General features: G+C 36.9%; 56 protein-coding genes and 2 pseudogenes (2 of these 58 running past the window's edge). 39 read left to right on the top strand and 19 right to left on the bottom strand.

The features are described from left to right. A protein-coding gene (locus AC0IXC_RS18505; RefSeq protein WP_002089640.1) for a cytochrome d ubiquinol oxidase subunit II crosses the window boundary here: on the bottom strand, positions 1 to 548 show its 5' portion. It extends 478 nt beyond the left edge of the window; only the first 548 of its 1,026 coding nucleotides appear in the window; its start codon is at positions 546 to 548; its stop codon lies beyond the left edge, outside the window. Continuing rightward, on the bottom strand, positions 541 to 1,896 hold the full coding sequence (cydA, locus tag AC0IXC_RS18500; RefSeq protein WP_002016174.1) for a cytochrome ubiquinol oxidase subunit I: 1,356 nt from the start codon (positions 1,894 to 1,896) through the stop codon (positions 541 to 543). The genes AC0IXC_RS18505 and cydA overlap by 8 nt, the downstream gene beginning before the upstream one ends. A gap of 252 nt (positions 1,897 to 2,148) precedes the next feature. On the opposite strand from cydA, the gene AC0IXC_RS18495 reads away from it, so the two are divergent. Beyond that, a complete protein-coding gene (locus AC0IXC_RS18495; RefSeq protein ID WP_002016173.1) occupies positions 2,149 to 2,298 on the top strand; it encodes a hypothetical protein in 150 nt (49 codons plus the stop codon). A gap of 89 nt (positions 2,299 to 2,387) precedes the next feature. After that, complete coding sequence (locus tag AC0IXC_RS18490) at positions 2,388 to 3,473, top strand: transcriptional regulator (protein WP_471653127.1); 1,086 nt, start codon at positions 2,388 to 2,390, stop codon at positions 3,471 to 3,473. Between the two features lie 67 nt (positions 3,474 to 3,540). Here the strand turns inward: AC0IXC_RS18490 and AC0IXC_RS18485 are convergent, their stop codons facing one another. After that, positions 3,541 to 4,425, bottom strand: coding sequence for a LysR family transcriptional regulator (locus AC0IXC_RS18485; protein ID WP_471653126.1), 885 nt, complete (start codon positions 4,423 to 4,425; stop codon positions 3,541 to 3,543). A 135-nt stretch (positions 4,426 to 4,560) separates the two neighbouring features. On the opposite strand from AC0IXC_RS18485, the gene AC0IXC_RS18480 reads away from it, so the two are divergent. After that, positions 4,561 to 6,561, top strand: a complete 2,001-nt coding sequence (locus AC0IXC_RS18480) for a YhgE/Pip family protein (protein ID WP_078205044.1) — start codon at positions 4,561 to 4,563, stop codon at positions 6,559 to 6,561. 53 nt (positions 6,562 to 6,614) lie between these two features. On the opposite strand, the gene AC0IXC_RS18475 is transcribed toward AC0IXC_RS18480, so the two are convergent. The 3 genes from AC0IXC_RS18475 to AC0IXC_RS18465 form a co-directional block, all read right to left on the bottom strand. Next, complete coding sequence (locus tag AC0IXC_RS18475; RefSeq protein WP_002034775.1) at positions 6,615 to 6,995, bottom strand: VOC family protein; 381 nt, start codon at positions 6,993 to 6,995, stop codon at positions 6,615 to 6,617. A 42-nt stretch (positions 6,996 to 7,037) separates the two neighbouring features. After that, positions 7,038 to 8,195 (bottom strand): acyltransferase, encoded by a 1,158-nt coding sequence (locus tag AC0IXC_RS18470; protein WP_471653125.1) that lies wholly within the window; start codon positions 8,193 to 8,195, stop codon positions 7,038 to 7,040. A 208-nt stretch (positions 8,196 to 8,403) separates the two neighbouring features. Further along, the gene (locus AC0IXC_RS18465) at positions 8,404 to 9,621 is read right to left on the bottom strand and encodes a dicarboxylate/amino acid:cation symporter (RefSeq protein WP_002016167.1); all 1,218 of its coding nucleotides are present in this window, start codon (positions 9,619 to 9,621) and stop codon (positions 8,404 to 8,406) included. A 224-nt stretch (positions 9,622 to 9,845) separates the two neighbouring features. Here AC0IXC_RS18465 and AC0IXC_RS18460 point away from each other — a divergent pair, with 224 nt between their 5' ends. From AC0IXC_RS18460 to AC0IXC_RS18450, 3 genes are read left to right on the top strand one after another with little or no spacing between them, the layout of a single operon-like run. Further along, the gene (locus AC0IXC_RS18460) at positions 9,846 to 10,148 is read left to right on the top strand and encodes a PTS sugar transporter subunit IIB (protein WP_215590422.1); all 303 of its coding nucleotides are present in this window, start codon (positions 9,846 to 9,848) and stop codon (positions 10,146 to 10,148) included. 14 nt (positions 10,149 to 10,162) lie between these two features. Beyond that, positions 10,163 to 11,464 carry a PTS cellobiose transporter subunit IIC gene (gene celB, locus AC0IXC_RS18455; RefSeq protein WP_305926861.1) on the top strand — a complete coding sequence of 434 codons (1,302 nt, stop codon included), beginning with the start codon at positions 10,163 to 10,165 and terminating at the stop codon, positions 11,462 to 11,464. Between the two features lie 9 nt (positions 11,465 to 11,473). Further along, a complete protein-coding gene (locus tag AC0IXC_RS18450; protein WP_002016162.1) occupies positions 11,474 to 11,791 on the top strand; it encodes a PTS sugar transporter subunit IIA in 318 nt (105 codons plus the stop codon). 110 nt (positions 11,792 to 11,901) lie between these two features. On the opposite strand, the gene speD is transcribed toward AC0IXC_RS18450, so the two are convergent. After that, on the bottom strand, positions 11,902 to 12,273 hold the full coding sequence (gene speD / locus AC0IXC_RS18445) for an adenosylmethionine decarboxylase (protein ID WP_060749239.1): 372 nt from the start codon (positions 12,271 to 12,273) through the stop codon (positions 11,902 to 11,904). A gap of 27 nt (positions 12,274 to 12,300) precedes the next feature. Next, the gene (locus AC0IXC_RS18440; protein WP_471653124.1) at positions 12,301 to 13,428 is read right to left on the bottom strand and encodes a polyamine aminopropyltransferase; all 1,128 of its coding nucleotides are present in this window, start codon (positions 13,426 to 13,428) and stop codon (positions 12,301 to 12,303) included. Between the two features lie 426 nt (positions 13,429 to 13,854). On the opposite strand from AC0IXC_RS18440, the gene AC0IXC_RS18435 reads away from it, so the two are divergent. The 5 genes from AC0IXC_RS18435 to chbG all read left to right on the top strand — a co-directional run bounded on the left by AC0IXC_RS18435 (position 13,855) and on the right by chbG (position 18,073). After that, entirely contained in the window at positions 13,855 to 14,157 is a 303-nt protein-coding gene (locus AC0IXC_RS18435) for a PTS sugar transporter subunit IIB (RefSeq protein WP_002089627.1), read from the top strand. A gap of 16 nt (positions 14,158 to 14,173) precedes the next feature. Continuing rightward, a complete protein-coding gene (gene celB / locus AC0IXC_RS18430) occupies positions 14,174 to 15,481 on the top strand; it encodes a PTS cellobiose transporter subunit IIC (protein WP_002143765.1) in 1,308 nt (435 codons plus the stop codon). 183 nt (positions 15,482 to 15,664) lie between these two features. Beyond that, the gene (locus tag AC0IXC_RS18425; protein WP_000989054.1) at positions 15,665 to 15,988 is read left to right on the top strand and encodes a PTS lactose/cellobiose transporter subunit IIA; all 324 of its coding nucleotides are present in this window, start codon (positions 15,665 to 15,667) and stop codon (positions 15,986 to 15,988) included. Positions 15,989 to 15,991: 3 nt separating this feature from the next. Next, entirely contained in the window at positions 15,992 to 17,317 is a 1,326-nt protein-coding gene (gene celF, locus AC0IXC_RS18420) for a 6-phospho-beta-glucosidase (protein WP_002129947.1), read from the top strand. A 51-nt stretch (positions 17,318 to 17,368) separates the two neighbouring features. After that, positions 17,369 to 18,073: a chitin disaccharide deacetylase gene (gene chbG, locus AC0IXC_RS18415; RefSeq protein ID WP_044439396.1), complete on the top strand. Its 705-nt coding sequence runs from the start codon at positions 17,369 to 17,371 to the stop codon at positions 18,071 to 18,073. Between the two features lie 40 nt (positions 18,074 to 18,113). On the opposite strand, the gene AC0IXC_RS18410 is transcribed toward chbG, so the two are convergent. Continuing rightward, the gene (locus tag AC0IXC_RS18410) at positions 18,114 to 19,295 is read right to left on the bottom strand and encodes a chromate transporter (RefSeq protein WP_002166451.1); all 1,182 of its coding nucleotides are present in this window, start codon (positions 19,293 to 19,295) and stop codon (positions 18,114 to 18,116) included. Positions 19,296 to 19,484: 189 nt separating this feature from the next. On the opposite strand from AC0IXC_RS18410, the gene exsM reads away from it, so the two are divergent. Next, positions 19,485 to 19,898, top strand: coding sequence for an exosporium regulatory protein ExsM (exsM, locus tag AC0IXC_RS18405; protein ID WP_002166452.1), 414 nt, complete (start codon positions 19,485 to 19,487; stop codon positions 19,896 to 19,898). Between the two features lie 73 nt (positions 19,899 to 19,971). Here the strand turns inward: exsM and AC0IXC_RS18400 are convergent, their stop codons facing one another. The 3 genes from AC0IXC_RS18400 to AC0IXC_RS18390 all read right to left on the bottom strand — a co-directional run bounded on the left by AC0IXC_RS18400 (position 19,972) and on the right by AC0IXC_RS18390 (position 24,926). Continuing rightward, on the bottom strand, positions 19,972 to 22,650 hold the full coding sequence (locus tag AC0IXC_RS18400; RefSeq protein WP_215590414.1) for a PRD domain-containing protein: 2,679 nt from the start codon (positions 22,648 to 22,650) through the stop codon (positions 19,972 to 19,974). A gap of 256 nt (positions 22,651 to 22,906) precedes the next feature. Beyond that, entirely contained in the window at positions 22,907 to 23,644 is a 738-nt protein-coding gene (locus AC0IXC_RS18395) for a polysaccharide deacetylase family protein (RefSeq protein ID WP_012261992.1), read from the bottom strand. A 208-nt stretch (positions 23,645 to 23,852) separates the two neighbouring features. Continuing rightward, positions 23,853 to 24,926, bottom strand: coding sequence for a glycosyltransferase family 4 protein (locus AC0IXC_RS18390; RefSeq protein WP_012261991.1), 1,074 nt, complete (start codon positions 24,924 to 24,926; stop codon positions 23,853 to 23,855). 450 nt (positions 24,927 to 25,376) lie between these two features. Between AC0IXC_RS18390 and AC0IXC_RS18385 the strand changes: the two genes are divergently transcribed. Continuing rightward, on the top strand, positions 25,377 to 26,747 hold the full coding sequence (locus AC0IXC_RS18385; RefSeq protein ID WP_471653123.1) for a UDP-glucose dehydrogenase family protein: 1,371 nt from the start codon (positions 25,377 to 25,379) through the stop codon (positions 26,745 to 26,747). Between the two features lie 75 nt (positions 26,748 to 26,822). Continuing rightward, the gene (wecB, locus tag AC0IXC_RS18380) at positions 26,823 to 27,938 is read left to right on the top strand and encodes a non-hydrolyzing UDP-N-acetylglucosamine 2-epimerase (RefSeq protein WP_471653122.1); all 1,116 of its coding nucleotides are present in this window, start codon (positions 26,823 to 26,825) and stop codon (positions 27,936 to 27,938) included. A 53-nt stretch (positions 27,939 to 27,991) separates the two neighbouring features. Here the strand turns inward: wecB and AC0IXC_RS18375 are convergent, their stop codons facing one another. Further along, positions 27,992 to 29,119, bottom strand: a complete 1,128-nt coding sequence (locus AC0IXC_RS18375) for an LCP family protein (protein ID WP_471653121.1) — start codon at positions 29,117 to 29,119, stop codon at positions 27,992 to 27,994. Between the two features lie 74 nt (positions 29,120 to 29,193). Then, positions 29,194 to 29,829 (bottom strand): YigZ family protein, encoded by a 636-nt coding sequence (locus AC0IXC_RS18370; RefSeq protein WP_471653120.1) that lies wholly within the window; start codon positions 29,827 to 29,829, stop codon positions 29,194 to 29,196. Between the two features lie 238 nt (positions 29,830 to 30,067). On the opposite strand from AC0IXC_RS18370, the gene AC0IXC_RS18365 reads away from it, so the two are divergent. The 7 genes from AC0IXC_RS18365 (at position 30,068) to hpf (ending at position 36,380) form a co-directional block, all read left to right on the top strand. Next, positions 30,068 to 30,910, top strand: coding sequence for a DegV family protein (locus AC0IXC_RS18365; RefSeq protein WP_002016143.1), 843 nt, complete (start codon positions 30,068 to 30,070; stop codon positions 30,908 to 30,910). 173 nt (positions 30,911 to 31,083) lie between these two features. Beyond that, a complete protein-coding gene (locus tag AC0IXC_RS18360) occupies positions 31,084 to 31,398 on the top strand; it encodes a winged helix-turn-helix transcriptional regulator (RefSeq protein WP_002089608.1) in 315 nt (104 codons plus the stop codon). 264 nt (positions 31,399 to 31,662) lie between these two features. After that, entirely contained in the window at positions 31,663 to 33,009 is a 1,347-nt protein-coding gene (locus AC0IXC_RS18355; RefSeq protein WP_471653119.1) for a C40 family peptidase, read from the top strand. 130 nt (positions 33,010 to 33,139) lie between these two features. After that, on the top strand, positions 33,140 to 34,489 hold the full coding sequence (comFA, locus tag AC0IXC_RS18350; protein ID WP_193652142.1) for an ATP-dependent helicase ComFA: 1,350 nt from the start codon (positions 33,140 to 33,142) through the stop codon (positions 34,487 to 34,489). After that, the gene (locus AC0IXC_RS18345; RefSeq protein ID WP_471653118.1) at positions 34,489 to 35,193 is read left to right on the top strand and encodes a phosphoribosyltransferase family protein; all 705 of its coding nucleotides are present in this window, start codon (positions 34,489 to 34,491) and stop codon (positions 35,191 to 35,193) included. Before comFA ends, AC0IXC_RS18345 begins: the two co-directional genes overlap by 1 nt. A gap of 126 nt (positions 35,194 to 35,319) precedes the next feature. Continuing rightward, complete coding sequence (gene cspC, locus AC0IXC_RS18340; protein ID WP_001990088.1) at positions 35,320 to 35,517, top strand: cold shock protein CspC; 198 nt, start codon at positions 35,320 to 35,322, stop codon at positions 35,515 to 35,517. Between the two features lie 320 nt (positions 35,518 to 35,837). Continuing rightward, positions 35,838 to 36,380 (top strand): ribosome hibernation-promoting factor, HPF/YfiA family, encoded by a 543-nt coding sequence (gene hpf, locus AC0IXC_RS18335; RefSeq protein ID WP_002034758.1) that lies wholly within the window; start codon positions 35,838 to 35,840, stop codon positions 36,378 to 36,380. A gap of 103 nt (positions 36,381 to 36,483) precedes the next feature. Here the strand turns inward: hpf and AC0IXC_RS18330 are convergent, their stop codons facing one another. Then, positions 36,484 to 36,918 (bottom strand): VOC family protein, encoded by a 435-nt coding sequence (locus AC0IXC_RS18330; RefSeq protein WP_471653117.1) that lies wholly within the window; start codon positions 36,916 to 36,918, stop codon positions 36,484 to 36,486. An 81-nt stretch (positions 36,919 to 36,999) separates the two neighbouring features. On the opposite strand from AC0IXC_RS18330, the gene AC0IXC_RS18325 reads away from it, so the two are divergent. The 10 genes from AC0IXC_RS18325 to AC0IXC_RS18280 all read left to right on the top strand — a co-directional run bounded on the left by AC0IXC_RS18325 (position 37,000) and on the right by AC0IXC_RS18280 (position 49,670). Beyond that, on the top strand, positions 37,000 to 37,938 hold the full coding sequence (locus AC0IXC_RS18325; RefSeq protein ID WP_085312788.1) for a helix-turn-helix transcriptional regulator: 939 nt from the start codon (positions 37,000 to 37,002) through the stop codon (positions 37,936 to 37,938). Between the two features lie 253 nt (positions 37,939 to 38,191). After that, on the top strand, positions 38,192 to 40,699 hold the full coding sequence (gene secA / locus AC0IXC_RS18320; protein ID WP_002034761.1) for a preprotein translocase subunit SecA: 2,508 nt from the start codon (positions 38,192 to 38,194) through the stop codon (positions 40,697 to 40,699). Between the two features lie 143 nt (positions 40,700 to 40,842). Continuing rightward, positions 40,843 to 41,941 (top strand): peptide chain release factor 2 gene (gene prfB, locus AC0IXC_RS18315; RefSeq protein WP_100248371.1). Its coding sequence is split into 2 segments (ribosomal slippage): positions 40,843 to 40,914 and positions 40,916 to 41,941, totalling 1,098 coding nucleotides; the frame shifts between segments, so codons are not numbered across the junction. Between the two features lie 456 nt (positions 41,942 to 42,397). Then, a complete protein-coding gene (cccB, locus tag AC0IXC_RS18310) occupies positions 42,398 to 42,721 on the top strand; it encodes a cytochrome c551 (RefSeq protein WP_002016129.1) in 324 nt (107 codons plus the stop codon). Positions 42,722 to 43,044: 323 nt separating this feature from the next. Further along, the gene (gene ftsE / locus AC0IXC_RS18305; RefSeq protein WP_002016128.1) at positions 43,045 to 43,731 is read left to right on the top strand and encodes a cell division ATP-binding protein FtsE; all 687 of its coding nucleotides are present in this window, start codon (positions 43,045 to 43,047) and stop codon (positions 43,729 to 43,731) included. Beyond that, entirely contained in the window at positions 43,721 to 44,614 is an 894-nt protein-coding gene (ftsX, locus tag AC0IXC_RS18300) for a permease-like cell division protein FtsX (protein ID WP_002089596.1), read from the top strand. The genes ftsE and ftsX overlap by 11 nt, the downstream gene beginning before the upstream one ends. Before the next feature lie 118 nt (positions 44,615 to 44,732). Continuing rightward, on the top strand, positions 44,733 to 46,169 hold the full coding sequence (locus AC0IXC_RS18295) for a S41 family peptidase (RefSeq protein WP_012261984.1): 1,437 nt from the start codon (positions 44,733 to 44,735) through the stop codon (positions 46,167 to 46,169). A 95-nt stretch (positions 46,170 to 46,264) separates the two neighbouring features. Next, complete coding sequence (locus AC0IXC_RS18290) at positions 46,265 to 47,449, top strand: PDZ domain-containing protein (protein WP_172798714.1); 1,185 nt, start codon at positions 46,265 to 46,267, stop codon at positions 47,447 to 47,449. Positions 47,450 to 47,577: 128 nt separating this feature from the next. Beyond that, positions 47,578 to 49,293, top strand: coding sequence for an ABC transporter ATP-binding protein (locus AC0IXC_RS18285; protein WP_341087107.1), 1,716 nt, complete (start codon positions 47,578 to 47,580; stop codon positions 49,291 to 49,293). A 65-nt stretch (positions 49,294 to 49,358) separates the two neighbouring features. Then, entirely contained in the window at positions 49,359 to 49,670 is a 312-nt protein-coding gene (locus AC0IXC_RS18280) for a YbjQ family protein (RefSeq protein WP_002112849.1), read from the top strand. Positions 49,671 to 49,803: 133 nt separating this feature from the next. Here the strand turns inward: AC0IXC_RS18280 and abc-f are convergent, their stop codons facing one another. From abc-f to AC0IXC_RS18260, 4 genes are all read right to left on the bottom strand, one after another. Further along, complete coding sequence (gene abc-f, locus AC0IXC_RS18275; RefSeq protein ID WP_326996743.1) at positions 49,804 to 51,438, bottom strand: ribosomal protection-like ABC-F family protein; 1,635 nt, start codon at positions 51,436 to 51,438, stop codon at positions 49,804 to 49,806. 264 nt (positions 51,439 to 51,702) lie between these two features. Further along, positions 51,703 to 52,248 (bottom strand): flavodoxin family protein, encoded by a 546-nt coding sequence (locus tag AC0IXC_RS18270; RefSeq protein WP_002034704.1) that lies wholly within the window; start codon positions 52,246 to 52,248, stop codon positions 51,703 to 51,705. Positions 52,249 to 52,252: 4 nt separating this feature from the next. Continuing rightward, positions 52,253 to 52,621 (bottom strand): MerR family transcriptional regulator, encoded by a 369-nt coding sequence (locus tag AC0IXC_RS18265; RefSeq protein WP_002016114.1) that lies wholly within the window; start codon positions 52,619 to 52,621, stop codon positions 52,253 to 52,255. Between the two features lie 51 nt (positions 52,622 to 52,672). Next, entirely contained in the window at positions 52,673 to 53,566 is an 894-nt protein-coding gene (locus AC0IXC_RS18260; RefSeq protein WP_002034705.1) for a LysR family transcriptional regulator, read from the bottom strand. A gap of 152 nt (positions 53,567 to 53,718) precedes the next feature. Between AC0IXC_RS18260 and AC0IXC_RS18255 the strand changes: the two genes are divergently transcribed. The 8 genes and pseudogenes from AC0IXC_RS18255 to AC0IXC_RS18220 form a co-directional block, all read left to right on the top strand. Beyond that, complete coding sequence (locus AC0IXC_RS18255; RefSeq protein WP_471653116.1) at positions 53,719 to 54,741, top strand: YeiH family protein; 1,023 nt, start codon at positions 53,719 to 53,721, stop codon at positions 54,739 to 54,741. Between the two features lie 79 nt (positions 54,742 to 54,820). After that, positions 54,821 to 55,018 carry a helix-turn-helix transcriptional regulator gene (locus AC0IXC_RS18250; protein ID WP_000538358.1) on the top strand — a complete coding sequence of 66 codons (198 nt, stop codon included), beginning with the start codon at positions 54,821 to 54,823 and terminating at the stop codon, positions 55,016 to 55,018. Positions 55,019 to 55,029: 11 nt separating this feature from the next. After that, positions 55,030 to 55,418, top strand: a pseudogene (locus AC0IXC_RS18245) (hypothetical protein). Positions 55,419 to 55,435: 17 nt separating this feature from the next. Then, positions 55,436 to 55,657: a hypothetical protein gene (locus AC0IXC_RS18240; RefSeq protein WP_002089582.1), complete on the top strand. Its 222-nt coding sequence runs from the start codon at positions 55,436 to 55,438 to the stop codon at positions 55,655 to 55,657. 68 nt (positions 55,658 to 55,725) lie between these two features. Beyond that, positions 55,726 to 56,044: pseudogene (locus tag AC0IXC_RS18235) on the top strand (ATPase). Between the two features lie 16 nt (positions 56,045 to 56,060). Continuing rightward, entirely contained in the window at positions 56,061 to 56,288 is a 228-nt protein-coding gene (locus AC0IXC_RS18230) for a hypothetical protein (protein WP_002034710.1), read from the top strand. A gap of 100 nt (positions 56,289 to 56,388) precedes the next feature. After that, positions 56,389 to 57,150, top strand: a complete 762-nt coding sequence (locus AC0IXC_RS18225; RefSeq protein WP_471653115.1) for a MerR family transcriptional regulator — start codon at positions 56,389 to 56,391, stop codon at positions 57,148 to 57,150. Further along, on the top strand, positions 57,147 to 57,671 hold the 5' portion of the coding sequence (locus tag AC0IXC_RS18220; RefSeq protein ID WP_471653114.1) for a hypothetical protein. 96 nt of this gene lie beyond the right edge of the window; 525 of the gene's 621 nt are visible here — the first part of the coding sequence; the start codon lies at positions 57,147 to 57,149; its stop codon lies beyond the right edge, outside the window. The genes AC0IXC_RS18225 and AC0IXC_RS18220 overlap by 4 nt, the downstream gene beginning before the upstream one ends.

The raw sequence follows: 57,671 nt of genomic DNA, 5'->3' as shown, positions 1-57,671 counted from the left end.
AAATCAGCAAGAAAGAGAGATGATAGAAATAGTTCCGAAGTTAGTCCGAAGAGCATATAACAATAAATAACGGGACTAGAAAGAAGTTTTCCGTAAAGGAGCACTTCTTTTCCTTCAGACATCGTAATATAGGCACCTTCTGTAACTGGCAGAACGGTAATTAATAGAGCTGGGATTAAGAGCCCGGTAATACCTGAAATAATCCGAAGAAGGTGTTGGTATTTTGGCAGGGAGTAAGCAAATACCATAAATGTACTACGAATCGCAACGAGTACTAAAATTAACATAACTGGTACAAACATAACGGTTGCAAGGGTAAAGGCCGCTTTTGGGAAGAAACCGAGAAAAGCAACGACGACAAAGACAAGAAACGTATTCGTTACTTCCCAAGTTGGTGATAAGTACCGATTAGCAAGCTTGGCAGCAAGTGTCGGGTGTTTAGCGTATACCATGCCCCAAAAACCAGCTCCAAAATCAATAGACCCTAGTATGCTATATACGAAAATAAGAGCCCATAAGATGATGATTGCAATGCTTTCCTCATGCACGAGAATCGCCTCCTTCGTGATGTAAATCATTCTTTAACGGATGTTTCTTAAAGAATGTCCGTAGTACAAAGACTGTTAAAATACCGAGTCCGATATATAAAATGATGAATAAAACAAATAAAGGACCGACGAAATCAGCGCGCGTAGAAGCATCTACCGTGCGTTGCATGCCATAAATTGTCCATGGCTGACGACCACTACAACTAAAAATCCATCCGAATTCAATACCGAGCAACATAACGGGTCCACAGGCGGCAGCTCCCCAAAGAAGCCACTTCGGTAACTCTACTCCTTTTTTTCGGTAAACAAAGTACCAATATAAGAGGGCAATAGCTGCAACTGCAAAGGTAAAGGCAGCGGTGCCGACCATTAAGTTGAATAGTGTATGTGTGTAAAATGGTGGCCACGTTTCTTGCGGGAATTCATTTAGCCCTTTTACAACGGTGTTAGGGTCTAGTCCCACTAATAAGCTAAGCATGTTCGGAATTTCAAGGGCATAGTTTAGTTCAAGTGTGTTAGGGTCCACAACCCCGCCAATCGATAAAGGCGCGTGTGATGTCGTTTCAAACAAAGCTTCAGCAGATGCTAGTTTTTCAGGTGAATGTTTATGTAAGGCAATAGCAGATTCGTGTCCTGAAAGCCACATCGTAGCACCTGTGATAAATGTAACGACAAGCCCTAACAGTAATCCTTTTTTATGGTAAGCAATTTCACGAGCACTTAAATTTTTCTTTAATAATTTAAATCCAGCGATAGAAGCAATAACAGCTGCTCCAGTTGTATAGGCCGTAATAACGACGTGGAATGCACTTGTGCCAAAGCTCGGATTAAAGAAAGCTTTCCACGGATCAACGTTAAAAACTGAGCCATCTGGATTCATTGAAAAGCCCGCAGGTGTATTCATCCATGTGTTTGCCGATGTAATAAGCACGGCAGATGCAGTGGCGCCAATCATAACGAAAAACAGCGAGATTAATCTCATAACTGGAGGCAGTTTATCAGCCGCATATACGTAAATAGACATGAATAAAGCCTCTAAAAAGAAGGCGAAAATCTCAATTTGAAACGGAACGGAAATAACTTGCCCAACAATTTTGGCGAAACCAGGCCAAAGAAGTGAAATTTGTACACCAACAATTGTTCCAGTTGGAATTGCTACACCGAGAAGGATAGCAAAAGCCTTTGTCCATCTTTTTGCCATAATGGCATAGTCGGAATCTTTCTTCCAGTGATAGAGTATTTCACTTATAAAAATCATTAAAGAAAGCCCGACTCCAAGCGTTGCAAAGATAATGTGGAATGCTAATGAAGAACCAAAAAATGCCCGTGCTAATGTTACGGTATCCATATGTATACTCCCCTTCTTTTTGCCATTATTTTCTGATTGAATTGGAAAATTTATTCAAAAAACTACCAAAAATATATATGTATTTAAAAAATGAGTACGGTAATATAGTGTTTAAATATTCTAAAAAGAAAGAAATTGATATTTGGTAATATTTTATTTGTTTTTTAGGGCTGAATCTTTTATAATCTTTTATGCGAACGTAAGTTCTATTTCCGGGATGAAGAAGTTTATGTGAAATGGAGAGGGTGTTTTATGTATCCTGAAGTCATTAAAAAGATGGCATTTTCAAGAGAGCATAGAGATTTATTATTAAAGTTGTATAATAAAGAAATTACGCGTCGTGAATATGATCGACTTGTGGAATCGCTATATAGACCTTCTAAAGAGGCTTGCGAAGGATAAGGTGAGAGAGACAATCTAAAGGATTGTCTTTTTTATATTTGCGTATGCTCTGGTAAAATTAAGGTTAGCCTTAAAAGGAGGTGAAAAGCTTGCGAAAACGTTTATATATAGGGATTGGGGTTATTCTCTTAATCGCTTTAGGTGGAGTTGTATTTTGGTCAGCTTTACAAGGAAATCGTACCGAGCATTTTATTTTACGACATATGGTGAATGAAAATGGAACACTTGCAACGTATCGCTTAGAGGATACAAAGGCAGGTAAGGGTGAAGCGAAGGGCCGTGAAGCTTTATCAGAATCTGCAGGGTTATGGCTACAATATACACTTGATAAAGATGATCAAGCTTTATTTGATGAACAAGTGAAGGTTATTCAAAATAACTTTGTACACAAGGATCGCATCGTTATATGGAAAATCTCTGAAAAGGGAGAAATGCAGTCAGCTACTAATGCACTTATCGATGATCTTCGTATTATAGAACAATTATATCGTGCTTACGAAATGTACAAGGAAGATCGCTATAAAAACCTTGCAGATCAATTGAGTGATTCTGTACTTCGTTATAATAAAAAAGGTAATTATTACGTTGATTATTACGATGCAGATACAGGAAAACAAAATAACTTTGCAACAACATCTTACATAAATCCGCATGCATTCTCTTGTATGGAAAAGTATGGAAAAATTTCTGCGCAGCAGTATCAGGAAGTTGTTCAGTTTTTAGCGGATTATCCAAGGCAGGGCTGGGCATTCCCGAAAGAGTATAAAGATGATGGGACATTTACGTACGATAAAGAAGTGAATCTTATTGATCAATCATACGTTGCTTATCATCGTAGTTTAGGCGGTCTTTCATCAGACGCTTATTTGGAATTTATAAAGAAGAAATTTCGCGAAGACGAAAAGTTATATGGTCGTTATAACTTAGAAACGGGAAAACAAGCTGTGAACTATGAATCACCGGCATCTTACGGATTAACAATTTTGTACGTACTACAAACAGGTGATACAAAGTTTGCGAAGGAATTGTATGAGCGGATGAATACATTCCGAAATGATAATGTATTTAGTAGATATTATGGTGGATATGTAACAGGTGAGAATAATAATACACATATTTTCGATAACGTATTGCCGCTTTTAGCGGAAATGGAATTGGATAAGAGTAAAAAATAAAAGGTGCCACCCTATGGGGATGGTACCTTTTATTTGTGTCGTTATTTGTTTGTAAAGCGATATAATTTTACGCCCTAATATTGGAGAAGTAATCAATCACGAATTCACGAAATTGCTGGGCGGTTTTTGATAAATAGCGCTTCTTCGACCAACTTAAGCCGATAGTTCGTTCGCAATTAGGTTCAATAATACGTAACTTATTTGATGCTAAAGTAGAGTTTTTTAATAAAGTTAAACTTGGGACAAAGGCGATGCCAAGACCTTGCTTAATGAGATCGCTAATCACGGTTGGTTCATCTACTTCAAAAGCGATATGTGGAGTGAAACCAGCTTTTTTACAAAATTCATCTGTTAAGTGCCGAAATCCGTAACCAGTGTTCATACTAATAAACGATTCGTCTTTTACTTCATGCAAATAGATACTTTCGCGGTTTGATAACCGATGTCCTGAAGGAATAGCTAAGAAAATTTCTTCTGTGATAAGTGGTTCCCAAACCATTTCCTCGCCTTCAATTGGTACAGAGGAGATACAAAAATCAATTTCCATATTATCTAGTTGCCGTTTCATAGAAGGAGTAGATGCGAGAAATTGTTGGAATCGAACGTTAGGGTGTTCTAGTAAAAAAGAACCGAGTAGCTCGGGTAATATTCTTGGAATAGAAACTGCAAGTGTAATAGAGCCTTGTTGTAATTCAGCTAAATCTTTAATTTCTCGTTCCCCTTCACTTAATTCATGAAAAATGCGTTCTACTCGTTTTAAAAATACTTTGCCGAAAGAGTTTAATGTAATCTGTCGACCTTGGCGATCAAATAAGGGGACGCCTAAGTCCTTTTCTAGTCTAGCGATTGTTTTACTGAGTGAAGGCTGCGCGATATGCAATTCTTCAGCTGCTTTTGTCATATGTTCTAGTCGTGCAACTGTCTGAAAGTATTTTAATTGAAGAAGTTCCACTTCGAATCTCCTTTCTATAGACCAAAAGGAATGAATTGATAATTAAAGATGTATTATACAGTATGGAAAGTGACGTGTATAGTAAATCTGTTAAACCATTCGAAGGGTGTTAAATTAGGAGAAGGAGTATGTTTCATGAAGGGAATTCAACTTATATTTAAAGATTGGAAGGCGATGTGGAACCATAAACATGGACGTATCGCTTTAATTTTTTTATTAATCGTTCCTTTAATTTATTCAGGATTCTTCTTAGCTGGATATTGGGATCCGTACGGAAAATTAGATAAATTACCTGTTGCAGTTGTTAATTTAGATAAGGGTGCTGTGATGGATGAAAAAACAATCCAGGCTGGAGACGATTTTGTTAAAAATTTAAAAGAGAATAAGGAATTGGCGTTTCATTTCGTATCAGAAAAAGATGCTGATGAAGGGCTAAAAGAAGATAAGTATTATATGGTGGTTACGATTCCGGAGGAGTTCTCTAAAAAGGTAAGTACACTAATGGATGAGAAACCAGAGCCGGCACAATTGCAGTATAAAGTAAATCCAGGTAAAAACTTTGTAGCAGCTCAAATTGGAACGACAGCTGTTGAAAATATGAAAACAAAAATTTCAAATAGTATTACGAAATCTTATACAGAAGGTGTCTTTTCAAAGTTTCAAGATTTGGCACAAGGGTTGAGTGATGCAAGTAATGGCGCTGAGAAGTTACATGAAGGAACGACGGATGCAAAAAATGGGGCGAATCAGCTTACAGATGGTATTCATCGTTTAAATGATGGAACAGTGAAGTTAAAAGAAGGAAGTGATAAGCTTGCCTCTAGTCAATCGGCCTTAACTGGGGGAGCAAATGAGCTTAGTCAAGGAGCGACATCACTTCATAATGGTATGGAGCTGCTAGCACAGGGTGAGAAGTCTTTACAATCAGGAGTTAGTGAATTAAGTGCTGGTACAAATGAATGGGTGAACGGAAGTGAGAAACTTGCTGAAGGGCAAGTGAAAGCGGACAATGCAGCAAATAGTGTAAAACAACAATTAGAAGAGTACGTGAAAAGTCATCCAGAAGTGCAGCAAGATCCTGCTTTTCAAAAGATCATTGCTACTTCTAACGGATTAGCTAAAGCAACAAACACTTTAAATAATAGCCAACAACAATTGACACAAGGTGCGCGGAAGCTTACTGATGGTCAGCATAAGATTGAGGAAGGCATGAATACATTCGGAGTTAAGTTAAACGAAGCTACCGCTGGGACGAAAAAGATAGCAGATGGTACTTCGAATTTAGCTGATGGATTTACGAAGTGGGGAAATGGATTTACATCATTACAAGAAGGTGTAAATCACCTTGCGAGTGGCGGAACAGAGCTGAATCATGGTGCTGATAAGTTAACGAACGGACTTGTTAAACTTGACGATGGTGCGAAAGAACTTTCTACGAAATTGGGAGAGGGCGCAGAGAAGATAGCGGATGTTCGCAATGATGATGCACGCAATACGATGTTCTCAGAGCCGGTTCAATTAGTGAAGTCGACAGTTTCTGATGTGCCTAACTACGGTTCAGGTATTGCACCATACTTTTTATCACTGGCATTTTATGTTGGCGGAATTATGGCATCAAATATTTTACCTCTTGGCCGTAGACAAAATATGAAGGTAAGCGGAACAGTACATTTTATTAATAAACTAGGATTAGTATATTTAATTGGACTCATTCAAGCACTACTTGTAGACGTGGTAGTGTTAGGAGTTATGAAATTAGAAGTTGCAAGTGTATCACTCTTTGTTTTATCAAGTATTGTTATTTCCTTTACGTTCATGACATTTATTCTTATGTTAGTAACGGTATTCGGCATTGTTGGGAAGTTCGCAGCGGTAACGCTTCTCGTTCTTCAATTAGCGACGAGCGGAGGTACTTTCCCAGGAGAGTTAAATATAGCTGTGCTTAGCAAAATTGGACAGTTTCTCCCAATGTCTCATTCTCTTAGAGGATTACAAGATGTTATCTCTTTAGGAGATTGGTCGCAATTACGAATGCAAATTTTAATTTTATTATGCTATCTCGTTGTTGCTGGCGGAATTACATGGGTTACGAGTCATATACAGCATAAGGAAACGAATGCAGAGCAAGTTTCTTAATAAAAGAAGCTATCCGAAAAGGTTTTATTATGACCTTTTCGGATAGCTTTTTCTTATTTCTTTTCCATAACTGCAAAGTAGTTATTTTCATTATCAGCAAAGTTGAATGCTCTACCAGTAGGTAAATCTACAACTTGTCCAACTGTAACACTTTTCTCAGAAAGATCTTTATACAGTTGATCTAAGTTATTAGAGAAGAACATAAGTGAAGGGGTATTTAAGTTTAATTCAGGTTGCATCTTCGCAATTAACGCTTTATCGTGAAGGACGATGCTTGTTCCAGCTTCTTTTGCCGGCGCAATTTCAATCCAGCGAAATCCTTGACCGTTATTTTCTTCTGCAACGATTTGGAATCCTACTGTTTCTGTCCAGAATTGCACTGATTCATCTTGATTATTTACATATAACATAATTTGTCCAATTTGATTAATCATAGGTGTGTCCTACTTTCTTTTCTTGTATGGAATTCTATTATATCAAAGATATGGTTTGAATACCTTTTCGTGATTTTTTTGAAGTACAATCTTAGCCCATTTCATATTTGTTGTAGGAGAAGGTCCTGTAATCCATGTATGAAATGGTAGTGTACTGCAAATGACCATTGCTGAAATCGAGATTGTGGTCGTTAATATAAATAGTAATAGGCTATATAATATTGTGTTTTCTTGCAGTGCGAATAAGGAAAGAAATTTTGTACATAGTTGCAAGAAGAAAAAATGAGCTAAATAAGCGCCATACGTGTAATTCCCGATAAAACGTAGAGCTTTATATAAGAAACCACGTCGCTGTACAACTGTAATAGATAACACGTACAGTATCATAATTTCACAAACAATATATAAAAACATGGACGGTTTTAAATAAGTAGAAACCGTTAAATGAATAGAATTGGCGCCGTAAAAACTAAATAACTCATAATTGATGAATAAAAATAAGATGAAAAATAGTATTGTGATAAGCGGAATATGTTTCATGACAAATATACGCCAAGTTTTTAATGATACAGCAGCTATTCCTCCCATGACGAAATAGAATGAGTAGAAGAAGAAGGAACGATCTGTATAATGTAAAATGGTTGAACTAGTCAGTTTCTCTCCATTAAAAATGTAGTGAGAAGAGTACCACATTAAGAAGAAATATAGACAAGCGAAAATGGTCATATATTTATATATGTCTTTTTTATTTTCTGTTCGTTTTTGAAACCAATAAAATAGTGTGCATAGTAAAGGGAACAATAAGTGAATTTGGAACATCATAATAACGTACCAAAGATGAGGTGCAGCTGTTCCGAGTAATAAACTTTTTATTCCGCCTTGTAGTGTAATGACATCGTTTGTTGTTAATAGGTAAAGAATAGACCAGAAGAAATAAGGAATGAGTAAATGTGCGGCTTTTTCATAAATATATTCTCTGTAAACGAGTTGCTTCGTATATAGCCGAATTAAATGGAAGCCGACGATAAATATGAATGCAGGCGCTGAAAATTTTGCAAGATTAAATAGCATGCCCATAATGAGGGATTGCTCGAGTAAGACATTTCCTTGATTCATTGTATATAATAAGGAACTTTGCAAAACGACAGCAAGAAATGCAATGCTTTGCAAAACTTTAAATTCTGGTGCGCTTTGTGTCATCGTGTCCATCTCCTTTTCCATACATGATTATAGTACGGAGAAAGGATGAAAGGTGTGGAATATTTGTGAAGATTATAACAAATTTGTGGCGGGATGGGATTATATTAACGCTTTTGCTAATATATCTATCACAACTTCAAATATATCGATTCACTGACAAATGACAACAAAAAGAGGATGCTCAAAACGAGCATCCTCTTTCTATATATTAAGCAAATTTATTTTTGATCCAGTTTTTACCTTCTACAAGGCGAGCTGTCATTACGGCACAAGCGTTATCTCCTGTTACGTTTAACACTGTTGCAGGAGGATCGATGATTGTACTAATTGCTGCGATAATTGGCAATGCTTCTGGTGGGAATCCGTATAGAGAAACGATTAACATTTCACCAATCATACCCCCGCCTGGAATAGCACCCATTACTGTTCCTACTAATAGAGAAACGACAAGTGCGATTGCTAATGTTTTCGGTCCTTCGAATTCCATGTTGAAAATACCGAATAAGAAAGCAATTTTCAATACCCCGCCTAAAACAGATCCGTCTTTATGAAGTGTAGACCCAAGAAGGACAACTGTTTCACGAACGTCAGAAGAAATACCCATTTTCTTCGTTGCTTCTAAGTTCGCTGGAATACTTGCGGCACTACTACAAGTTGCAAGTGATGTAACTGTAGGAGAGACCATGTTCTTCCAAAATACTTGTACACCTTGTTTGCGACCTGCAAGGTACGCATAGAATGTAAAGAATACAAAGAAGTAAATAAGAGAAGCTGGATAGTATACCATTGCTGCTCGGAAGTAAGTTCCAAGAAGTTGTGGTCCGAATTCACCAACTAATGCTGCGAAGTAGGCAGCTAGTCCGATTGGAGCGTAGTACATAATGAAAGATACGACTTTCATTGAAATTTCTGCACCAGCTTGTAGGAATGTAGCGAATGGTTTCCCTTTTTCACCAACTGCTGAAGTTGCAACCCCCATTAAGATAGAGAAGAAAATAAGAGCTAGCATGTTCTCGCGAGATAGTAACTTTGAAAAGTCTGATACTGTTATGATACCAACAATTTGATCAGCAACACTAACTGCTTTTTCAGCTTTATCAGGCTGCGTTAGTTCTAATACAACACCTTGTGCTGGCGGGAATACTTTCACGATAATAATCATAAAAATAGCAGCTAAAATACTTGTAAATAAGAAAGTTCCAGCCATACTAGACATAATTTTACCGAAACGTTTTAATCCATCCATATTAGCAATAGATGACGCGATGCTAAAGAACACTAACGGTACAACAATCGTAAACATTAAGTTTAAGAAAATGTCACCAAGCGGCTTTAAAGCAACTGCATCGGCACCCATGAAATAACCAATGAAACCACCAATTAGGATAGAAGATAATAAAATAAGTGGAAAGCGATATGCCTTCATAAATATATCCTCCTATCGATTATAAAAAATCATACTGAATCATTATAGCGAGTTAGAGACTTCTTTACTAGGAAAATACGGATAGATGGAATAGCGTGAAAACCGAGAAATTTTTGTTTTTAAGCTCGGCATACAGTTAGAAATCTAGACATATATATTTGTAACCTAGTGGTGGCAAGGGCTACACCATAACTTAGGTTTGGAAAAAGGGGGAGGGGAGCGAGATGAATATTTTACTTTGCTGTGCAGCGGGAATGTCTTCCAGTTTGATTGTTACAAAAATGGAGAAAGCAGCAGAGGCAAAAGGGATAGAGGTAAAGATTTGGGCAGTATCAGGTTCAGAAGTGCGAAATCATATTGATACTGCAGATGTACTTTTACTTGGACCGCAAGTACGTTATTTATTACCGAAAATGAAAGAATTATGTAAGGAGAAGGGAATACCTGTTGATGTCATTCAATCCGTCCATTACGGGCTTTGTAATGGAGAAGCTATCTTGCAAGCAGCTTTGTTAATGAAACCATGAGGAGTGTGGGATAGATGATAGGGTTCTTAGAGAGATATGTGATGCCAGTAGCAGGGAAGGTTGCAGAACAGAGACATTTGCAAGCGATTCGTGATGGAATTGTTTTAACGATGCCTTTCTTGATTATTGGATCTTTTTTTCTAATCATTAGTGCTCTTCCGATACCTGGGTATAATGATTTTATGGCAGGAATCTTCGGAAAGAATTGGAATGTAGCATTAGGGTACCCAGTGGGGGCTACTTTTAATATAATGTCTTTAATAGCTGTTTTTGGAATCGCTTACAGATTAGGAGAACAATATAAAGTAGATGCTTTAGCGGCAGGTGCATTGTCACTTGTAGCATTTTTGCTTGCAACACCATTCCAAGTTATGTATATGATACCAAATACGAAAGAAAGTATACTTGTAGATGGAGTTATACCAGCTGCGTTAATGGGAAGCCAAGGGTTGTTTGTAGCGATGATTATTGCAATTATATCTACTGAAATTTATCGATTTGTTGTACAGAAAAAGATGATTATAAAGATGCCAGAGACAGTTCCGCCAGCAGTAACGCGTTCATTTGCTGCGCTTATTCCAGGCTTTATTGTTGTGACGGTTGTTTGGATCATTAGATTAATTTTTGAACATACGACTTTCGGTAGCATCCATAATGTTATAGGAAAGCTTTTACAGGAGCCTCTTAGTGTACTTGGGGCTAGCATTTGGGGTGCGATAATCGCAGTTATCATTGTCCATGTACTTTGGGCGTGCGGAATTCATGGAGCTGCAATTGTTGGTGGTGTAATGAGTCCGATTTGGTTGTCATTAATGGATCAAAATCGAATTGCATTTCAGGCAGGGCAAGATGTACCGAATACGATTACTGCACAGTTCTTTGATTTATGGATTTATATGGGCGGTTCTGGTGCAACACTTGCTTTAGTTGTAGGAATGTTATTATTTGCGCGAAGTCAGCAATTGAAAAGTTTAGGGCGATTATCGATTGCACCAGGTATTTTTAATATTAATGAAATGGTGACTTTCGGTATGCCGATAGTAATGAACCCGCTTTTACTTATTCCATTTATACTTGTACCAGTTGTTTTAACGATTGTTTCTTATTTTGCAATGGAATGGGGATGGGTTGCACGTCCGAGCGGAGCTGCTGTACCTTGGACTACACCTATTCTTTTTAGTGGATATTTAGGATCAGGCGGGAAAATTTCAGGGGTTATTTTACAGCTCATTAACTTTGCACTTGCATTTCTTATTTATTTTCCATTCTTAAAAATATGGGATAAACAAAAAGTAGCGGAAGAAAAGGGGGAGTAAAGAACTAAAATGGATACGATAGAGACGAAAGCTTTTCACTTAATTTTGCATGGTGGTAATGCGAGAAGCTGCTCAATGGAAGCAATTGATTGCGCAAAGCGCGGTGAATTTCAGGAAGCAGAAGCGAAACTACAAGAAGCTTTAAATGAATTGCAAGAGGCGCATCGTTTACAAACAGAGCTCATACAGAAAGAGGCTGCCGGGGAAAAAACCGAAGTTACCCTTTTGATGGTGCATGCGCAAGATCATTTAATGAACGCAATTACGGTGAAGGAATTGGCGAGTGAGTTTGTAGAATTATATAGGAAGATGTCGGTGGATGAATGAACCTTGCTTATGCGAGGTTTTTTTATGTATGTGTCCGTACCATCAGTGGAGTGTTTGTTCCACTGATGGTATTTACAATCCTCCTTTTTACGGATGGGTAAGAGTGATAATTAATCGGCAGTAATAATCTCTCCTGTACCACGAATTAGTTTTTTTATATGCATCTCATTTGGTCTTAATATACTTACGATATAATTAATCGCTATTTGCGGTTCAACGGTCGTACCGCACGTATAACAGTCGATGGCTGCAAAGTTTTTTTCTGGATAAGTGTGAATTGAAAGGTGGCTTTCGGATAGTAAAACTAAAACAGTAACGCCATGCGGATCGAATTCTTTTGTACTTACGTTTAAAATATGGGCACCAGAGCAATCTGCAGCGTTAACTAAATGATATTCTAAAAAGTGAACATCATCTAATAGGGAAAAGTCCACTCCCCATAAATCTACTATTATATGCTTACCAAAAGTAGAATATTCCATAGGGTAGCACTCCTTACTATAATATTGTCAAAACTCCATTTCCTTTTTGTAACATTGATGTAGGATAAGATTCGATTCTGAGTTTAAAAGAGCGAGATTACGTTGTTCTAAATGTTCTTCTTTAAATTGAAACAAAGGAGAAAGAAGAGAAGGTAATGTTCGAGGAGTTGGTATTACATATAATTGCTCAATTTGATCGAGTACATAGGCAGAATTAGCAGCAATATGAAATCCCCAGTCAGTTCCGAAAGAAGGAACGATTGTATGATAACTTTTCACAGTTAATCCAGCATGTTCAATAGTGTTACCGATGCTCCAATATACTAGAGGTGCATCAGCAGGTGAATTAGATTGGCAGACGAACGCACCATCTTCTGTTAAAAACGTAGCTATACGAGCAAAAAGTTCGCTTGTATATAAAGTACTTAATAACTCTGTCGCTGGATCAGGAAAATCAATAATGATTACATCGTATAAAGATGAAGGTGAATTTAGAAATTCTTTTGCATCGCATACGTGCACGTTCACGCGATTATCAAAAAAAGCGTTTTTGTTTAAAGATACTATTTCTGGAACATTACGTGCCATATTAATCATTGCCTCGTCTAAATCAACAAGGTCTACGTGTAGCACAGTTTCATATTTCAAAACTTCTCGTAAGGCAAGACCATCGCCACCACCTAATATGAGAACACGCTTTGGATCAATTACTTTTGCCATAATCGGATGTACAAGCGCTTCATGATAAATTTGCTCATCAACGGAGCTGAATTGTAGTTGCTTGTCCAAGTATAAGCGAATATCGTTTACTTGGACTAAATTAATATTTTGATAATTACTCTTTTCTTCAAATAAATTCGTATGTTCACCAGCTTGTATTTCCTTTAGAGAAATTTCATCCCACACATCTAAGCTGTGTGAATCTGTGGGTACTATAATTACATTTTCCGATTGTACTTGCTTATCGTCTTCATCCTCGTCGTGTTTATCTGGTTCGTCGTGTTTGTCAGGTCTGTCTTGTTTATCTTCAGTGTCCTGTCGATCTAGTGTATCCGTGTTGGAATTTAATTCAGAATCCTCTTCTTGTTTATACCATTTATTTTGAAACTGTATTCTATAAATCTTCATTCTATTCTTTTTTCTATGCTTTGGCATTGGAATCCCCTTTCAAAATACTTTATTTTATTCTATTCTATGTAATTTAATAGAGTTTGACTGGACAATAGTTAGACGAGTGTCTTGAATAGGTATTTGTTTTTGATTTGAGTTGAAATATTATATTTTTCGTTATTATATTTTCACGCTTTAAAAAAAGTTAGTGTTTTTTTGCTTTAAATACAACTAGACAACTAAACACTAATCTATTTTCATACAGTTATGTGTTAAAAGCGTGTTGTTTTATAACACACTGTGTGTTTTTTGAGTGACACACTAATTGAAAGCGTTAACACACAAAGAAATCACTCGAAAAAACGCTGATTTTAGGCGTTTTGAAAAGTTGGCACGGTAATTGCATTAATAAATAGCGTAAAGAAAAATAAAAAACATAAATTTTTTATACCACACAAGGGGGATTTATAAATGAATATTTTATTATGTTGTTCAGCAGGGATGTCTACAAGTTTACTAGTTACAAAAATGGAAGCGGCTGCAAAAGCTCGTGGTCTAGAAGGTAAGATTTGGGCTGTATCTGGGGATGCAGTAAAAAACAATATCGATCAAGCAGACGTACTATTATTAGGACCGCAAGTTCGTTACATGCTTTCTACAATGAAAACGCTTGCCGATGAGAAAAACGTTGGAGTCGATGTTATTAACTCAATGCACTACGGCATGATGAATGGAGAAGCAGTTTTAGATCACGCATTAACACTAAAAAAATAATTAGGGGGGAAGCGAAATGCAAAAGTTTATTGCATTTATGGAGAAGTATTTAGTTCCAGTCGCAGGAAGAATCGGATCGCAGCGTCATTTAGTTGCAATCCGTGATGGTTTTATCGCAGTTATGCCTCTTATTTTAGTTGGATCGTTTGCAATACTTATAAATAACTTGCCAATTGATGCATTCCAAAAATTTATGAAGGGTGCATTCGGGGACGTTTGGAAAGATATCGGCGGTGGTATGTGGGCAGGTTCCTTCGCTATACTCGCCCTCATAGTCGCGGTAGGGATAAGTTATAATTTAGCGAAATCTTACGGTGTAGACGCGTTGTCAGCAGCAATCATTACATTCGGTGCATTAATTATTATTTCTCCGACAACGCCAAAAGAAGGCGGTATTGATTTAGCTTGGACAGGATCACAAGGTTTATTCGTTTCCATAATTGTCGCCCTTCTTGTAACGGAAGTATTTCGATTCTTTGTTCAAAGAGATATTACAATTAAAATGCCAGATGGTGTTCCACCAGCAGTAATGAAGTCATTTGCAGCGTTAGTACCAGCATTCGTTATTTTAATTGTAACAGCAAGTATTCAATTAGCGGTGAAATTAGCAGGTACAAGTATTCATAAAATGGTATTTGAAACAATTCAAGTACCATTACAAGGTTTAGCAGGTACATTACCAAGTGCAATTATTGTTGCTTTACTTATTCATGTATTATGGTTCTTCGGATTACATGGTCCTAATATCGTTGGTGGTATTATTGACCCAATTTATTTACCAGCATTAGAAAAGAATATTAAGTTATTTAACGATGGTATGTCTGCATATGACGTACCGCATATTTTCACAAAACCATTCTTTGATGTATATGTATACATCGGTGGATCAGGTGCGACATTAGCATTCCTAGTAGCAGTAATGCTTGTTGCGAAAAGTGCACAGCTTCGTGGTGTAGGCCGTGTATCTATCGGTCCTGGTTTCTTCAATATTAACGAGCCAGTTATTTTCGGTACACCAATTGTATTAAACCCAGCGTTAATCATTCCATTCGTACTTACACCAGTTGTATTAGTTATTACTTCTTATACAGCAATTTCCTTAGGATGGGTACCAAAAACAGTTGCTTTAGTTCCGTGGACAATGCCACCAATCTTTAGTGGTTATCTTGTAGCGGGCGGAAGCATTGCTGGTGCTGCATTGCAGCTAGTAAACTTTGCAATCGCGGTAGTAATTTACTATCCATTCGTATTAATGTGTGACCGTACGTACGTACAAGCTTCAAAAGATGCTGCAAAAGGAAACGACAATTCAGTATCACTTTAAAAAGTATTGTTCTGACGAGTTTTTATAGCTCGTCAGAACAACTAACTTTTATATCATGTTCAGAAAGATGAGACCCATCTACAAGAACACCAAACTATCATTAATAAAATAATAATTTAATAGAAATGTTCAAACTGAAGGGGTATTTAAATCGGTTGAACCATAATAGAGAGGACGGTAATTATGATGACTACAGCAGAACAAATTCCATTCCAATTGATTTTAAATAGTGGTAATGCACGAAGCTTTGCAATGGAGGCACTGCAATTCGCCAAACAGGGGAAAATGGCAGAAGCTGATGAAGCGATGGTAAAGGCGAAAGAAGCGATTAATGAAGCGCATCATTTCCAAACAGAGCTCATACAATCAGAAGCAAGAGGGGAAAAAACAGAGATTAGTGTTCTTTTAATTCATGCGCAAGATCATTTAATGAATTCTATTACGGTAAAAGAATTAGCGGCAGAATTTATTGACCTTTATAAAAAGCTAGAAGCGAAAGGGGAATAAAGCATGACTGGAATTAAAATTGCTACAATCGGCGGTGGCTCTAGTTATACACCAGAGTTAATTGAAGGGTTTATTAAACGTTATGACGAGCTTCCTGTTCGTGAAATTTGGTTAGTAGATATTGAGGCAGGAAAAGAGAAGTTAGAAATCGTTGGTGACTTAGCGAAACGTATGGTGAAAAAATCAGGTTTACCAATTGATATTCATTTAACACTTGATCGCCGTGAGGCATTAAAAGGTGCTGACTTCGTAACAACGCAGCTTCGCGTTGGTTTGTTAGAAGCACGTGCAAAAGATGAAGCGATTCCATTAAAATATGATGTAATTGGTCAGGAAACGAATGGTCCTGGTGGTTTGTTCAAAGCGCTGAGAACGATTCCTGTTATTTTAGATATTTGTAAGGACATGGAGGAGCTATGTCCAAATGCATGGCTTATTAACTTCGCAAACCCAGCAGGTATGGTAACAGAAGCTGTACTTCGCTACACGAACATTCAACGAGTAGTTGGTCTATGTAACGTTCCAATCGGAATTCGTATGGGTCTTGCAAGATTACTTGAAGTAGATGCAAGCCGGGTACACGTTGATTTCGCTGGTTTAAATCATATGGTATACGGATTAGATGTATACTTGGATGGCGTAAGCGTAATGGATCGTGTATTAGAACTTGTAACAGATCCAGAAAAGCAAATTACGATGGAAAACATTGCTGCGCTTAACTGGGAGCCAGACTTTATTCGCGGTCTTCGTGCAATTCCGTGTCCATATCATCGTTACTACTATAAAACACGTGAAATGTTGGAAGAAGAGAAAGCAGCTTCGATTGAAAAAGGTACACGTGCAGAAGTAGTAAAACAATTAGAAGATGATTTATTCGAGCTGTATAAAGACCCGAATTTAGATATTAAGCCACCACAATTAGAAAAGCGCGGCGGAGCTTATTATAGTGACGCAGCATGTAGCTTAATTACGTCTATTTACAATAATAAAGGTGATATCCAGCCTGTTAATACACGAAACAACGGAACAATTGCAAGCTTGCCACATGATTCGGCTGTTGAAGTGAACTGTATTATTACGAAAGAAGGTCCAAAACCAATTGCGGTCGGAGATCTTCCAGTACCAGTTCGTGGTTTAGTACAGCAAATTAAATCATTTGAGCGCACAACAATTGAAGCTGCTGTTACAGGGGATTATCATAAAGCGCTGCTTGCTATGACAATTAACCCACTTGTACCATCAGATAAAGTTGCAAAACAAATTTTAGATGAAATGTTGGAAGCACATAAAGAACATCTTCCACAATTCTTTAAGAAGATAGAGAAATAAGAAGCGGCGCTGTTTAGCCCGCTTTTTTTAATTCTAGTAGGGGGTATTGCGATGATTAAACTAATTGTAAATGCAGATGATTTCGGTCTTACGGAAGGTACAAATTACGGAATTATTGATGGACATAAAAACGGGATTGTAAATTCAACGACGATGATGATGAATATGCCAGGGACAGAGCATGCCGTACGCTTAGCGAAAGAGTATAAAACGTTAGGGATAGGAGTTCATCTCGTATTAACGGCAGGAGAACCGCTTCTTAAAGATGTTCCATCACTTGTAAGTAGCGATGGATTGTTTCATAAACAAAGTGTTGTATGGGAAGGAAATATAAATCCAGAAGAGGTAGAAAAAGAATGGACTGCTCAAATTGAGAAGTTTTTATCTTACGGGTTAACACCAACTCATTTAGATAGTCATCATCACGTGCATGGATTACCGCTTTTACACGACGTTCTTGAGAGATTAGCAAGTAAATATAATGTTCCAATTCGTCGTTGTGAAGAAGAGCGAGCGGTGCGCCCATTTTCAGATGTGTTTTACAGTGACTTTTACGCTGACGGTGTGACGGAAGATTACTTTGTGAAGTTAAAGGAAAGAGTGCAGGACGAGCAAACGGTAGAAATTATGGTGCATCCAGCTTATATTGACCCAGAGCTTGTGAAACGTTCTTCTTACGTAATGGATCGCGTGAAAGAGTTGCGTATTTTAACGGAGAGTGAGCTGCCTGAGGGAATGGAGCTTGTGAAGTTTTAATAGGAAAACGACGGCTAAATGGGGCCGTCGTTTTTTGTGCTTACAAAATGGATAGAACATATCCACCGAAGGCCCCGATTATAACGATAACCCAAGGTGGTGTTTTCCAAAAAGCGAGTAAGCAAAATAGAAGAGAAGCAAAAACGAAATCTACAGAATTCATAATTGTACTCGTCCAAATTGGATCATAAAAAGCTGCAAGTAAAATGCCGACAACGGCTGCGTTTACTCCAAGTAGTGCACCTTGTATGTAAGATACTCTCCTTACACTGTCCCAAAATGGTAAAACGCCAACAACGAGCAGGAAGGCAGGAAGAAAGATAGCGATCGTTGCAACAACTGCTCCGGCGGTTCCATTTAGCGCTGCTCCTATATAAGAAGCGAATGTAAATAGTGGCCCTGGCACTGCTTGTGTTAATCCGTATCCAGCAAGAAATTGTTCTTTTGTCATCATCCCGTTTTGTACAAACTCACTTTCAAGAAGAGGAAGTACGACATGCCCTCCGCCAAATACAAGTGCACCAGAGCGATAGAAGCTGTCAAATAAAGAGATGAAATAAGAGTATGGTCGTAACATCGGTAACAGTATTAATAGTCCGAAGAATAAGACGAGACAAGATATGGCTACCATTTTTGAAATAGGTACGTTTATTTTATGAGCTTGGCTAACTGGCTGGCCACGATATAAAAACCAACCGATGAAACCAGATACTATAATGAGAATTACTTGTGTCCAGCTACTTGGCCATAATAGGGCGATTGCGGCAGTTGCAATTGCGATTGTTGCACGGTTTCGGTCTGGTGTTAACTTTTGAGCCATTCCCCATATTGCATGAGCGACAATTGCGACCGCTACAAGTTTCAGTCCGTGAATCCAGCCAGTACTTCCAAGCTCGAATTGGTTAAGAAATGAAGCGAAGAAAACTAAAACGAGCACAGATGGGAGAGTGAATCCGATCCATGAAATAATGGCTCCTAATAATCCGCCGCGTAATAAGCCAACTCCCATACCGACTTGGCTGCTAGCAGGGCCAGGAAGGAATTGACATAGCGCTACTAAGTCTCCGTAACTTCGTTCATCCATCCATTTTCTTTTTTGCACGTATTCATGATGAAAATAACCAAGATGGGCGACGGGACCACCAAATGAAGTAAGTCCTAATTTAAATGATACGAGAAAAATCTCTATTAATGATTGGAAAGAGTAGTTATTATTTTTCAAGATAACCTCCTAGAATGTTTTTCTAAATGCATTATACAAGAGGCAGTAAAGTGAATGGAATGATTTCTATGTAAAGATTTTGTGAATCTTTTAGTTGTAATTAAAATTTGAAAAAGTCATAAATGATTATGTCTAAACCATAAAGTAGTAGAAGTAGTGCTGGGAAATTTATATGAGGAGAATGCCCGTATGACAACACATTTCTTTGCTAGGTTAACAGGGAAGAGGGAAGTACCTCCTGTAAATACAGAGGCTTACGGTGTAACAGAGCTCATTTTTAGTGAAGATTTAAAGAAGTTGCAATATCGGGTCATATTAAAAAATATAAAAAAAATCACGTCATGCCAAATTCATTTAGGAAAAGCGAATCAAATTGGTCCAGTTATTTTAAGTTTGTTTGGTCCGTTAGAGCAAGGAATTAGTGTGAATGAAGGAGTCGTTACTGGTGTAGCTAGAGTAGAGGATTTTGAAGGGCCTTTACAGGGGAGAGCATTTGATAGCTTGTTTCAAGAGATAATGCAAGCAAATGTATATGTAAATGTTAATACGAAATCTAATAAAAAGGGAGAAATAAGGGGGAGAATAAGGGAAGTAAAGAAGTAAGCGAAAAGGCTGTCCAAAAAACATTTTGGAACAGCCTTTTCTAATTATATAGAGTGCTACAATATCGCCTAGTTTAATTTTTTACAGGCTGATTTTTAATGAAGAAGTCCATTATATAAAATACTTCGTCATCTGGGATTTGTATTTCAAATGTATTTTCAATAGGTTGCAATGCTTTTTTCACTTTCATATACATCCAGTACTCATCTTGTCTTCGTTTCTCTTTATCAGGATGAGGGAGGAGACTTTCACCTTTTTGAAGACGGTCAACCATGCAGCTCATATGCAAAATCACACCCATTAAACTGTCGGGAGTTAGCTGTAAAGAAATCAATTCTTGAATTGTATTTAATGCATAACGAATTGTTTTAATAAGTAATGCTCCATCGTTACGCTGCATTTGTTGTTCAAGAATATCAGCCATTTTTGCATATGTTTCTTCATACGTAATCAATTCTTGAATTGGTTGAATAGCTGTGTAGTTCACAATGTCTTGGAAATGATATGTTAAGCAAGGTATTTGCATATCGAAATTCGTGACGATACAAATGATATTACGCTCTTTTTTTATGTTCTCGATCATTTTCGTTAAATCTTTTTCATGAACGATGCTAATCGGAATAATTTCAATTAAGTCTTTATCAAAGCGTAAATAGTTCTCTAACATTTTTTGAATTGCTAAAGCACTTCCTTCGCCGGTTAAACAAGCTGTTAAAATCACGGATTTCATTGGCGATAGTGGCTTTTTCTTTTCTTCCTGTACGTTTAAATAGAACGGCGTTAAGTTCTTAACTGTTTCGTATAGTGCATCTAATGAATAGCCAAGCTGAGCTTTTCGAGCTGCTTCTAGTGCGTGTGGTGTACTCGTCATGGAAAGAACACGTACAGGGATTTTGAATTCAGTTTCTAATATATCACCAATATAAGCGAGAGATCCCATATCAACAAGTAAAAGAAGCCCGTTTACATTTTGAAGTGTTTTCATATACACTTTAACACGCTCTAAGAAGTCTTTTGGTGATTCATGCAAGGGCATATCGATACCAGTTACTTCATCAATACCGAGAAGTTCGTTTGCAACGTTTGCCATTTCTGTTGCGATGCCATTACCGTGTGCTAATATTAATACTTTTACTTCTGTTTGTGAGGCAGGAATTGGATCAACAACGAAGAACATTGTTAAAAAGCCAGCTTCATCAATAGGTATTGTTATTTGTAATTCTTCTTCTAATAGCTGAATACATTGCATAGCTACGGAAAAAGCTTCTTTATATTTCGTACGAATTTGATTTAATTGTGGGTGGTGAATTTGTTTCCCGCCCTGTAAACGTTGTAGAGTTGTCTGTACATGTAAACTTAAAGCGAGAAATACTTTTTCATCGAAAGTTTTAGATAAATATTTTTCAGCTAGTTCCGCAATTTTTTCACATACGGAAACGATATTACGATCCACAATTTTAAAAACATTTTCATGACTTGTTTTTTTAGATATTTGGTTAAAGTATTGGACGAAAAAGCTTTGAATATCATTTTCTATTAGTAATTCTAATTCTTCCTCTTCAATGCCGCGTGCTTGAAGTTCTTCATATTTATAATCAATATAATCGTAAATAGAAGAGCGACTTCCTTCGGGTTTTATTGTATGTTTACTCCAACCTTCATCACCTGTAAATACAAATGTTTCATTTGGTATTTGATATAGATGACGGCTCTTTCTTTCAATAAATAATCCTTCTTTCATATACCAAGGTAAATCTGTACTTGAAACACAGACAGAATCACGTTTTTTTGTTACAAAATCAGAATAAGCTTTCGCACAGGCAATTTGTACGTCCGTTTTCAATTGACCGATGTTATTTGGACAATTGTAAAAGACGAAAGCACGCATTGTATTTGGACTAACATGAATCTCTTTCCTTAGACGAATTGCTTCATTTGTGAAAAATAGTTGCAGTAAAGCAAACCGCTCTTTATGTGTTCGCTCACGAAGTGGTGGAAGCGTAACGGTCATCGGAATACGTCTTGTAAATGTTTTTAATAAAAATGAATTTGGTTCTTCGGTTGTTGCAGTAATAATCAACACTCGTGCCTTACGTTCATTTTCCGTTTCTCCCAGGCGGCGGTATACTCCGCGATCAATAAATGTGAAGAGCATCTCTTGTCCTTCTGGAGGAAGGCGATGTACTTCATCTAAGAAGAGGATTCCTTCATGTGCTTTTTCAATTAACCCTTTTTGATCACTGGCACCTGTGTAAGCTCCTTTTTTTATCCCAAATAACTGTCCAAGTAGTAGTTGTGGATTGTTTGCATAATCAGCACAGTTAAAGACGATAAAAGGTGCATCTTTTGGAAGTTGTTCCACTTCAATTGCGTATTCGTGCATTAAAGAAGCGAACATCGATTTTCCGACACCTGTTTCTCCAAGTAGTAAAGTATGCATACCGTTTGGAGGATAGAGAATAGAAGCTTTTGCTTTTTCAATTGCAATTTTTAGGCTTGTATTTTCAATAGCAAATGTATCTAATGAAGTGCCCTTTGTTGAATGCGTTTCCAATGAAGTGTTCGTTTCTATATAAAAACGGACAGGGCGTGTACTCGTTTTTAATAAACGAGTATCTTTCACAAGCTTGTTTAAATCGCTACTAACATTTGCACGGTCTAGCTGTAGAAGTGTAGCGAGTTCTGATGCTGTTATACCTTCTGTATAATTCCCTTTTTGTATTGCGTTAAAAATGAGATCTATTCGTTTCATTTCTATTCACCTCGAAACTTCATCACTATTTAAAATTCTACACAAAAATGAGAAGTGTGGGAAGAGAAAAATAAAGTGAAACTTTAATCAGTGGGGTTTTTGTTCATTCCCACTGATTATTAGCCTTCACCAATCGGGCGTTTACGGGCAGTGGATCTCCCACCAAACTTCTTTGTTCCAGCTGAATTTTGAGGTGGGAGTCTTACTGCCCGTTAACGCGGGGTAAAACAGCTTTAGTACATAGGCACTAAAGCTGTTACAATCTTGTGTCTTTCCAAAAATTCACTTCGAGATGGGAAGATGGATTGTAGGGAAGTAGTTTATATCCTTGTGAGTGTAAATAATCAATTACTTTTGGGAGTATTTGCACTGTGACACTAGAATCATGCATTAAAATAACCTCTACTTGTTCATCGCTTTGATTTCGTACCCTTTCTAGTATTGCGGAAGGATTATCATAGCTTTTCCAGTCATATGTATCAATTGTCCAATCCCACATTTTATACTGGGCAGATACGAGTGCGTCACGGTAATTCTTTTTTAAGTAAGGCATGCTACCGTATGGGACCCGAACGAGATGTGTATTTAAATGTGTAACTTGCTGGACAATGTTTTGGGTTTGCTCCATTTCTGCAATTAAAACAGATGGATCGCCAGTATAAAGACGTTTTACATCATGCGACATACTATGGAGACCGATATAATGTCCATCTTTAATCAATCGCTCCATCGTTTTTTTATAATGTGGCACCTTTCCGCCAATAACGAAGAAAGTTGCTTTTCCGTTCTTCTCTTTTAAAATATTTAAAATTTGTGGTGTGTATTTATTTGGTCCGTCATCAAATGTTAAGTACGCAATTTTTGTTGTAGGAGAGGTAGTTTGAGTACTTTGGTAATCTTTTACTTGAATGTCTGTAGTTGCTTTTGTATTCGATGATGCGTACATAGTAATAGTTAAAAATAAAATTATACATTGAAGTAATCGCTTGATCATAACATTCACCCTCAGTTTGACAATCAAGATGTAAAAATGAAAATTTGATACTTTTTTCGTTATACGTATATCTTTCTCCAATAGAGGCACTCTCAAACAATCTATATTTTGGAAATGGGGAATAAGGATTAAAAAATAAAAAATAGCATCCTCTTATGAAAAGAGGATGCTATTTGAATATTTCATAATAGTAAAGGCTATACTACAATTAGTCTTCGCGTTTTTTCACTTTTTTATAGAAGGAAATAATTGGTTTGTAACGTTCGTGTACAAGACCGATTACTTCAGCAATGATTTCTGTAAAGAAGATTAAAATGAAAAGAAGAATAATGGATAACCATAATGTTGCACTACTGAAAATAATTGCATTTACACTAAAGAAAATACCCAATGCGTAAATAATTAGTACCGTTTTACGATGAGAGAATCCCATTGCAAGCAAACGGTGATGTAAATGCGATTTATCAGGTGCTGAAATAGGCTTTTTATTTACGATACGGCGGATAATTGCAAATGTCGTATCAAATATAGGTACACCTAAAATAATGATTGGAACGATAAAACTGAATAACGTTACGCTTTTGTATAATCCAAGTAACGATATAACAGAAATACAGTATCCTAAAAATAGTGCTCCTGTATCTCCCATGAAAATTTTTGCTGGATGGAAGTTGTAGAATAAAAATCCAATTGTACTTGCTAATGTAATCAGTGCTAGAGGTAATATAATAGCTGCTCCAGTACCCCATGGGCTAGTGAAGGCCATATATGCTAGCGTTGCAAGTACGATAGATGAAATCCCTGCGGATAATCCATCTAATCCATCAATTAAGTTGATGGCATTTGTAATACCTACAATCCAAAATACAGTAATTGGATAAGCAAGCCATCCGAGTTCAGTATCTCCGAAAATTGGAATATATAATACTTGCACTAATAATCCACTTTTGACAATCATGATGGCAACTAATAGTTGTCCACCGAATTTTACCCTCGCAGATAGTTCGTACATATCATCTAAAATCCCGATGATAACAATGATGATAGCACCTAAAGTTATCGATAACATTCTTTGTTCGTACAATCCACCGACAACAAATCCTACGGCTACACCGATGAAAATTGCTAACCCGCCAAGACGAGGCATAATTTTTTGGTGTACTTTACGCGCATTTGGCTTGTCTGTTGCTCCTATTTTGAAAGCTAATTTAATAACTAAAGGAGTAACGACGAGTACAGTGATGAAAGATGCCAAAATGGCATAAATCACTTGTGAGTCCATTAATACCCCACCCTTTATAGTTTAACGTAATTTTTTCAATCTTATTTATCTGAAAATTATGATGTTTATTTACAGGCTCATAACATATGGTATCACAAAAAGATTAGAATTCAATCTTTTTTTCTTTTGGCTGTAAAGGGCAGTGAATAGAATATATGACAATTGGATATGGAATGTTGTGTTCTTAGAGAAGGTTGATCTCATATTGTGTCTTGTAATATGACATTGTACTCCCCTCTCATATAGCGATGACTTTTGTTTCAGTATTATAAGTGTTGCACGTAAAATGAGTAAGTTCCGTGTTAAATTGTGGGAATTTACATTTTGTATATATTGCATCATTTAACTTTACAAAATCTTAAAAAATAATAAAAAAACGATTCATATAATAAAGAAGTGAAAGAGTTTTCTCATTCTTAGTGTGAGAGGGGGAAGCGCAGGGGGAGTTCTATGTATTCGTATATTTTCTTATGTATATTCCTGTGCGAAAAGAAAATGAAAATTACGATAATAGGTACCGGATATGTTGGATTGATTACAGGAGTAGGATTGGCGAGATTGGGACATTCAGTCACATGTTTCGATATAAATAGTGGGAAAATTGAACGGATTAAACAAGGCGAGTTACCTATTTATGAATGTGGATTAAATGAATTAATAAATGAAGCATACGAGAATAATCATTTAACTTTTACAGCAAGTAAATCAGCGGCATTTAATGATGTAGAGTTTATATTTATTGCAGTTGGAACGCCATCTTTATTAGATGGAACAGCAGATTTAACGTATATTCGTAGTGCTTGTGATGATATTGGAACATATGTGAATAACGATATTATTGTTGTTACGAAAAGTACGGTTCCTGTAGGGACAAATGATGTAATGAGAGAATGGATTGAGGATAAACTACAAGATAGACATGAATTATATATTGTATCGAATCCAGAGTTTTTAAGAGAAGGTTCTGGTATTTATGATTTTTTTCAGGGTGATCGTATCGTAATTGGAGCATGTAGTGAAGAAGCTGCAAGGAAAGTAGAGAATTTGTACAGTAAATTAAGCTTACAAACGTATATTACAGATATTCGAAGTGCTGAGATGATTAAATATGCATCTAATGCTTTTTTAGCTACGAAGATTAGTTTTATTAATGAAATTTCTAATATATGTGAGCAAGTGGGTGCAGATATAGTAGATGTAGCTACAGGGATGGGGATGGATAAGAGAATTGGTGCATCTTTTTTAAATGCAGGCATCGGATATGGAGGATCTTGTTTTCCAAAAGATACGAAAGCGCTTGTGCAAATTGCAGGGAATGTTTCTCATGATTTTCGCTTGTTGAAAGCAGTCATTGAAGTGAATAATAAACAACAGTTGTTGTTAGTTAAAAAAGCGAAGAAAATTATAGATATGAAGAAGAAGCAAATTGCGGTTCTTGGTGCAGCATTCAAACCGAATACTGACGATATTAGGGAAGCACCATCTCTTATTATAATAGAAGAATTAATTAATATGGGTGCAGATGTGGTTTTATATGACCCACAAGCTATTCAAAATGTAAGAAGTTTATTTGGAAATACGATACGATACGCTGAGTGTATAGATGAATCGATTAGAGAGGCGCATGCAGTTTTTATCGTAACAGAATGGGAATCAATTCGAAATTATCCGCTAGAAAAGTATGCACAGCTTATGAGGGAACCTATTCTATTTGATGGGAGAAATTGTTATACTAATGAGGATGCCGAGAAGCATGGATTAGATTATTACTCAGTTGGGCGAAAAGACGTCTGTAATAGTAATGTTTCTCAGGCTCGTTAAAAAATGTATTTTCACATGCATATTTTTATATGCGATAATAGAAGTTTTAACTAGTGAAAGAAAAGAGGCAATGAAATGACTGAACGTTTAAAAGTAATGACAATTTTCGGGACACGACCAGAAGCAATTAAAATGGCACCTCTTGTATTAGAGTTGCAAAAGCACCCAGAAAAGATTGAATCAATTGTGACTGTAACAGCACAACACCGTCAAATGTTAGATCAAGTATTAAATATCTTTGGAATTACGCCGGATTTCGATTTGAATATCATGAAAGATCGTCAAACGTTAATCGATATTACAACACGTGGTTTAGAAGGTTTAGATAAAGTAATGAAAGAAGCGAAGCCTGATATCGTACTTGTGCATGGTGATACAACGACGACATTTATTGCAAGCTTAGCTGCTTTTTATAATCAAATTCCAGTAGGACATGTTGAAGCAGGACTTCGTACATGGGATAAGTATTCTCCATATCCAGAAGAGATGAATCGCCAACTAACAGGTGTAATGGCGGATCTTCATTTCTCACCTACAACAAAATCAGCAACGAACTTACAAAAAGAAAATAAAGATGAGTCACGCATTTTCGTAACAGGAAATACAGCGATCGATGCACTGAAGACAACTGTAAAAGAAACTTATAGCCATTCGGTGTTAGAGAAACTTGGAAATGATCGTCTTGTACTTATGACAGCACACCGTCGTGAAAATTTAGGAGAACCAATGCGCAATATGTTCCGTGCAATTAAGCGTCTTGTTGATAAGCACGAAGATGTACAAGTTGTATACCCTGTTCATATGAATCCTGTTGTTCGCGAAATAGCGAATGATATTTTAGGCGAGCATAGCCGTATTCATTTAATTGAGCCGTTAGATGTAATTGATTTCCATAACGTTGCAGCTCGTTCATACTTAATGTTAACTGATTCTGGTGGTGTACAAGAGGAAGCACCATCACTAGGTGTGCCAGTCCTTGTCCTTCGTGATACGACGGAACGCCCAGAAGGTATCGAAGCAGGTACGCTGAAATTAGCAGGAACAGATGAAGAGACAATCTTTAGTCTTGCTGATGAGTTGTTATCTGATAAAGAAGCTCATGATAAGATGACGAAAGCATCTAACCCTTACGGCGATGGTCGTGCATCTGAGCGTATTGTAGAAGCGATTTTACAACACTTTAAGAAGTAACAACAATTGCGTGAAATAAAAAGAGCCAAATCGTATACGATTTGGCTCTTTTTTTATTCATGATTCCTCATAATCCACTCTGCATGAGCATTTGTAGAAGGGGGAGGAGGCGGTGGTGTTTTGTTCTCACTCGGCGCCTTCTTTGCTTTTGCGCTGGAGTTAGAATTTGAATCGGAATTTGTATTCTCATTTTTCGTAGTCTCTGTTGGAACTTTTGCTTTTTCTCCTAGTTCCTTTTCAATTTCGTTACGTACAGTCTCTACACTGATTGGATCTGGAAGGAAGTAATAAATACCGCCAATTTTTCTGTCTTCTCCTTCAAGTTTTAACGTTTGTATTGTAGAAGGGTCGAATCCAGAGATTTTATTGTAAAGAGCAAGTCCGTCTGAAATAGGAATATCGGTTTTTATATATTTTCCAACTACTTTTGTTAAATCTTTAATTTTAAATACGGTAGAAGCAGAGTTTAGCTTTTGGGCAACAGCAGCCAGTACTTGTCTTTGTCTAGCAGCTCGACCATAATCACCGTTAGGATCTTGCTTTCGCATACGGACGTATGCGAGTGCTTCTTCACCATTTAAGTTCTGTTGACCTTGTTTAAATTGGATTTTTTTATAGTAATCCACGTCAGAGCGTTCCCAGAAATCGAAGGGGACATCAACGGTAATACCGTCAACAGCATCAACGATACCTTTAAATCCTTGGAAATCAATTTTAATATAATGATCAACAGGAACTTTTAAAAACTCTTCGACGGTGTCAATTGCCATTTTTTCTCCACCGTAAGCATGGGCAGCGTTAATTTTGTCTTCTTTATTTTTGCCAACAATCTTAACACGAGAATCGCGTGGGATACTCATAAGTGAAACCTTTTTTGAGTTTGGATTAACTGTCGCGAACATGAGTGAATCTGTTCGACCATTTTGACCATCTGTTGCGTAATCCTCAATACCCATAATTAGTATTGTGAAAGGTTTTTTTGTGATTTCCACATCTTCTGCTCGTAATTTAGATTTTTCACGGCTAAATCCACTGTACATCCCCATGAGAGAAGTGTAGGAATTTAACATATAAAGTCCTACGCTACCAAATAAAAATGCGAAAATAAGAAAGAAGAAAAGTTTTCTTCTACGTTTCTTTTTTATTCTGCTATTTTGGAGATGATAATAACGTTCTTCCATATATAATCTCCTTAGTTCATTTGTAGGGAATTAATTCACTACATTAATCTTTAAAGGCGATACGTTAGCTATTCTTAGATAACACCTTGTTCTAAGTACAACATATCTCCTTCTTTAATTGTACACTTCCCGTTTGTTAATTCAATCATCCAATCTGTAAATGTTTGTTTTCGATTTTCTTCTACATACGTATCGAATGTGACATTTTCTAGATAATGTATATCTTTAATAGCATATTCTGAATTACGTAATTCATTTTCAACTTTGCCAAGCAATGTGTAATCAATTTCTGTTTCCATAACGCGCATTAGTTTTCGCTCAACAACGCCTACGTGATTAAGTCCTTCACTTGTACATTTTCCATATGCGCGAATTAATCCGCCAGCACCAAGTTTAATGCCGCCAAAATAGCGCGTAACGACGACGACAGTATCCTTTAGGCCTCGCTTTTTTAATACTTCTAACATAGGTACACCAGCTGTGCCGCTCGGTTCGCCGTCATCGTTCGCTTTTTGAATTTGATCTTGTTCGCCGATTAAATATGCGGAACAATTATGTGTTGCATTCCAATGCTGTTTTTTTATTTTTTGTATAAACGCTTGAGCTTCCTCTTCCGTTGTGGCGCGACTCACATAGCAAATGAATCTTGATTTTTGAATCACAATTTCGTGCTCACCGTAGCCTTTAATTGTTAAATATTGTAATAACAATGGTATACGCCCCTATCTTTCAAAATAACTAGTACTTTACATTTTAAAAGCGAGCCTTTTTATATTCAAACATTTTTTACAAATATGTTGAAATTTTTGGTGAGTATTTTATCTTTTTGTTGTAATTTGTCGAGCGAGTGATTGTAGTTTCTAGCCGGCATTTTTATGTATGGATGCACCTTTTCTAGTTTTCGTGTAAAATTAGGGGATAAAAATTTTTTATAAGGCAGGTACGAAAATGAAAACAGCTATTGTTACCGATAGTACAGCATATATACCGAAGCATATTCGTGACGAACTCAATATATATATGATTCCATTAAACGTTGTGTTTGGAACGGAATCTTATCAAGAAGAGGCTGAAGTTTCAGCAAATGATTTTTATATAAAGGTACGTGAACAAGAGGAACTTCCGAAAACTTCGCAACCAGCAATTGGAAAGTTTTTAGAGTTATATGAAGAGTTATCTAAAGAATATGATGCAGTTATTAGCATTCACCTTTCCAGTGGAATTAGTGGTACATATCAAACAGCAACGGCAGCTGGACAGATGGTAGATGGTATTGATGTATATACGTACGACTCTGAAATTAGTTGTGAAGTACAAGGGTTTTACGTGCGTGAAGGGGCAAAATTAGTAAGTGAAGGGAAAGCCCCAGAAGAGATTATCGCTCGCTTTGATGAAATGAAGCAAACGATGGATGCTTATTTTGTAGTGGATGATTTACATCATTTACAACGTGGTGGAAGATTAAATAGTGCACAAGCTTTCATTGGTAGTTTGTTACAAGTAAAACCAGTATTATACTTTAGAGATAAAGTAATTATTCCATTCGAAAAAATTCGTACGCGTAAAAAAGCGTTAAAGCGTATCGTTGAAATCTTTGATGAGCAGGCAAATAAAGGTGTGCCTATGGAAGCTGTTATTATTCATGCGAATCGTGAAGAGGAAGCTAATGAATGGAAACAAGAATTAGAAGAGATATACCCTCATGTTACAATTCGTACGAGTTATTTCGGAGCTGTAATTGGGACGCATTTAGGTGAAGGTGCGCTTGGTTTAGGTTGGTATACGAAGTGATAAAGATATAAAAGCTCTCTTACTTGAAGAGGGTTTTTTTACGGGTATTTTACGGGGATTTGACAAGTTAATATTTGGAAATGGTAAAATGTATGTAAAATTAAATAATGAGGAAAGTTTTATTACTTACTTTTTACAAGAAACTATATTATAATAGAAGAGAGGTGAAACATATGGAGCATAATTCTTGTTTATGTCCAAAGTTTGAGTCAGCTTTTACAATGCTTAGTAAGAAATGGACTGGCTTAATTATTAAATCTTTGCTCGAAGAGCCGAAACGTTTCAGAGAAATCGCAGATATTATACCGAATATGAGCGATCGTATGTTGTCAGAACGTTTAAAGGAATTAGAAGGCGAAGGTATTGTAGTTCGTAATGTTTATCCAGAAGTACCAGTTAGAATCGAGTACGGTGTAACTGATAAAGGGAAAGCGTTGGAAAGTGTTATGGATGAGGTCCAAAATTGGGCTGAGAAATGGATGAAGTAACGTTTCTATTTCATTCATATTGGAGTATTTTCAAAACGTAAGGGGTTCCCTTACGTTTTTTTTCAATCCTATAAAAAACGGTGTAAGGCTCTTAAAATTCTACATATATATACAAATTTAGATATACTTTGCTATAGAGATAAATGTAATATTACATTTATTTTACAAAACCGTAACATTAGCAAAAAAACTCCCGAATTATGGTATAAATTTTAATAGGTTATATACGGAAAATGAAAAAAAGAAAGCGGTGTAAAAAATAAAATGAAAAAGCTAAAAATGGCATCTTGCGCATTAGTTGCAGGGTTAATGTTTTCTGGGCTAACACCAAATGTATTTGCAGAAGATAAAATTTCTGACGTGAAATCACAAATTAACACACAAAATGATACTTTACATAAACAACAACAAGAACGTGATGAATTACAAAAACAAATGAATGACTTAAACAAAACAATCCAAGGCTTGGATAAGTCTGTTCAAGAGAACGCTTCAAAACTTGATGAAACAACAAAAAAAGTTTCTGATACTGAGCAATTAATCGAAAATAAAAATAAAGATATTGCAGAACTACAAACAAAGATTGCAAAACGTGAAGAGTTATTAAGAAAACGTTTAGTTGCACTACAAGAACAGCCAAATACGAACATTGTAACAGAAGTTCTTGTAAACTCTAAAAACGTTGCAGATTTAGTTGATCGTTTAGCTTCTGTGTCTAAAATTATGGAATCTGACGAAGATATCATGAAAACACAACAAGAAGATCAAACGAACGTGAAAAAAGATGTTGAGACAGTAAAAGAAAAACAAAAAGAATTAAAAGAAGCACAAGCTCAAATTGAAACTGCTAAGAAAGAACTTGACGTTGAAAAAGAGAAAAAAGCAACAGCAGTAAACGATTTAAGTGGTAAAATGGATACAGTTGTAACTACAATGACAAGTACGGAAAGTCAATTGCAAGATCTTGAGAAACAAGCACTGCAATTACAACGTATTGCGGAAGAAGAAGCGCAAGCAAAAGCGGCACAAGAAGCTGCTGCTCAAAAACAAGCAGAACAAGCTGCTAAAGAAGCACAAGCTCAACAAGCTGCACCAGCGCAAGCGCCTGCAGAACAAGCTGCACCAGCAAACAATGCTGGACAAGCTCAAAAAGAAGAACCTAAAAAAGAAGAACCTAAAAAAGAAGAACCTAAAAAAGAAGAACCTAAAAAAGAGACACCTAAACAAGAAAACAAAAAACCAGAGCCAGCACCAGGGCCAACTCCGGATCCTGGCGTGATTGGTAAAGCACGACAATACTTAGGTATGCCATATGTTTGGGCAAGTGCATCTCCATCAAACGGTGGTTTTGACTGTAGTGGATTCATTTCTTACGTATTTGGTGTAGGACGTCAAGATGTTAATGGATATTGGAATTCAGTTTCGAAAGTAAGTAGCCCGCAGCCGGGAGATTTAGTATTCTTCCAAAATACTTATAAAGACGGTCCATCTCACATCGGTATTTACGTTGGTAACGACCAAATGATTCATGCTGGTGATAAAGGGATTGCTTACGCTAGCTTAAGCAGTAGCTACAACCAAAAACATTTCTTAGGATACGGTAGATTCTAGGATTTATAACTGAATAAAAAACGTGTATAAAGTCGATAGCTTACTATTTTATAAGTAGGTTATCGGCTTTTTTGAGTTTTTACGAGATAAAGAGAAGGATTTATAGTAGTGCTGGAGGTGGCTATTGATGATGTTAGCTGGTAGACAGTTACTGTTAGAAGAACTCTCTTCAGATTTGCAGAATAAATTGGATCATCTGAAAAGGAATCGAGACGTCGTTTGTGTGCAAGGGGTAATTAAGAAGTCTTCAAAATATATGTGTCAGCGCTGCGGAAATATAGAGCAGCGACTATTTGTATCATTGCTATGTAAAAGGTGCAATGAAGTATGTACGTATTGCCGGAAATGTATAACGATGGGCAGGGTAAGTGAATGTACTGTACTTGTTCGCGGGATTGCTGAAATAAGCGGAGAAAGTTATTTGAATCCGTTACAGTGGGAAGGCGTTTTGTCTGACGGTCAGGAGTTAGCTGCGCAAAGTGTCGTTGACGCTGTTAAGCAGAAAGAATCATTTTTTATTTGGGCGGTGTGCGGGGCTGGAAAAACAGAAATGTTGTTTCGCGGAATTGCAGAGGCACTACAAAAGGGAGAAAGAGTTTGTATTGCAACGCCGAGAACGGACGTTGTACTTGAATTAGCACCAAGATTACAAGAAGTGTTTCCAAATATAAATGTAGCTGCTTTATACGGAGGGAGTTTAGACCGAGAAAAAGATGCGGCGTTAATCGTTGCAACTACACATCAATTGTTACGTTATTATAGGGCGTTCCATGTCATGATTGTAGATGAGATAGATGCTTTTCCGTATCATGCAGATAAGATGTTGCAGTATGCAGTAAACGAAGCGATGAAAGAGAAGGCAGCACGTATTTATTTAACTGCAACTCCAGATGAAAAGTGGAAGCGTAAGTTGCGAAGTGGTAAGCAAAAAGGGGTTATTATTTCAGGGCGATACCATCGTCATCCATTGCCAGTTCCGATATTTCAGTGGTGCGGAAATTGGAAAAAGGGTCTTATACGTAAAAAAATTCCTCGTGCTTTATTACAATGGTTAAATCTGTACTTATCGAAACGATACCCCATTTTTTTATTTGTTCCTCATGTGCGATATGTAGAAGAAATTAGCCAGTTATTAAAATCATTAAACAATCAAATTGACGGTGTGCATGCAGAAGATCCGGCGAGAAAAGAGAAGGTAGCAGCTTTCAGAAAAGGAGAAATCCCTTTATTAGTTACAACGACGATTTTGGAACGAGGAGTAACTGTTAAAAATTTGCAAGTTGCAGTTTTAGGAGCTGAGGAAGAAATATTTTCAGAAAGTGCTCTCGTTCAAATTGCAGGGCGTGCTGGCAGAAGCTCTGATGAACCGCATGGAGATGTTATCTATTTTCATTATGGAAAGACAGAGGCGATGGTTCGTGCGAAAAAACATATTCAAAGTATGAATAAGAATGCTAAAGAACAAGGACTGATAGATTGATGCATTGTCTACTTTGTGATGAGTATATTTCATATGCGATTAGTTGGTACACTTTTTTTGTTAAGCTTCATAAAAAGTATATATGTGATAGATGTGAGCAAAAACTTTCCTATATTATAGGAGATATTTGCAAGGAGTGTGGTCGGCCTTTAGAACTTGTACCAGCTGAATATAAAAATGGGGATATTTGTATGGACTGCATAAGGTGGACGAACGAGCAGGGGTTTCCGTCTCTCATAAATCGTTCGTTGCATGTGTATGATGAAGGGATGAAAGAAATATTAGCACAGTTTAAATTTCGAGGAGATGCTGAATTAGTGCATATTTTTCATCAGCCTTTTCGAAGTCTTTTTCAAAAATATTTTGCGAATGTTTCAGTTGCCATTCCGGTCCCTCTTAGTGAAGAGCGAGAATACGAGCGTGGTTTTAATCAAGCAGAGTTACTAGCTTCTTGTTTGCCTATGAAAATGCTTTGTACATCATTAAGAAGAATAGAAACAGAAAAACAAAGTAAGAAGAAGCGTAAAGAAAGGATATCGGGAGTTAATCCTTTTTATTTTCAGGGAGAAGAGATGTTTCATGAGCAACACGTTTTAATCGTGGATGATGTGTATACGACAGGAATTACTGTTAGGCAAATTGGAAGCCTTTTGTATGATCGAGGAGCGAGAGAGGTTTCTTGTTTGACGCTTTGTAGAGGTTAATATGTGAATGTCGAAAGGAGTAATAAAAAGACGACAGGTCTTCTTTGACTTACAGTCTTGTCATTCGTTATAGTCAGAATATGGGGCGAATGCCCTGATTTTAAGAGTGAAGGGAATGGAATGAACATGCAAGGACGAGTAAAATGGTTCAATGCAGAAAAGGGATTTGGGTTTATTGAGCGTGAAGATGGTGACGATGTGTTTGTTCATTTTTCTGCTATTCAACAAGATGGGTATAAGTCGTTAGAAGAAGGTCAACAAGTGGAGTTTGATATTGTTGATGGAGCACGTGGGCCACAAGCGGCTAATGTTGTGAAACTGTAAAAATTAAGTTTTTGGAAAAGATAGAGCTGTATTTTTAGCAGCATTATATAGATGGCGAAAGCTCTTGTTCGTAACAAGGGCTTTTTTGTTTTAGAGGAGTTGTCAAAAAGTTGTCTCTTTTCTGTAACTAATTGTCCACAGTTACATTCGTTATTCACGATGTTAATAGGATAAAATAAAGATAGAAACGATGCATCTTTTCATTTCAACAAAAAACGATAAAAAAATCGCAATTCCACTAATTTTTTAAAAAAATTAGAAGGAGTTTTTAAGCCAATGTCGAAATTATAGTACATAGGCTTGAAAGGAGGAATTCATCTATGAAATTCAACATTCGTGGTGAAAATATTGAAGTAACTCCAGCATTAAAGGAATATGTAGAGAAAAAGCTAAGTAAATTAGAGCGTTATTTTGATACATTCCCAGAGATTAAGGTTAATTTAAAAGTATACTCTGACAAGCAACGTATCGAGGTAACAATTCCATTTACAGATTTATTACTTCGTGCAGAAGAAACAAATAGCGATATGTACGCTGCGATTGATTTAGTAGTTGATAAAATTGAGCGACAAATTCGTAAACATAAAACAAAGGTAAACCGTAAATTACGTGAGAAAGGTTCTGTGAAAACTAACTTTATCCTTCCGGAAGCAGTAGCTGTTCTGGATGCGGTAGAAGAGGATGAATTAGAACTTGTACGTACAAAACGATTCGATTTAAAACCGATGGACGTTGAAGAAGCGATCTTGCAAATGGATATGCTAGGACATAGTTTCTTCGTCTTCACAAATGCTGATACAAATGAAACTAATGTTGTATATGGCCGTAAAGATGGGAAATATGGTTTAATCGAAACAAAATAATCATTCAAAAGCGCAGCCGAAATGGCTGCGCTTTTTTTATATGTTTTTGCCTTTCTATCTTGTAATATTGATATGAATTTAAATGGCTTATTCGTAATGAAATTTAGAAGTCATGTTTTGTAACGGTCAATTGTATTACTATTCCAAAAGGATCTCGCACAATGGCGTAACCAGGGCTGAAGGAGTTTTTTTCAAAAGGTGTTAAAATATAAACCTCATCATGTTGAATTAGATTGTGATAGAGTGCTTCAATGGTTTGGAAATCTTTAGATTGAATGCATAATGATGAGCTATTACTTAATTGCCAAGGACGTGTGGAATCCACTGCCTGTTCTGCAATCATAATTTTATTAGTGCCAATTTGTAAAACGGAATGGGTAATATAATGTTCTTGGCTTTCTTTATACGTGAAATTCGGATCTATTTCTTTATAATTCTTTTTAAATAAAACTTTTGCGTCTAAATACTGTTCGTAAAATGCAATTGCTTTAGCACCTTGCCCATTTAATGATAAAAAAGGGATTACTTCAAAGTTCATTGTATTGCCTCCTTTATATATGTTTACACTTATTACTATACAAATATAGGTGCCACGCATTGGCACCTATAGGGAGAGTTTATGAAAAAAGTTGAGCGTTTAAATCAGATGCTACGTTTTATTAATCAAAAACAAATATTCACATTGAAAGATTTAATGGATGAATTTCAAATTTCAAAAAGGACAGCTTTACGTGATATTGCATCATTAGAGGAAATGGGTGTACCTCTTTTTGCAGAGTATGGTCGGTATGGAGGGTATCGTTTAATAAAAACGATGACATTACCACCGATTTCATTTACAAATCATGAAGTTTTTGCACTTTATTTTGCAATGCAAGCACTAAGTAGTTTTGTAAGTATTCCTTTTCAAATCTCGTTTCGTTCGATTAATAAGAAATTTTTAGATAGTGTTTCGTCAAAACAGCGTGAGCAAATTGAAAACTTGCAAAAAAGAGTGTCCTTTTTTCATTTGGAACAAGCACATGAATGTGGTTATCTAGAAGAGATTTTGTTAGCTGCTGTTCAAAATAGGGCTTTAACTATAAACTATGTAACGCCGAAACAAACGACAATGCGCCGTATTCAGCCGATTTCGATTTATGCAATGAAAGGTTATTGGTATTGTCAGGCTTACGATTTAGATAAAGCGACTTATCGAGTGTTTCGCTGTGATCGTATTAGGTCGTTAGAAATGGTAGATGCTCAGGATAGTCTGGATTTGGAAAATATAAATATACATAACGCACATAGTCTTTGGAAGGCAACTGAACAAGCTATTCAATTTAAATGCTCAATTACTGCGAGGGGGATAGAGATATTCAAGCAACAACAATATCCTTCGATGAAATTATGGGAAGAATGTGAAGATACATATTTAATAGGAACTTATGAGCCTGCTGAAATCAACTTTATCATTTCATATCTAGCTAGTTTTGGTAAAACTATAAAAATAATTGAGCCATCTTCTTTAAAAGAGAACTTGAAAGAATACTACTTAGATTTAATACAAAATTTGTAACGAAGAGATAGTAGTTTGTTGGAAGAAATAAAATAAAATAAAAACTTTTTCTGAATCTACGGCTCGACATTTGGACGATTGTTGTCATAGTTATAAGACAAGTGTTACAATTATCATTAGGTTTATACATTTTAGTTTTTTAATTAGGAGAAAAATTGGCATAACATAAATTTGATTTTTATAACGACTGATTGTAAAGAGAAAAAGAAAGCAATCGGAAGTTTTATTTTAATAAAAGAGGAGCGTATTTCCTATGATCGGTATTTTAAAAAAGGTATTTGATGTCAACCAACGCCAAATTAAACGTATGCAGAAGACAGTGGAGCAAATTGATGCATTAGAATCATCTATTAAGCCGCTAACTGATGAACAATTAAAAGGAAAGACGATTGAATTTAAAGAACGTCTAACAAAAGGTGAGACAGTAGATGATCTACTTCCTGAAGCTTTTGCGGTTGTTCGTGAAGCAGCGAATCGTGTTCTTGGAATGCGTCCATATGGCGTACAGCTAATGGGTGGTATCGCCTTACATGAAGGAAATATCTCTGAGATGAAAACAGGTGAAGGTAAAACGTTAACATCTACTTTACCTGTATATTTAAACGCATTAACAGGAAAAGGTGTTCACGTTGTTACAGTCAATGAATACTTAGCGCAACGTGATGCGAGCGAAATGGGACAACTTCATGAGTTCCTTGGTCTAACTGTAGGGATTAACTTAAATAGTATGTCACGTGAAGAGAAACAAGCTGCTTATGCTGCTGATATTACGTATAGCACAAATAACGAGCTTGGGTTCGATTACTTACGTGACAACATGGTGTTATATAGAGAGCAGTGCGTTCAGCGTCCACTTAATTTTGCTATCATCGATGAAGTCGATTCTATTTTAGTCGATGAAGCACGTACGCCGCTTATTATTTCGGGACAAGCTCAAAAATCAGCAGAGCTATACATGTTTGCAAATGCATTCGTTCGTACATTAGAAAATGAAAAAGAATATTCATTTGATGTGAAAACGAAAAATGTAATGTTAACAGAAGATGGTATTACGAAAGCTGAGAAAGCTTTCCATATCGATAACTTATTCGATTTAAAACATGTAGCACTTCTTCACCATATTAATCAGGCGCTTCGTGCACACGTTGTTATGCACCTTGATACAGATTATGTTGTACAAGAAGGCGAAATCGTAATCGTAGACCAATTCACTGGTCGTCTTATGAAAGGTCGTCGTTATAGCGAAGGTTTACATCAAGCTATTGAAGCAAAAGAAGGCGTAGAAATTCAAAATGAAAGTATGACGCTTGCAACAATTACGTTCCAAAACTACTTCCGTATGTACGAAAAATTATCTGGTATGACTGGTACAGCAAAAACGGAAGAAGAAGAATTCCGTAGTATTTACAATATGAATGTTATCGTAATTCCAACGAATAAAGATATTATTCGTGATGATCGTGCTGATTTAATCTTCAAATCAATGGAAGGTAAATTTAATGCAGTTGTTGAGGATATTGTAAATCGTCATAAGCAAGGGCAACCTATTCTTGTTGGTACAGTTGCAATTGAAACGTCAGAGCTTATTTCAAAAATGTTAACACGTAAAGGTGTACGTCATAATATCTTAAATGCAAAAAACCATGCGCGTGAAGCAGATATCATTGCAGAAGCTGGTATGAAAGGCGCTGTAACAATTGCGACGAATATGGCTGGTCGTGGTACGGATATTAAGTTAGGCGACGATATTAGAAACGTCGGTCTAGCAGTTATCGGTACAGAGCGTCACGAAAGTCGTCGTATTGATAATCAGTTACGTGGTCGTTCTGGTCGTCAAGGGGACCCTGGTGTAACACAGTTCTACTTATCAATGGAAGATGAACTAATGCGCCGCTTCGGTTCTGACAATATGAAAGCGATGATGGATCGCCTTGGTATGGATGATTCACAGCCAATCGAAAGTAAAATGGTTTCTCGTGCGGTAGAATCTGCGCAAAAACGTGTGGAAGGAAATAACTATGATGCACGTAAGCAGCTATTGCAATACGACGATGTACTTCGTCAACAACGTGAAGTAATTTATAAACAGCGTCAAGAAGTAATGGATTCAGAGAACTTACGCAGTATTATTGAAGGTATGATGAAATCTACGATAGAACGTGCTGTTGCACTTCATACGCAAGAAGAAATCGAAGAAGATTGGAGCATTAAAGGTCTTGTCGATTACTTAAATACGAACCTTCTTGAAGAAGGAGATGTAAAAGAAGAAGAGTTACGTCGCCTTGCTCCAGAAGAAATGAGCGAATCAATTATCGCGAAATTGTTAGAGCGTTATAACGAAAGAGAGAAGCTTCTACCTGAAGAGCAGACGCGTGAATTCGAAAAGGTTGTTGTATTCCGTGTTGTAGATACGAAATGGACAGATCATATCGATGCAATGGATCACCTTCGTGAAGGTATTCATTTACGTGCTTACGGACAAATCGATCCACTTCGTGAATACCAAATGGAAGGATTCGCAATGTTCGAGTCGATGATTGCTTCTATTGAAGAGGAAATCTCTCGTTACATTATGAAAGCTGAAATTGAGCAAAACTTAGAGCGTCAAGAAGTTGTTCAAGGTGAAGCTGTTCATCCATCAAGCGATGGCGAAGACGCGAAGAAAAAACCGGTTGTAAAAGGTGACCAAATGGGACGCAACGATTTATGTAAATGCGGTAGTGGCAAGAAATATAAAAACTGTTGTGGCATTGGGCAGTAATAGGGAACTGTAGTTCAGGCTGCTTTGCAAACTTTTACATCAAAAATGTATAATGAAAAGGTTTAAACTCTCTCCGTAATAAGTGGAGAGAGTTTCCCTTGTTTTCATATGAAAGTAACAGCAATTACATAGAGGTGAAGGAAATGGAATTAGTAGAAATTAGGCAAGAACTAGAAAAAATGGCTAAGAGATTAGCGGCTTTTAGGGGGTCTCTTTGACCTTCCTACTAAGGAAAAACAAATTGCAGAATTAGAAGAAACGATGATGGGCGCAGGATTTTGGGATGACCAACAAGGCGCACAAGCTGTAATTAATGAAGCGAATGCGCTGAAAGATATGGTTGGAAGGTTCCGTCAGTTAGATGAGACGTTCGAAAACTTAGAGATGACGCATGACTTACTTAAAGAAGAGTATGATGAAGATTTACATGAGGAACTAGAATCAGAAGTGAAAACTTTAATTCAAGAAATGAATGAGTACGAGCTGCAGTTACTATTAAGCGATCCTTATGATAAAAATAACGCTATTTTAGAATTACACCCAGGTGCAGGTGGAACAGAGTCACAAGACTGGGGTTCTATGTTATTACGTATGTACACGCGCTGGGCTGAAAAACGTAGGTTTAAAGTAGAAACGGTTGACTACTTACCGGGCGATGAAGCTGGTATTAAGAGTGTTACATTATTAATTAAAGGTCATAACGCTTACGGTTACTTGAAAGCGGAGAAAGGTGTACATCGTCTTGTACGTATTTCACCGTTCGATTCTTCAGGTCGTCGTCATACATCGTTCGTATCTTGTGAAGTTGTACCTGAATTCAATGATGAAGTTGAAATTGAAGTGCGTACAGAAGATTTGAAAATAGATACGTATCGTGCAAGTGGTGCAGGTGGACAGCACGTTAATACGACAGATTCAGCAGTTCGTATAACTCATCTACCGACAAACACGGTTGTAACATGTCAGTCAGAGCGTTCTCAAATTAAAAACCGTGAGCATGCGATGAAAATGCTAAAAGCGAAATTATATCAAAAGAAATTAGAAGAACAACAAGCACAATTAGATGAGATTCGCGGAGAGCAAAAAGAAATTGGATGGGGAAGCCAAATCCGTTCTTACGTATTCCACCCGTATTCTCTTGTGAAAGACCATCGTACAAATACAGAAGTTGGTAACGTACAAGCAGTTATGGATGGAGAAATTAATCCGTTTATTGATGCGTATTTACGTTCTCGTATTTAATAAGAGAAAAAGCCAACAGAATTGTTGGCACATGCTGAGGTCCAAGAGGATATAAAGAGGCTTATCTTATTTATATTGATGAAATAAAGAGGAAGAGAAGTTGGAAACGACAACTTCTCTTTTTGATGAGATTATATGTAGAATACGATGCCGTATATTGTTTTGTAAAAGGTAGAGAATAGTAAAACAAAGTGGTAATAGAGTAGGACTTTATATAGAATTTCTCAGTTTTGATTGGAGAAAAAGGCTCTTTATAGAATTTTTTAAGGTGTTCACAGAATTGAAACAATTTATGAAAGCTTATTTTATTAGGCTTCTCACTATATTTGTGAAAAATATGAAGTACACATTAGTTTTTCTATATAAAGATAATGCTTATAATGAATATTGAATGTGTTATGAAAACTATTGCCTAGTTATGAATGAAAAGAATATCAACAATGGGGAGCGATAGAAGTGAAAAAGAAATTGTTGGCTATTACGCTGGGGACGTCAGTCGTTTTTGCTTTAGGAGCATGTGGAAATAAAGAAGAGAGTAAACCATCAAAACAATCTGCAAGCACAGATAGCGCAGAGCAAATTTACCAAAAAAGTTGTATAGGTTGTCACGCTAAAGATTTATCAGGAGCAACTGGACCAGATTTACGAAAAGTAGGACAGAAATATGACGCAGCAGAGATTGAAAAGATTATTGAAAAAGGCCGGGGTTCAATGTCACCAGGAATTATTCAAGGTGAAGATGCGAAAAAAGTAGCTGAATGGTTAGCGGAGCATAAATAAGAAACGTAATTAATAAACGAGCTGATTGTATAACTTGACCGAAAAGTACTTCGAGTTAAGTAATTACATGAGCTCGTTTACCTTTTATTAGGATGTAACATAACTGTAACAAAAATGTATCCGAATTGGAAACCGATTGATGTTACAATGGGGTTTGTAGAATTTTGATGAAATATATTACATAGAGTAGCGTTGCTAATAAAAAGCATGTATGGAAGCTACCTTCAACAAGAATGGTCGAACGAAAATAAAGGTTTTTCTTTTATTTTCAAATGTACAGAAAAGTATTTCTAAAAAAATCATTAAGTATTGGGTGATAAATAATGATAAAAATGACGAATGTTTATAAGGAGTACCCAAATGGTATGAAAGCCATTGCTGGTCTCACAGTTAACATTAAACAAGGTGAATTCGTATACGTAGTTGGACCGAGTGGAGCCGGAAAATCTACATTTATTAAAATGATGTATCGTGAAGAGAAGCCATCTACAGGATCAATTAATGTAAATGGACTTGTAATTGAAACATTAGCAGAAAGAGATGTTCCATATTTCCGTCGTCAATTAGGCGTGATTTTCCAAGATTTTAAATTGCTACCTAAATTAACGGTATATGAGAATGTTGCGTTTGCTTTAGAAGTAATTGAAGAAGAGAAGGAAGCGATTCGTGAGCGCGTTACAGAAGTGTTAGGTCTTGTTGGTCTTGAAGAGCGTGCCGATGCACTTCCAAATGAGCTTTCGGGCGGAGAGCAACAACGTGTGGCGATTGCAAGAGCGATTGTAAATAAGCCAAAGGTTGTAATTGCCGATGAGCCAACAGGTAACTTAGATATTGAAACAGCTCTTGATATTATGAAGATTTTTAAACGTATTAATGAGCGTGGTACAACGATTGTTATGGCGACACATAACGCAGATATCGTAAATACAATTCGTCATCGTGTAATTGCAATTGAAGGCGGAAGAATTGTTCGAGACGAGATTGAGGGAGGATACGGATATGAAGGCTAAAACCCTTAGTCGACATTTGCGAGAAGGTGTGAAAAATCTATCCCGTAACGGATGGATGACATTTGCTTCTGTAAGTGCAGTAACAGTTACATTATTACTTGTAGGTGTCTTTTTGACAGCGATTATGAATATGAACCATTTTGCGACGAAAGTAGAGCAAGATGTAGAAATTCGTGTGCATGTTGATCCAGCAGCAAAAGAAGCTGATCAAAAGAAATTAGAAGAAGATATGAGTAAAATTGCGAAAGTAGATTCTATTAAATATTCTTCTAAAGAAGAAGAGTTGAAACGTTTAATTAAAAGCTTAGGCGATAGTGGAAAAACGTTCGAGTTATTTGAGCAAGATAACCCACTGAAAAACGTATTTGTTGTAAAGGCGAAAGAACCAACAGATACGGCAACAATTGCGAAAAAGATTGAGAAAATGCAGTTTGTAAGTAATGTTCAATACGGTAAAGGTCAAGTTGAAAAATTATTTGATACTGTAAAAACTGGTCGTAACATCGGGATTGCATTAATTGCGGGTCTTCTATTCACAGCGATGTTCTTAATCTCTAACACAATTAAAATTACAATTTATGCTCGTAGTACTGAGATTGAAATTATGAAACTTGTTGGTGCAACAAACTGGTTTATTCGTTGGCCGTTCTTGTTAGAGGGATTATTCCTAGGAGTATTAGGATCAATTATTCCAATTGGCCTAATTTTAGTTATGTATAATTCGTTGCAAGGTGTGTTTAATGAAAAACTTGGCGGAACAATTTTCGAGCTTCTACCATACAACCCATTCGTATTCCAATTAGCTGGTTTATTAATGTTAATCGGTGCATTAATCGGTATGTGGGGAAGTGTAATGTCAATTCGTCGCTTCTTAAAAGTATAAAAAGTTGCAAACATAATTCGTACAAGCTTATCATATAGTAGAAATAGGTAAAGGCATCACACATCGTGTGATGCCTTTTGCTACACCACCTGTGTGTTCTGGAAAGGGGAATTCCGCATTGAAACGTAGAGTTGCAATTATTGGAATGGTTGTTGCATTTTTAATTGGTGCTGGCGGGATGTTTGGTGGTATGTACTGGTTTGGGATAAACCCAGCGTATGTAACGCAAACAGTATCGAATGGTAATGCTGGCACAGCGCAAGGGAATTTGGTAAAGATTAATGAGGCGTATGCACTAATTGATTCACGTTATGTGGAAGACGTGAAAGACGACAAATTAGTCGAAGGTGCGATACAGGGAATGTTGTCTACGCTGAAGGACCCTTATTCCACGTATATGGATAAAGAAACGGCAAAACAGTTTAGTCAGTCATTAGATCCTGAACTTGAAGGGATTGGAGCTGAAGTGAACAAGACGGACGGTAAGCTTATTATCGTATCGCCAATTAAAGGTTCACCAGCAGAAAAGATAGGAATTAAACCGAATGACCAAATTTTATCTGTAGATGGAAATAGTGTGAAAGATTTATCACGTGAAGAAGCAGTATTAAAAATTCGTGGTAAAAAAGGAACGACTGTTGCAATTGAAATTAAGCGCGCAGGAGTGGCTGATCCGATAGAATTTAAAATTAAGCGTGAAAAGATTCCGATTTTCACTGTATTTAGTTCCGTAAAGCAAGATAGCGGAAAAGATATCGGTTATATGCAAATTACTTCTTTCGCTGAAAATACTGCGAAAGAATTTAAGGATCAGTTAAAAGAGCTAGAGAAGAAAAACATAAAAGGCTTAGTTATTGACGTGCGTGGTAATCCTGGCGGTTATTTAAATAGTGTAGAAGATATACTAGGAGACATCATGACAGATAAAAAGCCAATGCTACAAGTAGAACAGCGAAATGGTGAGAAGAAGAAATTCTCTACGGAACTGAAAGAGAGAAAGTCATATCCAATTTCAGTATTAATTGATAATGGAAGTGCTTCTGCTTCAGAGATTTTAGCTGGTGCGCTAAAAGAAGGAGAAGGATACGATTTAATTGGTGAAAAAACGTTTGGTAAAGGTACTGTTCAACAGGCTGTTCCATTTAAAGATGGCAGCAACATTAAATTAACAATGTTTAAATGGTTAACACCAGATGGCAATTGGATTCATAAAAAAGGAATCGCGCCAACTGTAGAAGTGAAGCAACCAGATTATTATCATGCGACACCAATTCAAATTGAAAAGACACTTTCATACAATTCAAATGATGTACAAGTAAAACACGCGCAAGAAATGCTTAAGAGCTTAGGATATGTACCAGGACGTGAAGATGGATACTTTAGCAAAGAGACAGAATCAGCACTAAAAGCATTCCAAAATGCGAATGAGATGGAAGCGACAGGGCAACTTGATAAAAAGACAGCTGAAGCGATTCAAACTAAAATCATTGAAAAAATCCGTTCTGGAGAAAATGATTTACAATTACAGACGGCATTGAAATTAATAGCGAAATAAGAAAGAATACAGGCACTTTGATGCCTGTATTTTTTTATGTGTTAAATATGATAAGATAAAAAGAAAGAATGATATAAATGGTGGTGAATGAATTCGTGGAGGCATGGCTTTTTGAAATACTACGAGCGGTTGGACGTTTTTTCTTACACCCTGCTGTCTATGTATTTTTAATTAGTAGTATCTTCGTTGGATACTTACGTATATTACGAGAACGAAAAGATTTTTCTTTTAAAGTATATGATATTTGGTTTGAACTACGAACAACTCTATTTGCAGGTATTGGGTACGGATTAATCGTATCTATTATTACGATTGGGCTTGGGCTTGTTGTTTCAAAAGCGAGTTTATGGGCAATTTTACTTTGGACGTTATTATTCGGATTAACTGCTATGTATCGATATTTATCTGTAGCTTATACTTTCGGAATCGCGATTGCACTCGTGTTGTTATCGTCTAAGATGCCAGTTTCCTTCTTACAGCTTGGAGAAGGTGAAGAGGGTACGATTGTATCCCTTGCTATTTTACTAGGCGTTATGCTCGTTGTAGAGGGTTTATTAATCTCTAAAAATGCAGTTCGTTATTCTACGCCGAAAATTAACAAAGGTAAGCGTGGGCTACGAATTGGACTACATGAATCCAATCGTTTATGGCTTGTACCAGTATTTATTCTTATACCAGGAGACGCGGTGACAGGATTTATTTCTTGGTGGCCTGTCGTTTCAATAGGTTCGACTACATACTCTTTATTCCTCGTTCCATTTTTAATTGGATTTATGAGAAAGGTTAGAAGTTATGAGCCGACGGAAGCTTTGTTATTTACAGGAAGACGTGTCTATGGTTTAGCGGGGCTCGTACTCGTTTTAGGTATCGCAAGTTACTGGTGGCACGTACTTGCAATTATCGCGATGGGAGTCGCAATGCTTGGACGCTTTACAATCTCGATGCAAGAGAAAATTGCAGACGAGAAAAGACCAGCATACTTTGCCGCACGTAATGATGGACTTGTTGTGTTAGATACAATTCCGAATACAATTGGGGCAGAGATGAATTTAAAACCTGGAGAAGTTATTACGAAAGTAAATGGAATCATTCCAAGAAGTACCGAAGAGTTTTATGACGCGCTTCAAACGAAGACGACAGGAGCGTTTTGTAAATTAGAAGTAGTAGATACAAATGGTGAGCTTCGTCTTGCTCAAACGGCATTATACGCCGGGGGACATCATGAATTAGGTGTTGTATTTGTTCAGCAAGAGCACGAATGGGATTCGGAAGCTATATAAAATAAAATGGAAACCTTCATCAAATATAGATGAAGGTTTTTTTAGTTTCATAGACGGATAACTTGAATAATTATTTGATAATGGTTATCATTTAGAGAGTCTTTTAATTTGGAAAAGGGAGGAAAGATATGCTACGTAAATTTTTTTCTTACTATAAACCGTACAAAGGTTTATTCGTACTCGATTTTTCCTGTGCAGTTATTGCAGGTTTACTCGAACTTGGTTTCCCGCTTATCGTAAATCAATTTATTGATAAGTTATTACCAGGACAAAATTGGACGCTTATTTTATGGGCTTGTTTCGGCTTGTTCGTAGTTTATGTGTTAAATGCAGGTTTGCAATATGTCGTTACATATTGGGGACATATGCTTGGGGTTAACATTGAAACAGATATGAGGCAGAAATTATTTGATCACATTCAAAAGCTATCATTCAGATTTTTTGATAATAATAAAACAGGTCATTTAATTTCACGTCTTACAAACGATTTAATGGAAATTGGGGAAATTGCTCACCATGGACCAGAAGATTTATTCATTGCCATTATGACTTTAGTTGGAGCATTTTCATTTATGATGATGATTAACTGGAAGTTAGCACTTCTAACATTCTTCGTAATCCCGTTCTTATTATGGTTGGCACTTTACTTCAATAAAAAAATGACAGGTACGTTTAGACGTTTATTCTCAGACGTTGCTGATTTCAATGCATGTATCGAGAACAATGTAGGTGGTATCCGCGTTGTACAAGCATTTGGAAATGAAAAGTTTGAGAAAGAGCAATTTGCTGTAAATAATGCTCGTTTCCGTACAACAAAATTAATGGCGTATAAAATTATGGCGTTAAATTCATCGATTAGTTATATGCTGATGCGTCTTGTAACACTCTTTGTATTAATATGTGGTACATGGTTTGTTCTGCAAGGTGAATTAACGTACGGTGGATTTATTGGATTCGTTTTATTAACGAATATTTTCTTCCGCCCAATTGAAAAAATTAATGCGGTTATTGAAAGTTATCCGAAAGGAATCGCTGGTTTTAAAAGATATGTAGAACTTCTGGAAACAGAGCCGGATATTGTAGATTCTAAAGGTGCAATAGAAGTTAAACATGTACACGGCGATATTCAATACAATAACATCACGTTCGGATATGAAAATAAAGAGCCGATTTTAAACGATATTAGTTTGAAAATACATGCAGGTGAAACAGTTGCTTTCGTTGGACCATCAGGGGCAGGGAAAACAACACTATGTAGTTTATTACCTCGTTTTTATGAACAATCATCTGGATCAATTCAAATTGATGGCATTGACACCAAAGAGATGACGTTATCGTCACTTCGTAAGCAAATCGGAATTGTACAGCAAGATGTTTTCTTATTCTCAGGAACAATTCGTGAAAATATCGCTTACGGAAACTTAAAAGCTTCAGAAACTGAAATTTGGCAGGCGGTAAAACGTGCTCAGCTAGAGGACTTAATTTACTCGCAATCAGACGGTTTAGATACAGTTATTGGTGAGCGTGGTGTGAAACTTTCAGGAGGACAAAAGCAGCGCTTAGCAATTGCCCGTATGTTCTTGAAGAACCCGCCAATTTTAATTTTAGATGAAGCAACTTCTGCGCTAGATACAGAGACAGAACTTGCTATCCAAAAATCACTTGCAGAACTATCTGTTGGCCGTACAACATTAGTTATCGCTCACAGGCTTGCAACTATTAAAAATGCAGATCGCATCGTCGTTGTAAATAAAGACGGTATTGCAGAACAAGGTTCACATGAGGAGCTAATCAAACGAGGCGAGGGTTACAGCCGATTGTATGAGGCGCAGTTTAGTTCGTAAATATAATTTCTGCTGAATTAGTGCACCATAAGTAAGTGGAAATCTTATTTGGGAGGCTACAAAGCATGATTGTAACAACAACTTCTACAATTCAAGGGAAAGAAATTATTGATTATATCGATATCGTTAATGGCGAAGCAATCATGGGTGCGAATATCGTGCGTGACCTTTTCGCTTCTGTCCGTGACGTTGTCGGTGGTCGCGCAGGCGCCTACGAAAGTAAATTAAAAGAAGCGCGCGACATTGCAATGGAAGAGATGAAAACTCTCGCAAGACAAAAAAATGCGAACGCCATTGTTGGTATCGATGTGGACTACGAAGTAGTTCGCGAAGGAATGCTAATGGTTGCGGTGAGTGGGACTGCTGTCCGTATATAAAGTGAAAAGCCGTGCTGGTGCACGGCTTTTTGTTGTTATTGTGTCTAACATGATAGGTAGGGTGATATTCTATGTCGAAGCCTCGATATTTCTTGGGAAATGTGGAAGGTCCCGTCGATATATGGGGAAGACATTAGAGCGCTTCTTTACACTGCCGAATTCGAACTAATAATTTTTCGTATTCTTGTTCGAGAAATGTGATGTCATCATGCTGATTTGGGATAGAAATCCGGCTGATGATTTCTGTTAATTTTGTTTGTAATCGCAATAATTCTTGTTCAGTAACGTTTACAGAAGCTTGGGTGGTTCTTTTTGTGTATTGCTCGTAATTGCCGTGGAATATTCTTGGTTCGCTCTCATCTATTTGTAGAATATGGTTTGCAACAGAACGAATAAAGGCACGGTCATGGCTAATGAAAAGTATTGTACCAGGATACTCCTGTAACATGCTTTCTAATTCTTCTTGCGTTGCCAAGTCTAAATAGTTTGTCGGTTCGTCGAGCAGAAGCATATTATAGTTTCCTAAAAATACTTTTGCGAGTGCAACCTTCATGCGTTCTCCACCACTTAAGATGTGCACAGGTTTATGAACATCTTCACGGCGGAATAGGAGCCGTGCAAGTATTGTTCGAACGAACGATTCTGTATAGTTTGTTTCTTCTAGAACGTTTTCTAAAATTGTTTTATCTGTTTTTAAAATAGATAATGTTTGTTCAAAGTATCCAATTTTACAACTTTTCGAAAGCTGAATGCCACGCTCGTTCGCGAGAAGCATTTTGAACAAAGTTGTTTTTCCGCTTCCGTTTTCCCCTAAAATAGCAAGTTTTGCCCCAGGGACAATTGTTCCATTCATATTTTTAAATAATGTGCGATCCCCTATTTTCTTCGTTGTTTTATTAAATTGAACAACTGCTTTACTATGAATTGGTGTGTGGTATTGTACGTCAAACTGAGCTTGAGAAAAGTCCTTCGGTTTTTCTTTCTGTTCCAACTTTTCAAGGCGTGTTTCTAGTGCTTTCGCTACTTTGCTAACATTTTCTTGCCCATGAGCCCCGCTGCACTTATAAAGTTTAGATTCAGATGAACTGAACCGTGTTGGGATTTTTGTCATGCTAGAAGCACGTTGCTTTCTTTGTGAAATTGACTGTTCTAACCGATTTTTTTCTTGTATATATTGATCATATTCTGCTTCCTTTTGTATTCGCTCACGTTCTTTTTGCTTTCGATAGTTTGAATAATTACCTTTATATTCTTGAATAGTACCGTCTTCAACTTCGATGATTTTTGTACATATGGCATCTAAAAGATCACGATCATGCGATATTAAAACAAGTGCACCTTTATAAGATAAAAGTGCCTTTTCTAATTGCTCTGTACCGAACATATCTAAGTGACTTGTTGGCTCATCAGCAAATAGAATGCCTGCATCTTCTTCGAGGGCATGGGCGATCTTTAGGCGCATTCGTTCACCGCCGCTCATTGAATTTGCGACGTTTGAAATATTCCATTTTCCTTTAGCGAGGGAAGAAGCGGTTTCCGGTATCCCCTCGCTAAGCTGTGGAATGATGGCGATAGAACTATGATGAGTTACTGTGCCTTTGTCAGTTTCTATTTCTTTACTTAATATTTGTAATAACGTAGATTTTCCAGCTCCGTTGACTCCGACAATCCCTATACGATCGTTTGCTTGAATTTCTAGTGATGGTAACGTAAATATGGTGCGATCACCAAAGCTCTTTTCGATATTACGTGCGATTAAAATAGTCATAAAAAAACCTCCCTAGTTTCACTAGAGAGGATAAATGTCGCCCTTTAATGTAAAAATCGTACATAAATAAACGATTTTTTACATAATCGTATCGAAAGAAAGTATCGACAAATGGACAGACTAATCCTCTGCTAGTTTTCATCATTTTTGTTCACTATTTGTGATGGATGAAATAAATAAGAGAATTAGAACTTCATTGGTCAAAGTACCTTCCTTTCATAATATTATTTTTATTGTATGCGCATACAAATGGATTTGTCAAACTTATTTCTGTGTGCTATTTTTGAATTTATTATTATACAATTGTGCTTTTGCCAGCGCCTCAGCATCGTTCTTGATTTCATCTAGTCCATTCGCATCCCCAATAATATACCCTTCAAATGATGAACCAACAAAATCAAAGATATATTGAAACTGGGCGATAAGTGGCAATGCTTTCAGTTTTGGACTGTCTCCGCCAACGATGACAACGTACATTTTTTTGCCTTTCATTTTTTCTTTGAAATGAAGAGATTTATTACGCAAGCTTTGTGACCAGCGATCAACGAAGTTCTTCATGTGGCCGCTCATTCCGTACCAGTATAGCGGTGTAGCGAAGATAATCGTGTCGTGCTCTAGCATGCGCTCGATTAACTGCTCGTAGTCATCATTTACAGGTTGAAATCCTTCTACATCATGGCGCTGATCTATGATTGGGTGGACGATATGATCACGCAAGTAAATTTGTTCTGTTTCAATCCCATCAATCACCATATGTGTTAAAGCTTCCGTATTTCCGTTTTGTCTTGAACTGCCATGTATAACAAACATGTAATCATCCCTTTTCTTTTGCTTGTTTTAGGAGTGAAACGTGTTTTTGTAAATTCGTTTGAATGTTGGAAAGTAATGTGATTTGCTTCGTTACCTCATCAAGTTTGTCTTCGTAAAGTGCAAGGATACTACTACACGGATTTTCGTAAAGATGGGGCTCGATTTCAAGGCAACGTAGCATTCGTTCTGTTTCTTCTAAATTTAAGCCGATTTGCAAGTACATTTGAATCAGCTCTACTTTTTCGATTGCACTTTCATCAAAATCACGGTAGCCATTTGCTAGGCGTTTCGAAGGGAGTAATCCCTTTTCTTCATAATGTCTTAGTGCCCTTTCGCTAACCCCAGTTTCTTTTGATAACTCTCCAATTCGCAATGCGTTTCACTCCTTTTACATGTATTGTAAACCTTCACACTAATGTGAAGGTCAACTCTGTTTTTTCGCAAAAGAATCTACGTGTTTTAAAAAGACTTGAATAGCTTTAGACGGGATAAAATATTTGCCGCGCACGATGGAGAATGGACGGATTAGCTCTTCGTTCGGAACAGGGATGTGGAATAGTTCTTTTGCTAATAGTTCTTTTCGAACAGTCCAATCTGAAAGGATGGCGATGCCAAGACCGGCTGCAACGGCTTCCTTCACGCTTTGAATACTGCTAAATGTAAAGAAGCGTTTCATTTTTAAATGATGTTGGTGTATAAATCGATCGCTATAGGCACGTGTGCCAGAGCCGCTCTCCCTTAATACCCAGACTTGGTCTTGCAATGCATTTTCGTTAATCCCCTTGATATGGAGCAATGGGTGGTTTGGCGGGACGACGAGTTTCATTTCATCTTGCATAAAAGTTTCAACATCTACGTCAGCGTACACGACTTGGCCTTCCACTAAGCCGATATCAATTTGATTAGAGCGGAGGCTTTGCAAAACTTCTTCCGTATTGGAGATAAATGTATGAACTTCGACGTGTGCATTTTCATTGGCAAAGCGCGCAAGTATTTTTGGAAGTAAGTATTCGCCAATTGTAAAGCTAGCGCCGATGCGAAGTGTTCCTGTTACGACGTTATGCAGCGCATTAATTTCCTGTTTTGCATCTTCATAAAGTGAGAGCATCTGCTTTGCGTGTATGTATAATATGTTTCCAGCTTCCGTAACTTGGACGTGCTTTGGGGAGCGCTGAATAAGTGTAGTCCCAAATTCATTTTCCAAGTTGCGAATGTGCATACTAACGCCAGGTTGTGAAAGGTTTAATAGTTCCGCAGCACGCGAAAAATGTTTTTGTTCAACGACAGTAACAAAGATCTTTAAAATGTCGACGTTCATTTGTTAGGCCCCTTTATTTTTGCTTTTATTTTATCATAAGTATTTCTGATGATAGGGATTCAATATTGATATTAAACTTATTATTAAAACTCTCTTATAATGTAACTAGAAAGAACATGCATGTTCCAATACGATTATTGGGGTGGTACAAAGTGGAACAAACACTTGTTATACAAAAGAAGAAGGGCTTTGGATTTTCGCAAGGTATTGGGATTACGTTATTAATCGCAATCGCCGCGAAATATTTAGCAGAGCTTCCATTTTTAAATATTATGGGACAATTAGTAATCGCTATTCTAATCGGGATGGTTTGGCGCGCGGCAATCGGGATTCCTCAAGAAGCGATAGTGGGAACGAACTTTGCGAGTAAGAAGTTGCTACGCTTTGGGATCATCTTACTCGGAATGCGGTTAAATCTTGTAGATATTGCGAAGGCGGGGCCGAAAGTATTGGTCATCGCAGCGGTTGTTATTACATTTACCATTTTCGTTGTATATGGATTAACGAAAGTATTTAAAGTAGAAAAGAAACTTGGGATTTTAACAGCATGCGGGACGGCAATTTGCGGTGCGGCAGCGGTCGTGGCAATTGCACCGCAAGTGAAAGCGAAAGATGAAGAAACAGCAGTCGGGGCAGCAATTATTGCAATTTTAGGTACAATATTTACACTTATTTATACGCTATTATACCCAGTACTTGGCTTCTCACCCTACGGTTACGGGGTGTTCTCAGGGGCGACGCTGCACGAAATCGCTCACGTTATCGCTGCTGCAGCGCCAGGAGGTAGCACGGCTGTAGACATCGCGGTTATTGTGAAGTTAACGCGCGTAGCGATGCTTGTGCCAGTAGCGATTTTAATTGGATTATGGTTTGGTAAGAGCGAGGAAAGCAAGGAAAAAAGATCGTGGCGCGACCTTCCGATTCCTTGGTTCATCTTCGGATTTTTAGCAATGAGTGCGGTGCATTCGATTGGGATTATCCCAGAAGTTGTTGCCGGATATATTGTAGTAATTGCGTACATGCTTATTGCGATGGCAATGGCAGGACTCGGTTTAAATGTAGAGTTTAAAACGTTCCGCAAATTAGGAAGTAGGGCATTCGTGGCAGGATTGATTGGCTCGGTTTGCTTATCTGTTCTTGGGTACGTTCTTGTATATGCATTAGGATTTATGTAGCAAAAAAAGAGGCATCTTATAGATGTCTCTTTTTTTACCTTTTTTTGTAAAGATATCTTTACTTTCGAAGGTGGAGCCTATGGGTGTGAAAAATAAAATTAAGGAATTACGAAAACAACATCATATAACGCAAGTGGAAATGGCAAAGGCGATGCAGGTGACGCGGCAGACGATTGTGGCGATTGAAAACCATCATTATAATCCGAGTCTAGAGCTATCCCTAAAAATCGCCAAATATTTTGGGATGAAGGTAGAGGAAATATTTACGCTGGAGTAAGGGGAGAGAAAATGAACGACACTAAAAAGTTGTATATCGCTACTGTCTTAGGATTATGTGGAGGGGGACGTTTTAGTTCGTATTATGGACCCATCCATACCGATGTTATCGCTTATAGTTAGTAATATTTTAGCAATTGTATTTCTGATATTGTATACGAATTACAAAAAGCGGAAGTACAAAAAAAGAACTTCCAGATATAGATGAGCGGGTAAATGAAAATATAAAAAAGTATGTAAATGTTTCATTTATATTCGCATTTCTTTTGCTTATTGTTTATATTGTTGCAAGCAAAGCGATAGGGCGAATTACTATACCGATTCCAGAAATATTCATTGTATGTAGTTTCTTATTTGCTGGTAGTCTCATCATAGGAGTAATGGCGGGAAAACGAGCATAACGATAGGAGGAATGAAAATGCAAGATGAGTTTGAGAGATTTCAGTCGGATAAAGCGTTTAAATATTTAGGGTTGTTTTTAACAATGAGTTTAGCGGTATGGAGTTTGTATAATTTAATTGTTTATGGAAATGCGGGCATGCCGTTTGTTTTATTTGTATTAGGACAGTTTGTTTATTTCTTTGTGAACTATTGGCCGAAATGGAAATATAGAAATCAAAAAGAGGCTGATCATGTATGAGTAAGTAAGATATTATACGGTTCATAGGAAGTTTGCTTTCAGCGGGTCTTGTTTTAAATGTGAGTTTAATGATTTTAAGTATTACGTGGGGAACGATCTTCATATCGAATGTAGCACTAGTCATTTTATATGGCATTTCGGAATATAGAGAACAGAAGCGTTTGAAAGAAGAGAGTACCGTCAATTGATGAGCGAGTTGTGAACAATATGAAGTCATATTTTACGATTTGTATTACAAGCTGCGTTTTTTTGTTCATTATGTATCTTTGTGTAAATAAGTATTTAGATAGGCAAGTAGTACATGTAAATGAGTTATTATATAGTGCTATTTTTGGTTTATTAATAAGTATGGCATCGACGAGTGTGTTAGCAACAAGGAATAGATAGAAAAAGGGGAACTGGGATGGGATTACCGGTATTATGTGTCGCTACGGCTATTTTTGCTTTGTTTTGGGGAATACAAAACTTCTCTCGTAATCCAGTGCCAAGTGTATGTATTATGATTGGTGCTGTAGGTTTATCATACTATTTATTAATTTTAGCGCATTATCATAAAACAGCAACAAGTGTTGTTGTAGGGGCAATTATTTTATTTTGTGGGCGTGCTATACAAAAGGGGTTATTTCCATAAAAGCTGTTTATACAAAAGGTATAAATAGCTTTTTGTATTTTTTTTACAAACTACTTGAAAGTTACGTTACGTCACCTTTTATAATGAAGGAGAAGAGGTGATGGAGTTGATTTCAATTCAAGAACTAACGAGGGAAACAGGGGTTACAGTAAGGACGTTACGTTATTATGATCAAATTGATTTATTAAAGCCGAGTGGGAAAACTGATGGAGGACATCGGTTATATAGCGAGAGAGATGTTGTTCGTTTGCAGCAAATTTTATTTTTAAAAGAAATGGGTTTTTCATTAAAAGAGGCTGCGAATATGTTAGTAAAAGGTGAGCTTAACTTAAAGGATTCTCTTGAAAAACAACTTCGGTTTGTACAGGAAGAACAAAAGAAATTCAATCGGATGGAGCGTGTTTTACAAGCTGTTGTTTATTCGGTAGATGTGGAAGGAGAACTTGATTGGAAAGTTATGTTTGAACTTATTCAGCTTTCGAAACAGTCGTCTCGTATACGTGAAATATTTCAAAATGAAGTATTTTCAAAGGGAGAACAAAAGTTGCTTCATAATTTGCCGAACATGAGTGAAGAAGACCCGAATGTTTTAGAATGGGTAAATTTATTAAAGCAACTACGTAACTTTATGAAAGACGGTAAGGAAGCATCATGTGATGAGGTACAAGGCGCAACAAAGGAATTAATGCAGAAGTGTTTAGAGATGGCAAATGGTGATGAAGCATTTTTAGATAAATTGTGGGAAGTAAGAAAGTCAAAAGAAGATTCACAGAAAATGAGTATGTATCCAATTGAAGAAGAGCTTCTATTATATATGGATGAGGCTTTTCGTATATATGACGAAAGGGAGAGGGATAAATGAGTATACTTGCAGAATATCGTTGGTATTTTTTAATTGGGGCAGAGATTGTATTTTGGTTATCGGCTATCGGATTCTTTTTACTAAGGTATGGATTTCGCTTGAAAAAGGCAAGTTTTATTATGGGGATTGTGCTACTTGTAAATGAAGTGTTTATTTTAACTTTAGGAGTAGTGGACTACTATCAAACAGGGAAGTTCTCTAATTTTCAAATCATTACGGTAATCATTTTATTATATGCAGTTTTTTATGGGAAAAAGGATTTGAAGAAATTAGATATATATGTACAAAAATTAGTTGCGAAGTGGCGGAATGAACCGGCACCTATTATCGAAGAACCAATTGAAGTAGCAGGGATGGCGCATGCGAAGCAGGAAATAAAAAATTGGATTTTACATCTTATTTTGTTTATTGCTGTTCATATATTCTTTTTCTTCATGTATGGGCTTATTCCAGTAGAACAGTGGGGAAATTGGTTAGAGTCAGGAATCGTTTTAAATAAAGCAGCAAGCCGTGTAAGCCAA

This window comes from Bacillus sp. AC266 (assembly GCF_979253805.1).
The sequence above is the reverse complement of the archived record's forward strand: the minus strand, read 5'-3'. Positions and strand labels throughout refer to the sequence as shown.

Coding starts and splice junctions, on each gene's coding strand:
- AC0IXC_RS18355 (WP_471653119.1), top strand. CDS start 31,663: ATGAAAAAGCTAAAAATGGCATCTTGCGCATTAGTTGCAGGGTTAATG.
- AC0IXC_RS18360 (WP_002089608.1), top strand. CDS start 31,084: ATGGAGCATAATTCTTGTTTATGTCCAAAGTTTGAGTCAGCTTTTACA.
- AC0IXC_RS18325 (WP_085312788.1), top strand. CDS start 37,000: ATGAAAAAAGTTGAGCGTTTAAATCAGATGCTACGTTTTATTAATCAA.
- AC0IXC_RS18285 (WP_341087107.1), top strand. CDS start 47,578: ATGCTACGTAAATTTTTTTCTTACTATAAACCGTACAAAGGTTTATTC.
- celF (WP_002129947.1), top strand. CDS start 15,992: ATGACTGGAATTAAAATTGCTACAATCGGCGGTGGCTCTAGTTATACA.
- speD (WP_060749239.1), bottom strand. CDS start 12,273: ATGGAATATTCTACTTTTGGTAAGCATATAATAGTAGATTTATGGGGA.
- exsM (WP_002166452.1), top strand. CDS start 19,485: ATGACAACACATTTCTTTGCTAGGTTAACAGGGAAGAGGGAAGTACCT.
- AC0IXC_RS18470 (WP_471653125.1), bottom strand. CDS start 8,195: ATGACACAAAGCGCACCAGAATTTAAAGTTTTGCAAAGCATTGCATTT.
- AC0IXC_RS18440 (WP_471653124.1), bottom strand. CDS start 13,428: ATGCCAAAGCATAGAAAAAAGAATAGAATGAAGATTTATAGAATACAG.
- AC0IXC_RS18460 (WP_215590422.1), top strand. CDS start 9,846: ATGAATATTTTACTTTGCTGTGCAGCGGGAATGTCTTCCAGTTTGATT.
- AC0IXC_RS18450 (WP_002016162.1), top strand. CDS start 11,474: ATGGATACGATAGAGACGAAAGCTTTTCACTTAATTTTGCATGGTGGT.
- cspC (WP_001990088.1), top strand. CDS start 35,320: ATGCAAGGACGAGTAAAATGGTTCAATGCAGAAAAGGGATTTGGGTTT.
- AC0IXC_RS18385 (WP_471653123.1), top strand. CDS start 25,377: ATGTATTCGTATATTTTCTTATGTATATTCCTGTGCGAAAAGAAAATG.
- AC0IXC_RS18475 (WP_002034775.1), bottom strand. CDS start 6,995: ATGATTAATCAAATTGGACAAATTATGTTATATGTAAATAATCAAGAT.
- AC0IXC_RS18330 (WP_471653117.1), bottom strand. CDS start 36,918: ATGAACTTTGAAGTAATCCCTTTTTTATCATTAAATGGGCAAGGTGCT.
- AC0IXC_RS18225 (WP_471653115.1), top strand. CDS start 56,389: ATGGAGTTGATTTCAATTCAAGAACTAACGAGGGAAACAGGGGTTACA.
- comFA (WP_193652142.1), top strand. CDS start 33,140: ATGTTAGCTGGTAGACAGTTACTGTTAGAAGAACTCTCTTCAGATTTG.
- ftsE (WP_002016128.1), top strand. CDS start 43,045: ATGATAAAAATGACGAATGTTTATAAGGAGTACCCAAATGGTATGAAA.
- chbG (WP_044439396.1), top strand. CDS start 17,369: ATGATTAAACTAATTGTAAATGCAGATGATTTCGGTCTTACGGAAGGT.
- AC0IXC_RS18495 (WP_002016173.1), top strand. CDS start 2,149: ATGTATCCTGAAGTCATTAAAAAGATGGCATTTTCAAGAGAGCATAGA.
- hpf (WP_002034758.1), top strand. CDS start 35,838: ATGAAATTCAACATTCGTGGTGAAAATATTGAAGTAACTCCAGCATTA.
- celB (WP_002143765.1), top strand. CDS start 14,174: ATGCAAAAGTTTATTGCATTTATGGAGAAGTATTTAGTTCCAGTCGCA.
- AC0IXC_RS18400 (WP_215590414.1), bottom strand. CDS start 22,650: ATGAAACGAATAGATCTCATTTTTAACGCAATACAAAAAGGGAATTAT.
- cydA (WP_002016174.1), bottom strand. CDS start 1,896: ATGGATACCGTAACATTAGCACGGGCATTTTTTGGTTCTTCATTAGCA.
- secA (WP_002034761.1), top strand. CDS start 38,192: ATGATCGGTATTTTAAAAAAGGTATTTGATGTCAACCAACGCCAAATT.
- AC0IXC_RS18280 (WP_002112849.1), top strand. CDS start 49,359: ATGATTGTAACAACAACTTCTACAATTCAAGGGAAAGAAATTATTGAT.
- AC0IXC_RS18375 (WP_471653121.1), bottom strand. CDS start 29,119: ATGGAAGAACGTTATTATCATCTCCAAAATAGCAGAATAAAAAAGAAA.
- ftsX (WP_002089596.1), top strand. CDS start 43,721: ATGAAGGCTAAAACCCTTAGTCGACATTTGCGAGAAGGTGTGAAAAAT.
- AC0IXC_RS18395 (WP_012261992.1), bottom strand. CDS start 23,644: ATGATCAAGCGATTACTTCAATGTATAATTTTATTTTTAACTATTACT.
- AC0IXC_RS18425 (WP_000989054.1), top strand. CDS start 15,665: ATGATGACTACAGCAGAACAAATTCCATTCCAATTGATTTTAAATAGT.
- celB (WP_305926861.1), top strand. CDS start 10,163: ATGATAGGGTTCTTAGAGAGATATGTGATGCCAGTAGCAGGGAAGGTT.
- AC0IXC_RS18435 (WP_002089627.1), top strand. CDS start 13,855: ATGAATATTTTATTATGTTGTTCAGCAGGGATGTCTACAAGTTTACTA.
- AC0IXC_RS18230 (WP_002034710.1), top strand. CDS start 56,061: ATGGGATTACCGGTATTATGTGTCGCTACGGCTATTTTTGCTTTGTTT.
- AC0IXC_RS18365 (WP_002016143.1), top strand. CDS start 30,068: ATGAAAACAGCTATTGTTACCGATAGTACAGCATATATACCGAAGCAT.
- AC0IXC_RS18390 (WP_012261991.1), bottom strand. CDS start 24,926: ATGGACTCACAAGTGATTTATGCCATTTTGGCATCTTTCATCACTGTA.
- wecB (WP_471653122.1), top strand. CDS start 26,823: ATGACTGAACGTTTAAAAGTAATGACAATTTTCGGGACACGACCAGAA.
- AC0IXC_RS18270 (WP_002034704.1), bottom strand. CDS start 52,248: ATGTTTGTTATACATGGCAGTTCAAGACAAAACGGAAATACGGAAGCT.
- abc-f (WP_326996743.1), bottom strand. CDS start 51,438: ATGACTATTTTAATCGCACGTAATATCGAAAAGAGCTTTGGTGATCGC.
- AC0IXC_RS18465 (WP_002016167.1), bottom strand. CDS start 9,621: ATGAAGGCATATCGCTTTCCACTTATTTTATTATCTTCTATCCTAATT.
- AC0IXC_RS18240 (WP_002089582.1), top strand. CDS start 55,436: ATGCAAGATGAGTTTGAGAGATTTCAGTCGGATAAAGCGTTTAAATAT.
- AC0IXC_RS18480 (WP_078205044.1), top strand. CDS start 4,561: ATGAAGGGAATTCAACTTATATTTAAAGATTGGAAGGCGATGTGGAAC.
- AC0IXC_RS18345 (WP_471653118.1), top strand. CDS start 34,489: ATGCATTGTCTACTTTGTGATGAGTATATTTCATATGCGATTAGTTGG.
- AC0IXC_RS18260 (WP_002034705.1), bottom strand. CDS start 53,566: ATGAACGTCGACATTTTAAAGATCTTTGTTACTGTCGTTGAACAAAAA.
- AC0IXC_RS18250 (WP_000538358.1), top strand. CDS start 54,821: ATGGGTGTGAAAAATAAAATTAAGGAATTACGAAAACAACATCATATA.